At 69.4% G+C, this 55,763-nt stretch carries 53 protein-coding genes; 34 read left to right on the forward strand and 19 right to left on the reverse strand.

What is annotated here, in order from left to right:
- Window positions 1-151: 151 nt before the first annotated feature.
- The 11 genes from HXX10_RS03965 (at window position 152) to HXX10_RS04015 (ending at window position 9,042) form a co-directional block, all read left to right on the forward strand.
- The gene (locus HXX10_RS03965) at window positions 152-538 is read left to right on the forward strand and encodes a TIGR02301 family protein (protein WP_296520227.1); all 387 of its coding nucleotides are present in this window, start codon (window positions 152-154) and stop codon (window positions 536-538) included.
- A 127-nt stretch (window positions 539-665) separates the two neighbouring features.
- Window positions 666-926: a hypothetical protein gene (locus HXX10_RS03970; RefSeq protein ID WP_296520228.1), complete on the forward strand. Its 261-nt coding sequence runs from the start codon at window positions 666-668 to the stop codon at window positions 924-926.
- An 87-nt stretch (window positions 927-1,013) separates the two neighbouring features.
- The gene (locus HXX10_RS03975; RefSeq protein WP_296520229.1) at window positions 1,014-1,943 is read left to right on the forward strand and encodes a folate-binding protein; all 930 of its coding nucleotides are present in this window, start codon (window positions 1,014-1,016) and stop codon (window positions 1,941-1,943) included.
- Window positions 1,943-2,629 (forward strand): DNA-3-methyladenine glycosylase I, encoded by a 687-nt coding sequence (locus HXX10_RS03980; protein ID WP_296520230.1) that lies wholly within the window; start codon window positions 1,943-1,945, stop codon window positions 2,627-2,629. Before HXX10_RS03975 ends, HXX10_RS03980 begins: the two co-directional genes overlap by 1 nt.
- Window positions 2,630-2,631: 2 nt before the next feature.
- Window positions 2,632-3,273: an HD family hydrolase gene (locus HXX10_RS03985; protein WP_296520231.1), complete on the forward strand. Its 642-nt coding sequence runs from the start codon at window positions 2,632-2,634 to the stop codon at window positions 3,271-3,273.
- A gap of 190 nt (window positions 3,274-3,463) precedes the next feature.
- Window positions 3,464-3,970, forward strand: coding sequence for a protein-tyrosine phosphatase family protein (locus HXX10_RS03990; protein ID WP_296520232.1), 507 nt, complete (start codon window positions 3,464-3,466; stop codon window positions 3,968-3,970).
- 251 nt (window positions 3,971-4,221) lie between these two features.
- On the forward strand, window positions 4,222-5,202 hold the full coding sequence (locus HXX10_RS03995; protein WP_296520233.1) for an aliphatic sulfonate ABC transporter substrate-binding protein: 981 nt from the start codon (window positions 4,222-4,224) through the stop codon (window positions 5,200-5,202).
- 8 nt (window positions 5,203-5,210) lie between these two features.
- On the forward strand, window positions 5,211-6,056 hold the full coding sequence (locus HXX10_RS04000; RefSeq protein WP_296520234.1) for an ABC transporter permease: 846 nt from the start codon (window positions 5,211-5,213) through the stop codon (window positions 6,054-6,056).
- Window positions 6,057-6,251: 195 nt separating this feature from the next.
- On the forward strand, window positions 6,252-6,992 hold the full coding sequence (locus HXX10_RS04005) for an ABC transporter ATP-binding protein (protein WP_296520235.1): 741 nt from the start codon (window positions 6,252-6,254) through the stop codon (window positions 6,990-6,992).
- 45 nt (window positions 6,993-7,037) lie between these two features.
- Window positions 7,038-8,105 (forward strand): ABC transporter substrate-binding protein, encoded by a 1,068-nt coding sequence (locus tag HXX10_RS04010; RefSeq protein WP_296520236.1) that lies wholly within the window; start codon window positions 7,038-7,040, stop codon window positions 8,103-8,105.
- Window positions 8,106-8,124: 19 nt separating this feature from the next.
- Window positions 8,125-9,042 (forward strand): ABC transporter substrate-binding protein, encoded by a 918-nt coding sequence (locus tag HXX10_RS04015; protein ID WP_296520237.1) that lies wholly within the window; start codon window positions 8,125-8,127, stop codon window positions 9,040-9,042.
- Between the two features lie 26 nt (window positions 9,043-9,068).
- On the opposite strand, the gene HXX10_RS04020 is transcribed toward HXX10_RS04015, so the two are convergent.
- The 3 genes from HXX10_RS04020 to HXX10_RS04030 all read right to left on the reverse strand — a co-directional run bounded on the left by HXX10_RS04020 (window position 9,069) and on the right by HXX10_RS04030 (window position 12,099).
- Window positions 9,069-9,632: a hypothetical protein gene (locus HXX10_RS04020; protein WP_296520238.1), complete on the reverse strand. Its 564-nt coding sequence runs from the start codon at window positions 9,630-9,632 to the stop codon at window positions 9,069-9,071.
- Between the two features lie 104 nt (window positions 9,633-9,736).
- Window positions 9,737-10,723: an MDR family oxidoreductase gene (locus HXX10_RS04025; protein ID WP_296520239.1), complete on the reverse strand. Its 987-nt coding sequence runs from the start codon at window positions 10,721-10,723 to the stop codon at window positions 9,737-9,739.
- Between the two features lie 101 nt (window positions 10,724-10,824).
- Entirely contained in the window at window positions 10,825-12,099 is a 1,275-nt protein-coding gene (locus tag HXX10_RS04030; RefSeq protein ID WP_296520240.1) for an MFS transporter, read from the reverse strand.
- A gap of 94 nt (window positions 12,100-12,193) precedes the next feature.
- Between HXX10_RS04030 and HXX10_RS04035 the strand changes: the two genes are divergently transcribed.
- The 7 genes from HXX10_RS04035 to HXX10_RS04065 all read left to right on the forward strand — a co-directional run bounded on the left by HXX10_RS04035 (window position 12,194) and on the right by HXX10_RS04065 (window position 17,988).
- A complete protein-coding gene (locus HXX10_RS04035; RefSeq protein WP_296520241.1) occupies window positions 12,194-12,388 on the forward strand; it encodes a hypothetical protein in 195 nt (64 codons plus the stop codon).
- Window positions 12,385-13,329, forward strand: coding sequence for a LysR family transcriptional regulator (locus tag HXX10_RS04040; protein WP_296520242.1), 945 nt, complete (start codon window positions 12,385-12,387; stop codon window positions 13,327-13,329). The genes HXX10_RS04035 and HXX10_RS04040 overlap by 4 nt, the downstream gene beginning before the upstream one ends.
- A 35-nt stretch (window positions 13,330-13,364) precedes the next feature.
- On the forward strand, window positions 13,365-13,559 hold the full coding sequence (locus tag HXX10_RS04045) for a DUF433 domain-containing protein (protein ID WP_296520243.1): 195 nt from the start codon (window positions 13,365-13,367) through the stop codon (window positions 13,557-13,559).
- Between the two features lie 342 nt (window positions 13,560-13,901).
- On the forward strand, window positions 13,902-14,900 hold the full coding sequence (ppk2, locus tag HXX10_RS04050) for a polyphosphate kinase 2 (protein WP_296520244.1): 999 nt from the start codon (window positions 13,902-13,904) through the stop codon (window positions 14,898-14,900).
- A gap of 133 nt (window positions 14,901-15,033) precedes the next feature.
- The gene (locus HXX10_RS04055; protein WP_296520245.1) at window positions 15,034-16,038 is read left to right on the forward strand and encodes a tripartite tricarboxylate transporter substrate binding protein; all 1,005 of its coding nucleotides are present in this window, start codon (window positions 15,034-15,036) and stop codon (window positions 16,036-16,038) included.
- Between the two features lie 34 nt (window positions 16,039-16,072).
- Window positions 16,073-16,921, forward strand: coding sequence for an MBL fold metallo-hydrolase (locus HXX10_RS04060; RefSeq protein WP_296520246.1), 849 nt, complete (start codon window positions 16,073-16,075; stop codon window positions 16,919-16,921).
- A gap of 395 nt (window positions 16,922-17,316) precedes the next feature.
- Complete coding sequence (locus HXX10_RS04065) at window positions 17,317-17,988, forward strand: PhoH family protein (RefSeq protein ID WP_296520332.1); 672 nt, start codon at window positions 17,317-17,319, stop codon at window positions 17,986-17,988.
- Window positions 17,989-18,010: 22 nt separating this feature from the next.
- Here the strand turns inward: HXX10_RS04065 and HXX10_RS04070 are convergent, their stop codons facing one another.
- On the reverse strand, window positions 18,011-18,322 hold the full coding sequence (locus tag HXX10_RS04070) for a transcriptional regulator (protein WP_296520247.1): 312 nt from the start codon (window positions 18,320-18,322) through the stop codon (window positions 18,011-18,013).
- A gap of 32 nt (window positions 18,323-18,354) precedes the next feature.
- Window positions 18,355-19,329 (reverse strand): sodium-dependent bicarbonate transport family permease, encoded by a 975-nt coding sequence (locus HXX10_RS04075; RefSeq protein ID WP_296520248.1) that lies wholly within the window; start codon window positions 19,327-19,329, stop codon window positions 18,355-18,357.
- A 128-nt stretch (window positions 19,330-19,457) separates the two neighbouring features.
- On the opposite strand from HXX10_RS04075, the gene HXX10_RS04080 reads away from it, so the two are divergent.
- On the forward strand, window positions 19,458-20,315 hold the full coding sequence (locus HXX10_RS04080) for a LysR substrate-binding domain-containing protein (protein ID WP_296520249.1): 858 nt from the start codon (window positions 19,458-19,460) through the stop codon (window positions 20,313-20,315).
- A gap of 135 nt (window positions 20,316-20,450) precedes the next feature.
- Here the strand turns inward: HXX10_RS04080 and HXX10_RS04085 are convergent, their stop codons facing one another.
- The 5 genes from HXX10_RS04085 to HXX10_RS04105 form a co-directional block, all read right to left on the reverse strand.
- Window positions 20,451-21,062, reverse strand: coding sequence for a hypothetical protein (locus HXX10_RS04085; RefSeq protein ID WP_296520250.1), 612 nt, complete (start codon window positions 21,060-21,062; stop codon window positions 20,451-20,453).
- Window positions 21,041-21,553 (reverse strand): hypothetical protein, encoded by a 513-nt coding sequence (locus tag HXX10_RS04090; protein ID WP_296520251.1) that lies wholly within the window; start codon window positions 21,551-21,553, stop codon window positions 21,041-21,043. Before HXX10_RS04090 ends, HXX10_RS04085 begins: the two co-directional genes overlap by 22 nt.
- Before the next feature lie 2 nt (window positions 21,554-21,555).
- Entirely contained in the window at window positions 21,556-22,104 is a 549-nt protein-coding gene (locus HXX10_RS04095; protein WP_296520252.1) for a hypothetical protein, read from the reverse strand.
- Window positions 22,105-22,453: 349 nt separating this feature from the next.
- Complete coding sequence (locus HXX10_RS04100; RefSeq protein ID WP_296520253.1) at window positions 22,454-24,259, reverse strand: radical SAM protein; 1,806 nt, start codon at window positions 24,257-24,259, stop codon at window positions 22,454-22,456.
- A 346-nt stretch (window positions 24,260-24,605) separates the two neighbouring features.
- On the reverse strand, window positions 24,606-25,541 hold the full coding sequence (locus HXX10_RS04105; RefSeq protein ID WP_296520254.1) for a LysR family transcriptional regulator: 936 nt from the start codon (window positions 25,539-25,541) through the stop codon (window positions 24,606-24,608).
- Window positions 25,542-25,831: 290 nt separating this feature from the next.
- Here HXX10_RS04105 and HXX10_RS04110 point away from each other — a divergent pair, with 290 nt between their 5' ends.
- From HXX10_RS04110 to HXX10_RS04120, 3 genes are all read left to right on the forward strand, one after another.
- Window positions 25,832-26,767, forward strand: a complete 936-nt coding sequence (locus HXX10_RS04110) for a hydroxyacid dehydrogenase (protein ID WP_296520255.1) — start codon at window positions 25,832-25,834, stop codon at window positions 26,765-26,767.
- Between the two features lie 59 nt (window positions 26,768-26,826).
- Window positions 26,827-27,525 (forward strand): RraA family protein, encoded by a 699-nt coding sequence (locus HXX10_RS04115; RefSeq protein ID WP_296520256.1) that lies wholly within the window; start codon window positions 26,827-26,829, stop codon window positions 27,523-27,525.
- A gap of 85 nt (window positions 27,526-27,610) precedes the next feature.
- Window positions 27,611-28,936 carry an MFS transporter gene (locus HXX10_RS04120; protein ID WP_296520257.1) on the forward strand — a complete coding sequence of 442 codons (1,326 nt, stop codon included), beginning with the start codon at window positions 27,611-27,613 and terminating at the stop codon, window positions 28,934-28,936.
- 79 nt (window positions 28,937-29,015) lie between these two features.
- Here the strand turns inward: HXX10_RS04120 and HXX10_RS04125 are convergent, their stop codons facing one another.
- A complete protein-coding gene (locus HXX10_RS04125) occupies window positions 29,016-30,920 on the reverse strand; it encodes a cell wall hydrolase (protein WP_296520258.1) in 1,905 nt (634 codons plus the stop codon).
- Window positions 30,921-31,458: 538 nt separating this feature from the next.
- A complete protein-coding gene (locus HXX10_RS04130; RefSeq protein ID WP_296520259.1) occupies window positions 31,459-32,340 on the reverse strand; it encodes a YihY/virulence factor BrkB family protein in 882 nt (293 codons plus the stop codon).
- Window positions 32,341-32,523: 183 nt separating this feature from the next.
- On the opposite strand from HXX10_RS04130, the gene HXX10_RS04135 reads away from it, so the two are divergent.
- Window positions 32,524-34,197 (forward strand): acyl-CoA dehydrogenase family protein, encoded by a 1,674-nt coding sequence (locus HXX10_RS04135; RefSeq protein WP_296520260.1) that lies wholly within the window; start codon window positions 32,524-32,526, stop codon window positions 34,195-34,197.
- A gap of 115 nt (window positions 34,198-34,312) precedes the next feature.
- Here HXX10_RS04135 and HXX10_RS04140 read toward each other — a convergent pair whose 3' ends face one another.
- Together HXX10_RS04140 and HXX10_RS04145 are read right to left on the reverse strand one after the other, a co-directional pair.
- Window positions 34,313-36,571: a molybdopterin cofactor-binding domain-containing protein gene (locus tag HXX10_RS04140; protein WP_296520261.1), complete on the reverse strand. Its 2,259-nt coding sequence runs from the start codon at window positions 36,569-36,571 to the stop codon at window positions 34,313-34,315.
- Window positions 36,572-36,573: 2 nt separating this feature from the next.
- Window positions 36,574-37,056: a (2Fe-2S)-binding protein gene (locus tag HXX10_RS04145; protein WP_296520262.1), complete on the reverse strand. Its 483-nt coding sequence runs from the start codon at window positions 37,054-37,056 to the stop codon at window positions 36,574-36,576.
- A 295-nt stretch (window positions 37,057-37,351) separates the two neighbouring features.
- On the opposite strand from HXX10_RS04145, the gene HXX10_RS04150 reads away from it, so the two are divergent.
- The 4 genes from HXX10_RS04150 (at window position 37,352) to HXX10_RS04165 (ending at window position 41,141) form a co-directional block, all read left to right on the forward strand.
- Window positions 37,352-38,347, forward strand: coding sequence for an ABC transporter substrate-binding protein (locus HXX10_RS04150; RefSeq protein WP_296520263.1), 996 nt, complete (start codon window positions 37,352-37,354; stop codon window positions 38,345-38,347).
- 13 nt (window positions 38,348-38,360) lie between these two features.
- Window positions 38,361-39,203, forward strand: a complete 843-nt coding sequence (locus HXX10_RS04155; protein WP_296520264.1) for an ABC transporter permease — start codon at window positions 38,361-38,363, stop codon at window positions 39,201-39,203.
- A complete protein-coding gene (locus tag HXX10_RS04160; RefSeq protein ID WP_296520265.1) occupies window positions 39,196-40,008 on the forward strand; it encodes an ABC transporter ATP-binding protein in 813 nt (270 codons plus the stop codon). The genes HXX10_RS04155 and HXX10_RS04160 overlap by 8 nt, the downstream gene beginning before the upstream one ends.
- 125 nt (window positions 40,009-40,133) lie before the next feature.
- Window positions 40,134-41,141 (forward strand): L,D-transpeptidase, encoded by a 1,008-nt coding sequence (locus HXX10_RS04165; protein ID WP_296520266.1) that lies wholly within the window; start codon window positions 40,134-40,136, stop codon window positions 41,139-41,141.
- Between the two features lie 25 nt (window positions 41,142-41,166).
- Here the strand turns inward: HXX10_RS04165 and HXX10_RS04170 are convergent, their stop codons facing one another.
- Both HXX10_RS04170 and HXX10_RS04175 read right to left on the reverse strand, forming a co-directional pair.
- Window positions 41,167-43,803 carry an EAL domain-containing protein gene (locus HXX10_RS04170; RefSeq protein ID WP_296520267.1) on the reverse strand — a complete coding sequence of 879 codons (2,637 nt, stop codon included), beginning with the start codon at window positions 43,801-43,803 and terminating at the stop codon, window positions 41,167-41,169.
- Window positions 43,804-44,159: 356 nt separating this feature from the next.
- The gene (locus HXX10_RS04175; RefSeq protein WP_296520333.1) at window positions 44,160-47,246 is read right to left on the reverse strand and encodes an EAL domain-containing protein; all 3,087 of its coding nucleotides are present in this window, start codon (window positions 47,244-47,246) and stop codon (window positions 44,160-44,162) included.
- Between the two features lie 277 nt (window positions 47,247-47,523).
- On the opposite strand from HXX10_RS04175, the gene HXX10_RS04180 reads away from it, so the two are divergent.
- Window positions 47,524-47,970, forward strand: a complete 447-nt coding sequence (locus HXX10_RS04180; RefSeq protein ID WP_296520268.1) for a host attachment family protein — start codon at window positions 47,524-47,526, stop codon at window positions 47,968-47,970.
- A gap of 199 nt (window positions 47,971-48,169) precedes the next feature.
- Here HXX10_RS04180 and HXX10_RS04185 read toward each other — a convergent pair whose 3' ends face one another.
- Complete coding sequence (locus tag HXX10_RS04185) at window positions 48,170-49,111, reverse strand: NAD-dependent epimerase/dehydratase family protein (RefSeq protein WP_296520269.1); 942 nt, start codon at window positions 49,109-49,111, stop codon at window positions 48,170-48,172.
- Complete coding sequence (locus HXX10_RS04190; RefSeq protein WP_296520270.1) at window positions 49,108-50,265, reverse strand: PLP-dependent aspartate aminotransferase family protein; 1,158 nt, start codon at window positions 50,263-50,265, stop codon at window positions 49,108-49,110. Before HXX10_RS04190 ends, HXX10_RS04185 begins: the two co-directional genes overlap by 4 nt.
- A 188-nt stretch (window positions 50,266-50,453) precedes the next feature.
- Here HXX10_RS04190 and HXX10_RS04195 point away from each other — a divergent pair, with 188 nt between their 5' ends.
- The 5 genes from HXX10_RS04195 to HXX10_RS04215 all read left to right on the forward strand — a co-directional run bounded on the left by HXX10_RS04195 (window position 50,454) and on the right by HXX10_RS04215 (window position 54,184).
- A complete protein-coding gene (locus HXX10_RS04195) occupies window positions 50,454-50,648 on the forward strand; it encodes a twin transmembrane helix small protein (RefSeq protein ID WP_296520271.1) in 195 nt (64 codons plus the stop codon).
- An 86-nt stretch (window positions 50,649-50,734) separates the two neighbouring features.
- On the forward strand, window positions 50,735-51,316 hold the full coding sequence (locus HXX10_RS04200; RefSeq protein ID WP_296520272.1) for a cob(I)yrinic acid a,c-diamide adenosyltransferase: 582 nt from the start codon (window positions 50,735-50,737) through the stop codon (window positions 51,314-51,316).
- A 155-nt stretch (window positions 51,317-51,471) separates the two neighbouring features.
- Window positions 51,472-52,221 (forward strand): electron transfer flavoprotein subunit beta/FixA family protein, encoded by a 750-nt coding sequence (locus HXX10_RS04205; RefSeq protein WP_296520273.1) that lies wholly within the window; start codon window positions 51,472-51,474, stop codon window positions 52,219-52,221.
- A 1-nt stretch (window position 52,222) separates the two neighbouring features.
- Window positions 52,223-53,170, forward strand: a complete 948-nt coding sequence (locus tag HXX10_RS04210; protein ID WP_296520274.1) for an FAD-binding protein — start codon at window positions 52,223-52,225, stop codon at window positions 53,168-53,170.
- Window positions 53,171-53,305: 135 nt separating this feature from the next.
- Window positions 53,306-54,184 carry a 3-hydroxybutyryl-CoA dehydrogenase gene (locus HXX10_RS04215; RefSeq protein ID WP_296520275.1) on the forward strand — a complete coding sequence of 293 codons (879 nt, stop codon included), beginning with the start codon at window positions 53,306-53,308 and terminating at the stop codon, window positions 54,182-54,184.
- Window positions 54,185-54,367: 183 nt separating this feature from the next.
- Here the strand turns inward: HXX10_RS04215 and HXX10_RS04220 are convergent, their stop codons facing one another.
- Window positions 54,368-55,297, reverse strand: coding sequence for a DMT family transporter (locus HXX10_RS04220; protein ID WP_296520276.1), 930 nt, complete (start codon window positions 55,295-55,297; stop codon window positions 54,368-54,370).
- Window positions 55,298-55,495: 198 nt separating this feature from the next.
- On the opposite strand from HXX10_RS04220, the gene HXX10_RS04225 reads away from it, so the two are divergent.
- The gene (locus tag HXX10_RS04225) at window positions 55,496-55,750 is read left to right on the forward strand and encodes a hypothetical protein (RefSeq protein ID WP_296520277.1); all 255 of its coding nucleotides are present in this window, start codon (window positions 55,496-55,498) and stop codon (window positions 55,748-55,750) included.
- Window positions 55,751-55,763 lie beyond the last annotated feature (13 nt).

The following is a 55,763-nucleotide window of genomic DNA, read 5'->3' on the forward strand; positions in this document are numbered from 1 at the left end:
CGGCGACCCATCTCGTCGAAAAGTCCTTGTTCGAAGATGGATACGCGGGTCGAGGCCATCGTATGACGACCACAGTGTCCGAGCCCGTCCCGCCTTGCCCCGGACGCGATTGCGTCGCACATAGGGGCACCCAACCCTGTGAAACGCCTCGATGATCCGCGCCGTCTCCGTTCCCGTCCTCGCCCTCCTGGTCGCGTTCGCGCTGGTGGCGCCGCGTCCGGCCTCCGCCCAGCAGACGATCCCGTTCGACGGCGATCTGCGGCGGCTCTCGGAAATCCTCGGCGCGCTGCATTACCTGCGGGAGATTTGCGGGGCCGGCGAGGGCCAGAAATGGCGCGTCGAGATGCAGCAGCTCGTCGATGCCGAGGCGCCGAGCGGGGCGCGGCGCTCGCAGATGATCGCCAGCTTCAACCGCGGCTACCGGCTCTATCAGCAGAGCTATCGAAGCTGCACGCCGGCCGCCGACACGGCGATCCGCCGCTACCTCCAGGAGGGCTCCAAGATCGCCCGCGAGGTCACGGCCCGCTACGCCAACTGACGGTCCGTCGACTACCGTCGTACCGGTTAACCTTTCCTAAAGGATTGGCTGGTCCGCCCGAATCCTTCTGGTAAGAAACATCGAGACGAGACGACGGTTTGGGCGCGGGGATCGGGTGAGTCGCGGCATGTCGATGGCAACGGAAGAGGCCCACGATCCGATATCGGATCAGGATCAGAAGCGGGCGGCGCTCGGCGTCATCAAGGAGGCGTGGGCCGAAGGCTGGGCCGACGGCATCGACGGCGACTGCCTGGCGCAGGCCTCGCTGTTCTGCGCCCTGACCGAGCTGGTCTCCACCTATGGCGAGGACGCCACCGCGCGCTTCGCCGAAGGCCTGTCCCGCCGCATCTCCTCCGGCGAATTCTCCATCGTCCTGGCGCGCCAGTAGGACGTTTCGGCCGCCGGTGGCCCCACGGGCCTTGAGCCGGGCTCGCGCGCGCCCTACCTTTCGGGCTGACCCTGGTCCGAAAGAATCATGCAGGCAGCGCCTCTCCCCGACCGCGCCATCGTCCATGTCTCCGGCGACGATGGCCGCCACTTCCTCAACGGCCTGGTGACGGCAAATGTCGCGACCATGGGTCCGGCGACGCCGCGCTTCGCTGCGCTGCTCACCCCGCAGGGCAAGATCGTCGTCGATTTCCTGATCGTCGAGATCCCGGCCCAAGACGGCCCGGCCCAAACCGGCGGCGGCTTCCTGCTCGATGTCCCGGCCGCGCTCGCCGACGGGCTCGTCACCAAGCTGAAATTCTACAAGCTCCGCGCCAAGGTTTCGGTCGAGGACCGCTCCTCGGCGCTCGCCGTGCTGGCCCTGTGGGGCGAGGGGGCGGATCCGGCGGCGACGGAGCCGGCCGCGATCGACGGCCTGGTGTTTCGCGATCCGCGGCTCCCGGCGCTCGGCTTCCGCGCCATCGTGCCGGCCGGCAGCATCGCGGCGGTGGCCGAAAAGCTCGGTGCGACGCTGACCGATGCGTCCGCCTGGGAGGCGCACCGTATCGCCCTCGGGATCCCGCGCGGCGGCGTCGACTTCGCCTATGGCGACGCCTTCCCGCACGAGACCGACATGGACCAGCTCGCCGGCATCGACTTCAAGAAGGGCTGCTATGTCGGCCAGGAGGTGGTGTCGCGCATGCAGCATCGCGGCAGCGCGCGCACCCGCGTGGTGCCGGTGACGTTCGACGGCTTCGCGCCGCCGCCCGGCATGCCGGTCATGGCGGGCGAGATTGCGGTCGGCGCCATGGGCTCGGCCGTGCCCGGGCGCGGGCTTGCGGCGCTGCGGCTCGACCGCGTCGGCGAGGCGATGGTCGCCGGCACGCCGCTCGTCGCCGGCGGCATCACGCTCGTGCCCGAAAAACCCGGCTGGGCGGGCTTCGCCTGGCCGGGCGACACGGCCGCAAAGGCGCCGTGATGACGGCGGTGCTGCATCCCGACGGGCTGAAGCGCTGCGCCTGGCCGCAGCAGGACTCGCTCTACGTCGCCTATCACGACACCGAATGGGGCGTGCCGGAGCACGACGACCGCGCCCTCTTCGAGAAGCTGGTGCTGGACGGTTTTCAGGCCGGGCTGTCGTGGATCACCATCCTGCGCAAGCGCGAGAATTTTCGCGCCGCGTTCGATGGCTTCGATCCCGAGACGATCGCCCGCTACGACGCCGAAAAGGTCGCGGCTTTGATGCAGGACGCCGGCATCGTGCGCAACCGCGCCAAGATCGAGGGCGCCGTCGCCTCGGCGCGCGCCTGGCTCGACGTGATGGAGAAGGGGCCGGGCTTCTCGGCGTTGCTGTGGGGCTTTGTCGACGGCCGGCCACAGGTGAACCGTTTCCGCGCCGTCGGCGAGGTGCCGGCCGAGACGCCGGTGTCGCGGGCGATGTCGAAGGAACTGTCCGCGCGCGGCTTCAAGTTTTGTGGGCCGACCATCGTCTACGCCTTCATGCAGGCGGTCGGCATGGTCAACGACCATCTGGTGACGTGCCACCGCCATGCCGCGCTCGCCGGCGGTCCGCCCAGGCCCGTCAAGGCGCCGAAGACCGCTCGGCCGGCGAAGCCGGGGACGTCTGTCCGCCCGGCCGGCAAGCCGCCCAGCAAGAAGACCTGACGATGCCAGCCAAGCCCAAACCTGCTCCAAAACCCGTGCCGACGCCAGTCCCCGAGGGGCCGCGCGCCTGGCAGCGCATGCTGTCGGGCCGGCGGCTCGACCTCTTGGATCCCTCGCCTCTCGACGTCGAGATCGAGGACATCGCCCACGGGCTCGCGCGGGTCGCGCGCTGGAACGGCCAGACGAACGGCGAGCACATCTTTTCGGTCGCCCAGCACACGCTCCTGGTCGAGGAGGTCGCGCGCCGCCGCTGCGGCGCCGTCGACCGAAGGCTCGGCCTCGCCTTGATGCTGCACGACGCCCCCGAATACGTGATCGGCGACATGATCTCGCCGTTCAAGGCCGTGATGGGTGGCGCCTACAAGGCCGTGGAGGCGCGTCTGCTGGCCGCCATCCATCTGCGCTTCGGCCTGCCGCCGACGCTGCCCGACGAGGCGGTGCGTATCGTCAAGGAGGCCGACCGCGGCGCCGCCTACCTGGAGGCGACGCGGCTCGCCGGCTTCGCCGAACCGGAAGCGCGAAAATTCTTCGGCGCGCCGCCCGGGCTGCCGGCCCGCGTCGAAAAGGATTTCTTGCGCCCCTGGCCGGCCGGCGAGGCGGAACGGCGCTTCAAGGAGCGCTTCGCCAAGCTCGACGCGGGGTGAGCCGATTCAGATGACGTCATTCCGGGGCGCGGGCCGTAGGCCCGCGAGCCCGGAATCCATATCCACAGACCGGGGTTATGGATTCCGAACAGCCGACCTTTGGTCGGCTTCCGGAATGACGACGGCACGCCACTTGCACGAAGCCGCCACATCGCGGCGCTATAGCCGAGCGAAAGACGAGGACTGAAAGATGATTCACGTCTGCTCGCTGCAGCGCCTGGCCGAGACCGTGGAGGCGACCGGCGCCCGAAGGGTGGTCACGCTGATCGACATCGGCACGCCGGTGACGCGGCCGGGCAGCATCGCAGCCGAGCACCACCTGCATCTCGAAATCCACGACATCTGCTTTCCGAGCGAAGGCTGCATCCACCCGCAGCAGCACCATGTCGAGCGGCTGATCGGTTTTGTGCGCGAATGGGACCAGGCGGCGCCCCTGGTGGTGCATTGCTATGCCGGCATCAGCCGCTCCAGCGCCGCCGCCTATGTTGCCGCCTGCATGGTGCATCCCGATCGCGACGAGCGCGCCATCGCACAGGCGCTGCGCACCGCCTCGGCGACCGCCTGTCCGAACCGCCTGATCGTGTCGTTGGCCGATCGCCTGCTCGGCCGCGAGGGGCGGATGGTCAAAGCGGTGGACTCGATCGCGCCGCACATCCCGTGCCTGTCCGCGGCGCCGTTCCGCCTCGCCGTCGACTGAGCCGGGAGAGAAACACGATCGGCGCGGAGGTCCGCGGGAGATCGTCGTTCCCGCCGCAGCGCTGCGTCAGATGGTGCGCGGCGCGCGAGAGAATTTGCCACCCTCCGGGGCGCGGCGGCGACACGTCTGTTCTCGTGGCGACGCTGTGGCGGCGCGATCGCCCCAAACTGCAGTCAAGAAAATCATTCCATTGGCGGCGTCTTTGCGCCGCGTACTAGGAGTCCTGTCCCGCTTCAACGTGAGCACAGGACATGAAATCCCCGAAAATCCTTGCCGCCCTTCTCCTCGCCGCTCTCGCGCTCGCGCCCATGCGGGCCGTCGCCGCCGAGCCCGAGGAGGTGGCGGTCGGCTACACCTATATCGTGCCGGCGAGCCTGATCCTGAAGCAGAAGGGATGGCTCGAGCAGGAGCTCGGCGCGCGCGGCATCAAGGTGAAGTGGGTGCTGTCGCTCGGCAGCAACAAGACCATCGAGTTCCTGCGCGGCAAGAGCATCGACTTCGGCCCGTCCAGCAACGCCTCGGCGTTCCTGGCGCGCGCCAACGGCACGCCGACCAAGCTGATCTACTGGACCGAGCGCAAGAACGGCGCGCCCATCCTGGTGCGCGAGGATTCGCCCTATCGATCGATCGCCGATCTCAAGGGCAAGAAGATCGCGGCGACGCCGGGCACCGGCCCCTATATCGGCCTGATCGCTGCCCTGCAGACGCACGGCCTCTCCAAGGACGACGTGCAGATCGTGTCGCTGCAGCATCCGGAAGGGCGCCTCGCGCTCGCCTCCGGACGGGTCGAGGCGTGGGCCGGGCTCGAGCCCGACTGGTCGATCGCCGAGCTCAAGAACAAGGCGCGCGTGCTGTTCATCGACGAGACCCTGCCGGGCGGCGGCGTCTACAATGTCCGCGAGGAGTTCGCCAAGAAATATCCCGAGATCGTCTCGCTGGTCGTGGCCAACATCGATCGCGCCCGCCGCTACGCCGACGAGCACCAGGACGAGGCGATCGATGTCTTCGCGGAAGGGTCCAAGCTCGACCGCGACGTCGCCCGCAGCGCGCTGCTGCGCAGCGCCACCGACCGTCCCGCCGTGACGGCGGATGACGCCGACGGGCTGATCGTGTGGGGCCGGCTGTTCAAGAGCATCGGCGCCATCGCGCCCGACACCGACATCGACAAGGTCGCGCGCGACACCCTCGATCCGTCCTTCACGGCTGCGCCCGTGAAGAGCCACAGCCACTGAGGGCCGCCGTGACCGACATCGTCACCGACGCCGGCGCCTCGCTCGCGGCAGGCCGCGGGCGAGGCGGGTTTCGGCTCCGTCTGCCCCGCGGCGTGCTGCCCCACGGCTGGCGCGCCCTCGCGCTGCCGCTGGCCGTGCTCGCCGCCTGGCAGGCGGTGGGTGCGCTCGGCTGGACCGACGCGACCCTGCTGCCGACGCCGCTCGCCGTGCTGGGCGAGCTCGTGCGCCTCGCAACGTCGGGCGAGCTTCTGTCCAATCTCGCGGTGTCGTTCCGCCGGGTGATGCTGGGCTTTGCGGCCGGCACGCTGGTCGCCACCGCGCTGGGCGCGCTGACCGGCTACTCGCTGCAGTGGCGCGCCTATCTGGATCCGAGCGTGCACGCGCTGCGCACCATTCCGGGCCTCGCCTGGATCCCGATGTTCATCCTCTGGCTCGGCATCGACGAGGGCTCGAAGATCGCCCTGATCGCGCTCGCCAACTTCTTCCCGACCTATCTGAACTTCATGTCGGGCATCGCCCGGGTCGACCGCAAGCTGATCGAGGTCGGCCGCGTCAACGGGCTCGCCGGCGCCCGCCTGGTCGGCACCATCCTGCTGCCCTACAGCCTGCCGTTCCTGTTCGTCGGTCTGCGCCAGTCGATGGGCGTCGCCTGGCTGGTGGTGGTCGGCGCCGAGCTGATGGGGGCGTCGAGCGGCATCGGCTACATGCTGATGGACGGCGAGATGACGGGCCGGCCGCATCTGGTGATGGCCTGCATGATCGTCTTCGCGCTCAGCGGCAAGTCGACCGACATGATCCTGGCCGCGATCTCGCGCCGCGTGCTGCGCTGGCAGGACACGGTGGAGAAGGATTGATGCACACTCGGCTGATCAGTTCACCGTCATTCCGGGGCGCCGCGCAGCGGCGAGCCCGGAATCCATACACACAGACCGGGGTTATGGGTTCCGGGCTCGCGGCCTACCGGCCGCGCCCCGGAACGACCAAGACCGGGACGAGCCCGGCCGTGACGACGAGACGCCAGTGCTCCTGGCGGAAAATGGCGGTGTGACATGCTGGAGATCCGTGATCTCGCAAAAAGCTTCGGCTCCTTCGCGGCGCTGGGGCCGATGTCCTTCACGCTCGACCGCGAGCACGTGCTGACCGTGATCGGGCCGAGCGGTTGCGGCAAGAGCACGCTCTTGCGCCTCGTCGCCGGGCTGGAGACCGCGACCCGCGGCGACATCAGGCTCGACGGCACGCCGGTCGACGGGCCGCGTTCCGAGATCGGGGTCGCCTTCCAGGATCCCCGCCTGATGCCGTGGCTCGACGTGCGCCGCAATGTCGGGCTCGGCCTGTGGCGCTGGCCGGCGGCCGAGCGCGCCGCCGCGGTCGACGCTGCGCTGGCCAAGGTGTCGCTCACGGGCTTTGCCGACGCGCTGCCCAAGCAGCTCTCCGGCGGCATGGCGCAGCGCGTCGGGCTCGCCCGTGCGCTGGTCGGCCGGCCGCGGCTCCTGCTGCTCGACGAGCCGTTCGCGGCGCTCGATCCGCTCACCCGCATGCGCATGCAGGACCATCTGCTCGACATCGTCGGCGGCGAGGTGCCGAACGTGCTCCTCATCACCCACGACATCGAGGAGGCGATCGTTTTGTCCGACCGCATCATCGTCCTGGACGGGCCGCCGGCCCGCATCCGCCGCGACGTCGTCGTCGATCTCCCGAAACCGCGCAAGCGCACGTCCGCGGCGTTCCAGGAGATCAAGGAGTTTTTGCTCGGCGAACTGTTTCCCGCTGATGGGCGGCTCGCCGCCTGACCCCGATCGTTCAAGCCCGATCTCGTCAAAACCGAGGTGATCACGATGTCCTCCCCCGTCTCCGCTTCGCCGCGTCCCGACACGCTCTGGTACACCCGCTGCCCGGTGCCGACCGCGAGCGGCATCGCCGTGCAGAACGGCTGGCTCGACCAGACGTTTGCATCGCACGGCATCGCCGTGACGTCGCTGCGCCATTCGGCCGACCGGGCGACCCGCGAGTCGCATTTCACCCACACGCTGGAGAACTCGTTCCGCCAGGGCGGCAATGCGCCGGCGATCTTCGCGCGCTCCGAGGGGCGCGACACCGTGCTGATCGGCCTGCAATGGGTGCCGCAATACGAAGCCGTGCTGGCGCTGCCGGGCTCCGACATAAAAACGGTCGGCGATCTCGCCGGGCGGCGGCTGGCGCTGCCGCGGCGGCTCAACGACAAGATCGATTTCTGGCGCTCGATCGGCCTGCAGGGTTTTCACAACGCGCTCGCGACCGCCGGCCTCACCCTCGACGACGTGACATTGGTCGATCTGCCCGTCGTGGAGAGCTTTGTCGATCCGATTCCCGGCCAGGACGGGAGCTTCGGTCCGGCGCGGCTGGTCCGCCAGCACCAGGCCGAGCTCGCGGCGCTGCTGCGCGGCGAGGTCGATGCCGTGTTCGCCTACAGCGTCTGGGGCGTCGCGCTGCGCGAGCAGCTCGGCGCCGTCGAGGTCATCAACCTGGCGCACGCCGAGGATCCGGCGCTCGCCGTCAACAACGGCCAGCCCAAGACCCTGACGGTGAGCGGCGGACTGCTGCGCGAGCATCCCGACCTGGTCGACGACTATCTGGCGACCCTGGTGCGGGCGGCCGATTGGGCATCGCGCAACCAGGATGCGGCGCGCCGCGCCATCGCGCGGGAGACCGGCAGCGCCGAGCACTGGCTCGACGAAGGCACGGCGCCCGACATCGCGGCCAGGCTGGCGATCTCGCTCGATGCGCCGCTGGTGCAGGCGCTCACGGTCCGCAAGGACTTCCTGCTGCGGCACGGCTTCATCGCCCGCGACGTCGACATCGGCGGCTGGATCGATCCGCGACCGCTGGAGCGCGTCCGCGCCCGCCTCACCGCCCTCGCAGCGTGATCGTTCGGGAGACCAGGCGATGGCCATCAGGCTCGACTACGGGGTGCCGACCGACCGCTCCGGCCTCAATGTGCGGTTCGCGGTCGAGAAGGGCTGGTTCGCCCGCGAGGGCATCGACCTCGACGTCAAGGTCGTGTTCGGCGGCCCGGAAATCTCCGCCGCCTATGATTCCGGCGCGCTCAAGATCGGCGAACTCGGCACCCCGCCCGGCGTCACCGCGATCGCCAGGGGGCACCGCTTCAGGATCGTCGGCAGCGGCCTGCAGCGCGGCGTCAGCCTGAATTTCCTGGTCGCCCCGGACGTCGCCGATTGGAACGGGCTGCGGGGAAAGACGCTCGGCGCGCTGACGCTCGGCTCCTGCAGCTACTGGTATCTACGCGATCTCCTCGCCCAGCACGGGCTCGATCCCGACCGTGACGTGACCATCCGCGGCCTCGGTGACGACTATGCCAACCAGCTCGATCTGTTCCGGCGCGGCGAGATCGCAGCGCTCCTCTCGGCCGAGCCGAACGGTGCGCTCGGCGAGTATCTGGGCCTGGTGCGGTCCTGGGGCGACGTCCATGCGCTCGCCGACGTGCCGCCGCTGCAGTGGGTCATCCAGGTGGCGAACGAGGAATTTCTGGCGGCCGAGCCGGACCTGGTGCGCACCGTGGTCGAGGTGACGCGGCGGGCGTCACGCCATCTCGCGCTGCATCGCGACGAATGGATCGACTTCACGGCGGCGCATTTCGGCATTCCGCGCATCGCCGCCGAGGTGGCGGTGGCGCGCGAGCAGCCGTTCATCGGGATCGACGGCCTCCTGGACCGGCAGGGCCTGGAGAATGCCGTGGCGCTGCAGCACCGCCTCGGCGCCATCGCGGAGCGGTGGCCGGTCGAGCGGTTCGTCGCCGAGGATTATTCCGGTTGGACGGGCGTGGGGCGCGAAGCGGCGGAGTAATCCGCCGCGAGCCCCCGGATCGCGTCTCAGTCCGTGGTGCGGATCACGGCCGACTGCACGGGCGGCGGCGCCGACGCCGGCACGGCGATCGAGGTCGGGCGCAGGTTGAGGGGCTGCGGCCGCGACGTCCGGACCGAGCCGGTCGTCCCCTCGGAACCGCCGCCCGAGCCGGTCAGCCGGGTGCGCGGATTCTGCCGCACGAAGTCGCAATAGGCGAAGCCGAGACCCGAGACCGAGCCGCGGAAGCTGTGCGGGCTGGTCTGGTCGACCTCGAAGCAGGGCTGGAACATCAGCCCCTTCACCGAGGCGCAGATCGCGCTCGAGCTGACCCGGATGGTGCCGGCCGGCAGCGCGACGAAGCGCGGCGGCCGGCCCTTCGGCTGCAGGGTGCCGATCACCGAGCCGTCGGGGAGAATCCGGCCAAGGCCCTGGGTGCCTTCGAAGCATGTGTAGGCGAACAGCTTGCCGGCGACGAAGCGGCGCGCCTCGTCCGGCTTGAGCGAGCCGGCTCCGGCCTGGCCCGTTCCGGCCAACACCGTGCCGGCCAGCACCAGCACGGCCGGGATGAGAGCAAGATGGCGCACACGCATGTCGGACCCCGTACGTCAGTGAACTGCGACAAACCTCGTTACACGGGCTTAACCATACCCGGGCGCGATGATGCCGGCAGATCGTCGATAAAGTCTGAACGCGTTTACGCGATCTTGACCACGATTCGTCCCCGCACCTGCCCTTCGACGATGCGGCGGCCGGCGTCGAGAACACCGTCCAATCCGATTTCTTCGGTCATTTTGGCCAATTTGCGCCGATCGAGATCGCTGTCCAGCCGCCGCCACGCTTCTCGCCGGAGGTGTTGCGGACACATCACAGAATCGACCCCCAGGAGCGACACCCCGCGCAGGATGAACGGGGCGACGCTGGACGGCAGGTCCATGCCGCCGGCGAGCCCGCAGGCGGCGACGGCACCATGGTAGCGGGTCATCGACAGGACATTGGCGAGCGTGGTCGAGCCGACCGAATCGATGCCGGCTGCCCAGCGTTCCTTGGCGAGCGGCTTGGGCGGCCCGGACAGCTCCTGGCGGGCGATCACCTCGGCGGCGCCGAGCTCCTTCAGGTAGTCGGCCTCCTCGGGCCGGCCCGTCGAGGCGATGACGTGCCAGCCGAGCTTGGCCAGGATCGAGATGGCGACCGAGCCGACCCCGCCGGCCGCGCCCGTCACCACCACGGGGCCGCGATCGGGCGTGAGGCCGTGGCGCTCCAGCGCCAGCACGGCCAACATGGCCGTATAGCCGGCCGTGCCGATCGCCATGGCGTCGCGCGCCTCCATGCCGGGCGGCAGCGGCACCAGCCAGTCGCCCTTGACGCGCGCCTTCTCGGCGAAGGACCCCAGATGGGTCTCGCCGCAGCCCCAGCCGTTGAGCACCACCCGGTCGCCGGGCTTCCAGTCGGGATGGCTCGAGGTCTCCACCGTGCCGGCGCCGTCGATGCCGGCGATCATCGGAAAGCGCCGCACGACGGGCGCCTTGCCCGTGACGGCGAGGCCGTCCTTGTAGTTGATGGTCGACCACTCCACCCGGAGGGTGACGTCGCCCTCCATCAGCTCGCTCTCGTCGAAATCGGCGAGCCCTGCGGTCTGCCCGCCTTCGCCCTTGCGGATGACGATCGCCTTGAAGGTCGACACCTGAAGCCCCCGTTTTGCCCGGGGCGGACCCGCGGCCCACCCCTCCGGCGGAACTTAAGCGGCGGCAATCGGGCCACACAAGGGCGGCGGTTCCATTCCGGTCATGCGCGGGCGGCGGCGAGCCTGGCGACCGGCTTCTCGACGATCGGCAGGTTGATCAGGCCGGACAGCACGCCGAACAGGACCGACAGCCACCAGACGAGATCGTAGGAGCCGGTGCGCTCGAACGCGATGCCGCCGATCAACACCCCGAGGAAGCCGCCGACCTGGTGGCTGAAGAAGGCGAAGCCGAACAGGGTGGCGAACCAGCGGGTGCCGAACATCAGAAGCACCAGGCTGGATGTCGGCGGCACCGTGGAGAGCCACAGCAGGCCCAGCACGGCGCCGAACAGGATGGTGCCGGCCGGTGTCGCCGGCACGCTGATGAACACCGCGATGGCGATGGCGCGGCCGAAATAGTTGGCGGCGAGCAGATACCGCTTGGGAAACCGGCTGGTGAGCCAGCCGGAGCCGAGCGAGCCGACGATGTTGAACAGGCCGATCACGGCCAGCGTCCAGCCGCCCACGGCCGCCGACAGGCCGCGGTCGATCAGATAGGCCGGCATGTGCACCGTGATGAAGGCGAGCTGGAACCCGCAGGTGAAGAAGCCGAGCACCAGCAGCACATAGGAGCGATGACCCAGCGCCTCGACGAGCGCCTGGCGGAGCGATTGGGCGGGCACGCCCGCGGGCCCGGCGGCGGGCGACAGCGGGGAGGCATGGGTGTCGGTGCGCGAGGTCGCGAGTGCCAGCGACAGCGGCACGATGATCAGCATGGCGGCCGCGAAGGCGAGCAGCGTGTTCTGCCAACCGATGGTCTGGTTCAGCGCCACGGCGAGCGGCGAGAACAGGAACTGCCCGAACGAGCCGGCCGCCGTGCCGGCCCCGAAGGACAGCGCCCGCCACTCCGGCGGCAGCAGCTTGCCGAAGGCCGAGATGACGATGTTGAACGAGCAGCCCGACAGGCCGAAGCCGATGACCACGCCGGCCGTGAGGTCGAGGGCGCCCGGGGTAGTCGCCTGCGACATCAGCGCGAGGCCGGCCGCGTAAAGGAGGGCGCCGAGGCTCATCACCCGCACCGTGCCGAAGCGGTCGGCGACGGCGCCGGCAAAGGGCTGGCCGAGCCCCCACAGCAGGTTCTGGATGGCGAGCGCCAGCCCGAACACGTCGCGGCCCCAGCCGTTCTGTTGCGACATCGGGGTGAGGAAGAAGCCGAGCGCCGAGCGCGGCCCGAACGCCAGCAGCGCCACCGTGCAGCCGCAGACGATCACGACCAGGGGTGTACGCCAGCCGACGGAGCGGGCCGTGGACTCGATGGCGGACGTCGGTGCGGACATTGGGGCGCCTCCGGAGACGATGGTCGCGCCGGCGGGGGGCAGCCGGCGCGTTTGCATCCTCATAGCAGCTTCGTTATCATGATGAAAATGAAACATGCTGATGAAGAACATGACGGATCGGAATAATGATGGTGCGACGGAGCTGCGCCTGAGCGTCGTCATGCGCGGGCTCGACCCGCGCATCCATCGTCAGTGCAAGAAGAGCTCTTTTCGTCAGACGATGGATCGCCGGGTCGAGCCCGGCGATGACGCTCCGCGCGAGCCGGCCGCCGTCCGGGGGCGCGCATGAACCTCGACGATGTGCGCGCCTTCGTGGCCGTGGTCGACACCGGCTCGGTCGGCAAGGCGGCGCGCTGCCTCAACCTCACCCAGCCGGCGATCTCGCGCCGGGTGCAACGGCTCGAGGAGACGCTGGGCATCACCCTGCTCGACCGCGAGTCCAAGCCGGCGCGGGCGACCCGGGCCGGCGAGAGCGCCTACCGGCGCTGCATCGCCCTGCTGCGCGCCGCCGAGGCGCTCGCCCGCGACAGCCGCAGCACCATCGCGGCCGGGCCGCTGCGGGTCGGCCTCACCCTGGCGCTGTCCGAGGCGGTGCTGGCGTCGGCGATCGAGGCGGTGCGGGATCTCTGCCCGGCCGTGTCGCTGCGCCTCGTCGCCGACCGCAGCGCCGTGCTGCGCCGCCAGGTCGCCGACGGCCAGCTCGACGCCGCCGTGGTGGCCGAGAGGCCGGAGCGCCCGCTCGATACCGCGCATGCGACCCCGCTCGGCACCGAGCGCGTGCTGGTCGTGGTGCCGACCGACAGTCCTTTGCCGGACCGCATCGCGGTCGCCGACCTCGCCGGCCAGCGCTGGGTGATCAATCCGGACGGCTGCGGCTTTCGCGCCCAGCTCGACCGCGCGCTCGCCGACCGCGGCGCTCCCGTCGAGGTGGTGGCTGAAACCTGGGGCGCCGGCCTGCAGCTCGCCCTGATCGCCCGCGGCATCGGCATCGGCCTGATCCCCGAGCGGCTGCTGGTCGGGTCGTCCTGGCGCGAGAGCGTGCGGGTCGTCACGGTCGACGACTTCGCGCCCGCCCTGACGGCCTGGATGGTGACGGGCGGGCCGCTCGGGCCGTTCGACACGGCGATCGCCGCGATCGCCGACACGGTGCGGGCGTTCCTGGCGGAGGATGCGGTGGGGGAGGGGCATCCGGGCGAGCAGTCGAGGCAGGCGACCGTAGCGGGCGTTTGATTGCGGGTGGGTCGGCCCTGGAGTAGCCCTCGGCAATGAGATCGCGGATCGTGTCGCGCAGCCCCGACGTGATGAGCGGCGCCGTCGTGTTCGCCGGCACGCGCGTGCCCGTGCAGACGCTGCTCGATTATCTCGAAGCCGGCGAGACCATCGACGAGTTCCTGGCCGGGTTTCCCAGCGTGACCCGGGAGCAGGTGATCGCGTTCCTGGAAGAGGCGAAGGATTGCTGAGCCTCTATGGTCATTCCGGAAGCCGACCAAAGATCGGCTGTCCGGTATCCATAATCGCTGTCTGAGCGTATGGATTCCGGGCTCGCCGCGGAGCCTGTCATCGGGCCGGCCAAAGGCCGGACCCGGTGGCGGCGCCCCGGAATGACGGTGGTCATGCTGAACATGCCGAGACTTCTTCGCAGCGGTCCGGGTCGTTCCGACCACGGCGCCCCTGGCGCCGGTTGTCGGGCGGTAGAATGCTCCGTCTCGGGTTGAACACCGGAATCCCCTCGTCGTAGGCTCTGTCGTCGGCTCCAGTGAATCGCCGCGCGTCGGCGCGCCGAGCCGTCGGGAGGGGACGCGATGAGCAAGCGTGGGACCCGCAGCAAGGCTGACGCCCGGGACAAGGCAAAAGCGCGCCGCAAGACCGCTCATGCCAAGACCAAGACCCGCAATGCGCCTGGGCCCGGGGCGAACGGCGGCACCGGCCCGGTGCCGCCCCATCACGGCGAGGTGCTGCGCACCGCGGTCGAGAAGGCGGAGATCGAGACCATCTGGTCGAAGATCGCCCGCAACGGCCCGCGAAAGCCGCCGAAGAACTACAAATATGTCGAGGAGCTCGCGCGTCTGCAGTACGAGCTGATCAAGCTGCAGGAGTGGGTGCGGGTCCAGCGCCTCAAGGTGGCCGTGGTGTTCGAGGGGCGCGACGCCGCCGGCAAGGGCGGCGTGATCAAGCGCATCAGCGAGCCGCTCAACCCGCGCATCTGCCGCGTCGTGGCGCTCGGCACGCCGACCGAGCGCGAGCGCGGCCAGTGGTATTTTCAGCGCTACGTCGCCGAGCTGCCGGGCGCCGGCGAGATCGTGCTGTTCGACCGGAGCTGGTACAACCGCGCCGGCGTCGAGCGGGTGATGGGCTTCTGCACCGAGCCGGAGTATCGCGAGTTCCTGCACGCCTGCCCGGTGTTCGAGGACATGCTGATCCGCTCCGGCGTACACCTGATCAAGTACTGGTTCTCGGTCAGCGACGAGGAGCAGGAGGTGCGCTTCGTCGAGCGGGCCCGTAATCCGTTCAAGCGCTGGAAGCTCTCCCCGATGGACATCGAGTCGCGCGCCCGCTGGGTCGACTACTCGAAGGCCAAGGACGAGATGTTCGCCCACACGGACACCCGGAAGAGCCCTTGGAACGTGGTCGACGCCGACAACAAGAAGCGGGCGCGGCTCAACTGCATCGCCCATCTGCTGAAGCAGATTCCCTATCAGCCCGTCAGCCCGACCGAGGTCGAGCTGCCGCCGCGCCAGCCCGACACCGGCTATCGCCGGCCGAAGAAGTCGAGCCAGCGCTTCGTGCCGGCGATCTACTGAGGCCGCGCCGCGTCGGGCATCCCGCCCGTCCGCCTCATGGCGGTCCCGCGCCGGCGGTACTTGAACGTCGCCTCGACATGACGGACCGTCGGTGGAGCCGGTCGGGCCGGCGTCGCGCGAAGGGATTTTGGACATGGAGCAGGGTCGCGTTCGCCGGGGAGCGGTGTTGGACCGGCGCGCCCTGATGCTCGGGGCCGCGGCGCTCGCGGCCGCGGGGCCTGCCGCCGCCGAGCCGCTGCCGCGGACCCAGAAGGTGCTCGTCGGCTTTCCGGCCGGCGGCGGCCTCGACACCATGGTGCGGATCATCGCCGACAAGCTGCGTGAGATCCACGGCACCACCATCGTGATCGAGAACCGGCCGGGCACGGCCGGCCGGCTCGCCGCCGAGGCGGTGGCGCGGGCCGAGCCGGACGGCGCCACCCTGCTGGCGGCGCCGATCGTCGTCACGGCGTTCTATCCCTTCATCTACAAGACGCTGCCGTTCGATCCGCTGACCGACCTGGTGCCGGTGACGCGCTTCTGCACGTTCCAGTTCGCGCTGGCGGTCGACCCCAGGCTGCAGGTCGACAGCGTCGCAGGCTTCATCGCTTACGCCAAGCAAAACCTCGGCAAGGTCAGCTTCGGCTCGCTCGGGGCCGGCACGCCGTCGCATTTTCTCGGCCTGATGTTCAGCAACGCGACCGGCACGGACCTGACTCACGTCCCGTATCGCGGCTCCGCGCCGGCCCTGCAGGATCTCGTCGGCGGCTCGATCCAGGCCGTGTTCGACACCACGGCGAGCCTGATGGAGCAGCACCGGGCCGGCACCGTGCGGGTGCTGGCCGTCACCGGCAGCAGGCGCTCGCCGCGCCTGCCCGAGGTGCCGACCTTCGGCGAGCTCGCGCTCGGGCTCGGCGACATCGAGGCGGCCGATCTCTGGTACGGCTTCTTCGCGCCGGGCCGCACGCCCCCCGACACGGTCGAGCGCCACGCCGCGGCGATCGGCGTCGCACTGGCCGACGCCACCGTGCGCGAGCGGCTCGCCGGCCTCGACGTCGCCGTCGTCGCCGACACGCCGGCGGTGTTCGCCGAGATCGTCAAGGCCGACCACGCGCGCTGGGGCCGGGTGATCCGGTCGAGCGGCTTCACGCTGGAGTGACGCCCATGATCACGTCCATGATCGGACGACGCCCATGAAGGTGGTCCTGCTCGGCACCGGCGGCCCGCGGCCCGATCCGCGCCGCATGGCGACGACGACGCTGATCCGGCTCGGCGACGAGAACATCCTGTTCGACGCCGGCCGCGGCGTCACGGTGCAGATGGTCAAGGCCGGCGTGCCGCTCGCGGCGGTCGGACCGGTGTTCCTGACCCACCATCACTTCGATCACATCGGCGATCTCTACGACGTGGTGCTCAACACTTGGCTGGCCGGCCGCCGCACGCCGCTGCAGGTCTTCGGCCCGCCCGATACCGAGCGCATCGTCGACGCGCTGCTGACCCAGGTCTACGACAAGGACATCGGTTGGCGCAGCGCCGGCGAGCCGAGCTTCGGCGGCTTCCCGCCCGTGACGGTGTGCGACGTGGGCGCCGGCCTGGTGGTCGACACCGGGCGCTGGACCGTCACGGCCGAGACCGTCTCGCACGGCGACGGACTGGGGATTCCGCCGGCCTTCATGGCGCGCTGGACCTGCCTCGGCTATCGCTTCGAGGCGGACGGCAAGGTGGTCGCGATCTCGGGCGACACGGTGGCGTGCGACGGGCTCGCGCGGCTGGCCGCCGGCGCCGACCTCTTGGTGCAGTGCTGCTTCCTCGCCGGCGCCGAGATTCGCGGCGAGCATTTCGAGCGGTTGGCGAAGCACACGCTGGCCTGCGGCGACACGGTCGGCCGCATCGCCGCGCAGGCGGGCGTCAAGACGCTGGCGCTGACCCATCACCGGCCGCGCAGCGGCGACGCCATGCTGCAGCGCCTCGCCGACGAGGTGGCGCGCGACTTCTCCGGCCGGCTGGTGATCGGCGAGGATCTCACCGAGATCGATCTCTGAAGCGTCGCGAGCGGCGAGGAGATTCGCCGGCGGCCGCGTGCGCGTTGACACTCTCTTAACCTTCGGTGGACAGCCGCGGCTGCCTGCACGGTGGTCATCGTCTGCCGAAATTTGCTCCGTGAAACCGTCATACGAATCACGTAGCCTTTCATCCATGGCGGCTCGTGGATGGTGAATCGATGAGCAAGAAGACGACTCCGACACCGGCGGATCGTCGCCGCGCCGCCTCCTTCGAAGTCTCCTCCGAAATCACGTCCTCACCAGAACCTGTCGCGAGACGCGGTGCCCCGGCGCCGGCGTCGTCCCGTCGATTCGGCGAAAGGAGTCGTTCCTTGGGCAAGCAGTCCAGCAAGAAGAAGCGTCGCAGCGATCGTTCGGTCGAGACGGCCGAGATCATCGCCTTTTCCGGCGCCAAGTTCACGGCCGCCCGCGCCCTGCCGCCGATCAAGCCGCTGACACCGACGCAGGGCGCCTATCTGGCGGCGCTGCGCGCGAGCCCGCAGGTGGTGGTCGTCGGCCCGGCCGGAACCGGCAAGACCTGGATCGCGGCGACCCATGCGGCCGACCTCCTGCGCACCCGGCAGGTCGAGCGCGTCATCCTCACCCGGCCGAACGTGCCGTGCGGCCGCTCGCTGGGCTTCTTCCCGGGCTCGCTGCAGGACAAGTTCGCGCCGTGGGCCGCGCCCGTGATCGAGGCCATCAAGGAGCGGATCGGCAAGGCGGCCTTCGACATCGCGCTGAAGAACGGCGACATCGAGATGGTGCCGTTCGAGGTGATGCGCGGCCGCTCCTGGAAGGACGCCTTCGTGCTGCTCGACGAGGCGCAGAACACCACCGCGGCCGAGATGAAGACCTTCCTGACCCGGATCGGCGAGAACTGCATCACGGTGGTCGACGGCGACGTCAGCCAGTGCGACCTGCCGTCGGACTCCGGGCTGCGGGCCGTCATCGACCTGATCAGGACCAAGGACCTGCCCGTGCCCGTGATCGAGTTCACGCGCGACGACATCGTGCGCTCCGGCCTGTGCGCCATGTGGGTCGACGCCTTCGACGGCGTCGCGACCTGATCGCGACGGCGCGGCCGGGGCGTCAGAACCGCTCCGGCCGCACCACGGCGACATCCGCCACCGTGACGAAGCCGATCTGCCCCGACACCAGGCCGAACACGGCGTCGAGAACCGCATCGAGCCGGGCCGCGTCGACGATCGAGATCAGCATCACCATCTGGGTGGCCGTGCCGATCTGGCCCTCCGCCGACCAGTCGCCGCCATGCCCGTGGCCGGCCAGGATCGGCACCACCGACCAGCCGCCGACGCCGGCCTCGTCGAGCCGCGCCGTCAGCCGGCGCAGCAGCGGCGCCTCGGCGATGATCTCGATGCGCTTCTTCGGATAGGTCTGCATGGCTCCTCCTCCGGCCGGCGTGGGCGCGGTCTTCACGATGCGATGCGCCCGGCGAGCGCGATATAGAGCGGTATGCCGACGAGCAGGTTGAACGGGAAGGTGACGCCGAGCGACAGCGTCAGGGCGATGGCCGGATTGGCTTGCGGCAGAGCGAGCCGCATCGCCGCCGGCACGGCGATGTACGACGCCGAGGCGGCGAGCGTGATCAGCACGGCGGTGCTGCCGACCGAGAGGCCGATCGCGAAGGCCAGCGCACCGGCGAGCGTGCCGCCGATCAGCGGCATCACGATCGCAAAGGCCGCCACCGGCGCCGAGAGGTGGCGGCGGCCTTGCGCGAGCCCGCGGCCGGCGACGAGCCCCATGTCGAGCAGGAACAGGCACAGCACGCCGGCGAAGGCGTCGACCAGGAAGGGCTTGAGCATCGTCGCGCCGCGATCCCCGGTCGCGACGCCGATCGCGAAGGCGCCGAGCAGGATCACGATCGAGCCGTTGAGCGCCACCTCGCGCAGGAGCGTCGAGCGGCTCTCGCCGGGCGCGTCGCCGTCGCTCCGCCCGCGGGCGATCAGCAGTGCCGCGACGATCGCCGGCGTCTCCATGGCGGCCGCGACCGCCACCATGTAGCCGTCCCAGGCGATACCGAGCTGGCCCAGCATGCCGGTGACGGCGACGAAGGTGACGGCCGAGATCGAGCCGTAATGGGCCGCCACCGCGGCGGCATTCACCGGGTCGAGCCGGGTCGTCGCGCGCAGGATCAGATAGGCGAGGAACGGCATCGCGAAGGAAAGCCCGATCCCGGCCGCGATGGTCGTGATCATGGTTGCGTCGATCCCCTGATGGGCGACCTCGACGCCGCCGCGGAAGCCGATCGCCATCAGCAGATAGAGCGCGAGCAGCTTCGCCACCTGCTCCGGCACCGAGAGATCGGAGCGCGCCAGCGCCGCCGCGACGCCGAGGACGAAGAACAGCACCATGGGGGAGAGAAGGTTCTGCAGTGCCAGCTCGAGCATCGTCGCCTCGTCCATGCGAGCCCGCGGCGCGATGCGGCAGGCGAACGGGGACGACCCTAGACGCACTTGCAGCATGACGATAATTGATAGTACAAAGTTCTATAATTGACAAATATGATGGTAGGCCGGTGCCCCGCCCGCTGCTCAATCTCGATCTCGACCTGGTCCGCACCTTCGTCGCCATCGCGACGCTCGGCAGCTTCACGCGCGCCGCCGAGGGCTTGCGCCGTCAGCAGTCGACCGTGTCGCTCCAGCTCCAGCGGCTCGAGGACGGGCTCGGCCGCCGGCTGATCGACCGCACGCCGCGCAGCGTGAAGCTCACGGCGGACGGCGAGACGTTCCTGGCACATGCGCGCCGCCTGCTCGACGTCAACGACGAGCTGGTCGCCCGCGTCACCGAGCCGGCCCTGCACGGCGTCGTGCGGCTCGGCACGCCGGAGGACTTCGCCTCGCGTCATCTGCCCGACGTGCTGTCGCGCTTCGCCAAGACCTATCCGGCGGTCGCCCTCGAGGTGACCTGCGACCTCACCCTGCATCTGATCGAGCGGTTCCGTCGCGGTGCCTTCGATCTTGCGCTGATCAAGCGCGAGCGGCTCGCCGAGGCCAGCGGCATCAGGGTCTGGCGCGAGCCGCTGGTGTGGGTGACGGCGGAGACGGAGCTCGACCGGTCGGACGGGCCGCTGCCGCTGGTCGTCTCGCCGAGCCCCTGCGTCTATCGCAAGCGCGCCACCGAGGCGCTCGACCGCGCCAAGCGGCCGTGGCGGGTCGCCTACACGTGCGGCTCGCTCGCCGGCTCGCTTGCCGCGGTGCGCGCCGGGCTCGGCGTCACGGTGCTGCCGAAGGACATGGTGCCGGGCGACCTGCACGTCGTCGACGGCGGACCGCTGCCCAGCCTCAAGGACACCGAGATCGCGCTCCTCCAGCGCGAGCGGCTCTCGCTGCCGGCCCAGCGCCTGAAGGAGCACATCGTCGGCTCGCTGGGGTGAGGATGCAGCCGCACAGCGGGAACGAGCGGAGGGGCCGGCTCGTGTGCCATGTGGGTCGACGCCTTCGACGGCGTCGCGACCTGATCACGGCGACGGGGCGGGGCGCCAGCCTCACCCCTCGGGTCGCGGCAGAGCTCAACGTCCCGCGGTTCGCACCGGGCAGCGGTCCACGGCGCCGGCATGGCGTTCGAGCATCGGCGCGAGCGCCTTCGGCACCGACCAGCCGAAATCGGCCTTGATCAGGCGACCGTCGCGGATGTGGTTGTCCAGCGCGTAGGTGATCGCGCGGTTGCGGTAGCTCGACCACAGCTCGCGGACCTTGGCGACCTCCGGCTCGCCGTGGCGCCGCGCGGCGGAGAGCATGTCGTCCATCTTGCCGAAATACTTGCCGAGATAATCGACGATCCAGGCCCGGTTGGCCGGATCGCAGATCGCGTCACGCTGGGTGACGACGTAGCAGTTCGACGCCGCTGTGAGCTGCACGGCGCGCGAGAAATCGCCGAAATCGATGTGATGAGGACCCGCAGGCAGCTTCGGGAGCTGCGGATCGCCGAGATCCTCGAGCGCCTCGTAGCAGGCCGGCCGCACCTGCGCGTTGCGCCACTCGCCCATCCGCGCGTTGCGCGGCAGGGCGTCGCCCGGATGAATCAGGATGTTCAGCACGTAGGAGCCCACCATGATTCCGGCGATGACGAAGAGAACGCTCTTGATCAGGCCCATGGTCCTCACTCCCGTGAAGCGTTGCATGGATGTCCGGTGACCCGCTCGGCGCGGAGCAGGGCGGCGGTCCGCTCGCGGACATGCGGGTCGAGGTCGGCGAGCGCGAAGTAGCCGCGGGCGTAGGTCTCGCGGGTCAGCCGCTCGATGCGGGCGTCGTCTGCCGTACGCCAAGCGCGTGCGATGTGCCGGGCGCCGGCTTCGCCCCACGACATCGGGAAGCCCCGCTCCTGCATGCCGCGCTGCTCGAAGTAATAGCCGAGGCCCGCGAGGAGGCGCTGGCGTCCTTCGCCGGCGCACATGGCGGACCACGCCTGATCGAGCCCGCGCAGGGCGCTCTGCCGTGCATTCTCCCGCACGCTCTCCCGCGTCGGCTCGTTCGCCGCCCAGGGATCCTGTCCCTGCCGCGTGGCGCGGTTGTCCATCGGCCCGGCCGGGACCGCGACCGGCTCCATCCGGATGCCGGCGAGCAGCACCCAGCCGATCACCAGCAGGACGCCGAGGCCGAACGCCCGCACCATGGTCAGCGCCGCGCTTCGCGCGGCTTGCCGCAGGGCGACTGGCCGTCACCATTGCCCTTCGAGACCATCAGCAAAGCAAGCCGCAGGGATGGTGGGAAGTCGTCGAGACGCAGTCCCACCTCGAAGGCGGCGGCGACCTGCTCCCTCACTCGCTCGTCGAGCGCCGTCGAGAACAGCCGCGTCGCCATTTCCATCCGCGCCTCGCCGCCGCACATGAAGCGCCCGCAGCCGGACTTGTCGGCGATCTCCCGCGCATAGGCGGTGATGTCCCGGATCGCCGCGGCTTTCATGCCGGCGTCGCAGGGCGACAGGCTGAAGCCGGTCGCAGCCTGCAAGGCGGCCTGGCGCAGCGCATTGCGCTGCGCGTCGTCGTCGCTCGGCTGCGGCTTTGGTGGCGGACCGCCGCGCGCCAGTTCTTCGCGCGTCTCGGTGAAGGTCGGCGCCGACACGACGGGGGCGGGCGCCCGGGCGACGAGAACAGGCACTGGGGAGCCCCGCGTGATCCAGCCGACCACCGCGAATCCCGCCATGAACATGATGGCGACGAGCATGGTGAAACGGATGATCGATCCCACGGTGTGCCCCCCCCTCCGGTCGAGCAGGACAACTAGCATGGAGGTATTAACGCCCGGCTTTCTTCAGGTTGCCGGGCGCGCCGTCTGCGCGCGGCGGGCGGCGCGACGGTCGATGCTGGGTAAACGAGATCGATCAAATTTTATGCGGGCAGGCGCCAAATGCGCCGCACTCGAACGGCGACGGCGGAGGTGCCGGGCCCGTTCATCCTTCGAGACCCGGCCAGGCAAAGCCGGCTATTGCCGGCTTGCGCACTGATCATGTTGGTCCCGGGCATGCCCTAGATCATTGGTCGAGCACCTCGGGATGACGGTCCCCTGCCGGCCCTCACTCCGCCGCGACGGTGTGCGGCTGGGGCGGCTGCGGCGGCCGGTGCGTCAGCGCGTCGACCTTGCGGATGTGGGCCACGCCGCGACGGGCGTCCTCGCTGTGCGTGAAGATCTCCAGCGTCTCGGTCTCCTCGTCGGTGACCGGCGTCAGCGCGAGATCCGTATAGGGCCGCACCGCCTGCTCGCGCTTGGCCTTGCGGCGCATCAGGTCGAGGTCGATCCAGTGCCTGGTCAGCCGCGCGTGCTTGGACACGATCTCCCAAAGATATTTCGGATAGAACGACCATGCCGCCTCGATCGGGAAGCCTGGGCGGCGGTCGCGCCGGACTTTCAGGCGGAAGCCGCCGACCTGCAGCGGGTGGACCTTCTCGATCCGCAGCGCCGCCGAGAACACGAACAGCACGGCGAGCAGGCGCGACAGGCCCATCCCGGTGGCGGCGCCGCGGCGGAAGATGGTGAGCGCGTGCTCGGGCGTGTAGTAGGTCTCCCACGCCTCGCGATAGATCGCCTCCCATTCGGCTCGCGACATTTGCGGATGCGCCGTGGTGACATGCTCGAGGTCGTATTTGTTCATGTCGGGGTCCATGGCGACCCCCTTCAGCCACAGCGCCTTGTGATCCTCCGAACCGGGCAGCGGCGTCAGGAAGAAGAACTCCAGGATGTCGAGCGGCAGCTCGCGCTTGATGATCTCGATGTCGGCGCGGATCGAGTCCGGTGTGTCGGCCGGGAAGCCGAGAATGTAGCCCGCATAGGTGATCACGCCCGCCTGCTTCCACGCGAGCAGCATCTTCCTGTATTCGGTGATCTTGTTCTGCCGTTTGTTGGCCGCCATCAGGTTCGCCGGATTGATGTTCTCCAGCCCGATGAACACCCGCGTGACGCCGGCGCGGCGCGCCTTCTCGATGAAGTTTTCGATCTTGTGGCAGAGCGTGTCGACCTGGATGATCAGGCGTACGTCGATCCTCTCCTCCTCCCGGATTTTTATGATCCGGTCGAAGATCGCCTCCCAGTCGCGGTTGCGGGCGAAGTTGTCGTCGGTGATGAAGAAGCGCTTGATGCCGTGCTCCCAGTGGCGGCGGATCAGCGCCTCGACGTCGTCGGGCGAGCGGCGCCGCGACTTGCGGCCCTGCACGTTGATGATGGTGCAGAACGAGCACTGGAACGGGCAGCCGCGCCCGGCGTCGAAGCTGGCGTGATGGTCGAACACCCGGCCGACGGTCTCGCGCGGCAGAAACGGCACCGGCGCCGATTCCAGCCCCGGCAGGTCGTCCATGTAGTTGTAGATGGGTGCGAGCGTCCGCGCCGCGGCATCGGCGAGCACGCGGTCGATGCGCCCCTCCGCCTCGCCGGCGAACAGGCTGCAGCCGAGATCGAGCGCCTCCTGCAGGTCGGCCGGCATCTCAGGCAGCATGGCGAGCAGGCCGGAGACGTGGAAGCCGCCGATCACCACCGGCACGCCTTCAGCGCGCAGCGGCCGGGCGATGTCCATGGCGCGCGGAAACTGGTTCGACTGCACGCCGACCAGGCCGACCATGCCGAAGCCGCCGTGCCGCGCCATCCGGGTGACGATCTCGTCGACCTTGACGCGCGTGTTCGTCTCGTCGACGGCCGTGATGTCGATGTCGACGTCCGCGCCGAGCACGCGTCGTTCCGCGGCGTCGGCCGCGAGCGCATAAACGCAGGCGAGCGAGTTCGCCGGAATCGACGAGCGCATCCATTGGATCACGTAGCCGTCGTCGTCGTAGTGCGACGGCTTGATCAGGACGAGCTGGAACCGACGCGCGGACGTCCCCTCTGCGACCATTCCGGGCCCCCTCCTGGAGCGATCACCTCATCGGTGATTGTACTTAAAAACAGGAGAGGGAAAATACGCAAGCTGCAACGCGGAGTATTAATACCTTGCCCCGACCGGGCTCGCCGGACCGGGTGATCGTCGGGTCGGCCCCGAGCGATGGAGTCGCCCCAGGCCGCCGGCGAGCTCATCGGCCAGCCGCTCGTGCCGGAGCGCCTCGGGGACGACGTCGACCAAGGCCAGGGTCTCGGACGGCAGCAGAGCGTGGCTGGTGTGGTTCCCGGGCGGGCCGCTGCCGGGGCACGATCTGGTGCGGTTCGACCGCGAGGCCGGCCGCCCCGTTTGCCGGACGTGCGGTCTAGCGCCGCTTGACGGTTCTGCCGAGGCGGCTCCCCTGGACGTCCGTGTAGATGTCCGGGAAGCCATCGCGGATCGTGCCTGCTAGCTCTTCGTTGAACGCCTCGAGCGCCGATACCGCGCTGCTTCTCGGGTTCTTGTGGGTGATCTTGTAGAAGGTGCGCTCCGGCGGTGCCGGGTCGATCTGGAAGATTTCGAAGCGGCCGGTGGCGAGCATGGAGTGGGCGATTCCGCGAGGGACGACGGCCCATTGCTCCGGGTGCTCCATCACGGTGAACAGGATGAGCGGATTGTCGACGGCCGCCCACGGCTTCTTGCCCGAATGGAACCAGTATTCGTGCCACGTCAGGTAGCTGGTGCCCCAGGGAACGAAGATGCAGTGCTCCGGGTCGAGTGAACGGACGTCGACCTTCTTGGCTCCGCCCTGCTTGACGCGCACGCCGATGAGCGGCACGGAAAAGCACGGCGACACGGCGACGCTCTGGGCCGTCTGCTCCACCAGGGCGAAGCCCACGTCGATGGTGCGCTTCTCGATCGCGTCGTACATCTCCGGGGAATGCAGCGAAATCGTGCGATAGCCCAGGCGCGGTTTGCGGTTCCACAGGCGGCGGCACAATTCGGGGATGAAGGTCATGTTGGCGCTGGACACGGTGCCGATGACGATGTGCTGGCGCGGCTGAGCCCAGTTGACCTCGTGGGCTTCGCGCAGCAGCTCCTGCCAGCGTTCCGCGATGGGCAGGAACGCCTCGCCCTGAGCCGTCAGCTCGACCTTTTTGAGCCCCTTGCCCCGTTCCAGGAGCGGATAGCCCAGTTTCTCCTCCAGCATCTGCAGCCGCTTGCTGATGGTCGACTGGGCGAAATGCGTCACCTCGGCGGCGCGCGAGAGATTTCGGTGGCGGGCCACCTGGAGAAAGATCTCGATGTCCTGGAACTGCACGGTAGCACTCCGCCTAAATTATTCTATTTTCCGATTATAATCATTCAGAATAATCACTTTATCGATATTCAAGTTCGTGTCATGGACACGGCGAAATCCTGGAAGACGACCAAATCTTCCGGTCTGCCCGAATACTGAACAAGCCGGCGCGCGGCCGGTTGAAAGCCTGCGTGGCGACACGGAGGCGGTCGAATTATGCGTTTATCGAATAATAAGTCCAGCACCAAGGCGAACGGCTGATCGGCCAAGGCGCCATCGGCGCTCGCACGGTCGTCATACCGGAGGGGGACATGCAGGTCGTCGTGACGGAACCCATCCATTCGGCCCCTCTCGCCCGGCTGCGCGAGGCGGCCGACGTGCTGACCTGGGACGATCCTCGATCCACCGACTGGTCGCAGGCCGACGCCGTCATCGTGCGGGCCGCCGTCGTGACGCGCTCCCAGATTCTGGCGGCGCCGAGGCTCAAGGTGATCGGCAAGCACGGGATCGGGGTCAACGCCATCGACGTGGAGGCCGCGCGCGAGCGCGGCGTGCAGGTGGTGTACACGCCCACGGCCAATGTGAACTCGGTCGCCGAGCTCGTCGTCGGCTTCATGCTCGCCCTGGCGCGCAAGCTTCCGGCCAATACGCGCATGCTCCGCGCCGGCGCCAGCCGCATCTCTCCGCCCGAGCTCACGGGAGTGGAACTGGGCGGCAAGACCCTGGGTCTGGTGGGCCTCGGCCGGATTTCGCAACGCACCGCGGACATCTGCCGCAACGGCTTCGGCATGGACGTCGCGGGCTACGATCCCTTCGTCGCCCCGGCGCGCTTCGGCGAGCTGGGCATCGTCCATCATGCGGCGCTGGGGTCGCTCCTGGCGGCATCGGACGTCATCAGCGTCAGCGTTCCGTACACGCCGCGGACGCACCACCTCGTCGGTGCGGCCGAGCTCGCGCTCTGCCGACCCGGCGCCATCCTGGTCAACACCGCGCGCGGCGGCGTCGTCGACGAAGCCGCGCTGGTCGACGCACTCCGTCACGGCCGCCTGGCGGCGGCCGCCTGCGACGTCTTCGAGACGGAGCCTCCGCGGCCCGACGATCCCCTCCTCGCGCTGCCCAATTTCATCGGTTCGCTGCACGTGGGCGCGGCCACCGACGAGGCGCTGCTGCGGGTGGGACACACCGTCGTCAGCGACGTGCTGGCGGTGCTGCGCGGCGAGAAACCCGAATTCCCCTACGCGTCGTGAGCCCCCGGCCGGCGCGAAGAGCCACTGCAGTCAACCCGAAGCCATCCGCGGAGCAAGCCGTGTCCCTACCAGGCAACAGAATCTACACCCGGATCAACAGGCCCGATCCGGATCTCGTCGCGGCCTTCCGAGGGCAGGCCACGCCCAACATCGCCGACAACATGTCGCGCATGTTCTGCGCCTGCAGCGCCATCAGCCCCGTCCTGCCGGACATGAAGCTGTGCGGTCCCGCCTTCACCGTGAAGGTGAATCCCGGCGACAACCTCTTCATCCACAAGGCGCTGGATCTGGCCCAGCCGGGCGACATCGTGGTGGTCGACGGCCAGGGAGACCCGACCAACGCGCTCATCGGCGAGATCATGGTGCGCTACGCCGCCTCGCGCGGCATCGGAGGCCTGGTGCTCGACGGCACGATGCGAGACTACGACGGCATCGCGGCCTTCGGCGCGCTGCCCGTCTTTTCGCGCGGCTACACGCCGATGGGGCCGTACAAGAACGGCTGCGGCGAGATCAACACGGTCATCGCCTGCGGCGGAGCCGTGGTGCGCCCCGGCGACATCGTGGTGGGCGACGCCGACGGCGTGGTGTTCATCCCGGTGCAGGACGCCAGACACGTGCTGGCGGCCACGCAAGCCATCTCGGCCAAGGAGAAGCAGATTTTCGCCGACATCAAGGCCGGCTGTTACGACCGGACCTGGGTGGACGCGAAGCTGCGCCAGACGGGCACGGACATCGTCGACGACGTCTACCAGTTCTGAACAGGCTTCGACGGGCCGCGATCCTCTGAAGCCCCCACCGGGATCGCGCCGCACGGAACGGTCGCTCAGCCCAAGGTACATCGACATGGAACAAGCCGTCACATTCACGACCGCCTTCGAGTCCGACGCCCAGGCCCGCCACGTCCGCGAGGCCAAGAAGGCGACCGTGGCCGCCTCGTTCGGGACTTTCCTCGAGTACTACGACTTCAGTTGCTACGGCTATGTGGCGGCGATGCTCGCCTCCAGCTTCTTCCCCAGCGACAACCCCACCGCCTCGCTGCTCTCCACGCTCGCGGTGTTCGGCAGCGCCTTCATCGTCCGTCCGCTCGGCGGCATCGTCTTCGGCCGCATCGGTGACCGCTACGGGCGCAAGCCCGCGCTGCTGGCGACGGTGCTGCTGATGGGCTTCTCCAGCACAGCGATCGGGCTTCTGCCCACCTACGCCTCCATCGGCGTGGTCGCGCCGGCGCTGCTGATCACCTTGCGCCTGCTCCAGGGACTGTCCGCCGGCGGCGAGATCGGCGGCGCTGCCTCCTATGTCCGGGAATGGGCGCCTCCCCATCGGCGTGCGCTCTACATCTCCTTCATCCCGGGCATCGCCGTGCTGGGCAAGGCGACGGCGGCCGGAATGGCGGGCCTCGCGGCCGCCATGTTCGCCAAGAGCGCACCCGACTGGGCCTGGCGCGTGCCGTTCCTGGCGGCGTTCCCGCTGATGCTGGGCTGCTTGTGGATCCGCCTGAAGATCGAGGACAGCCCGGAGTTCAAGAACCTGCAGACCGCCGGCGGAATCTCCAAGGCGCCGCTGACGGAGCTGTTCAAGGCCTATCCGGTGTCGCTGATCAAGTTGATGCTGTTCGCCCTGGTGCAGACCGTCGGCACGTATATCGGCACGGTCTATGTGGCCGTGTACATGAAGGCGGTTCTCAAGATTCCGCAGGCGGAGGTCGGCTTCATCGTGCTGATCGCCATCACCAGCGCGGCGCTGCTGATTCCCGTGTTCGGGATGGTCACGGACCGCTTCGGGGCCAGGAAGGTGCTCGCCGCGTCCTACGTCTTCTACATCGCGCTCAGCTACCCGATGTACGCGATCATGGGGCCGGAGTCCTTCAATCTCACGGTGTTCGCCCTCGTGGTGACCATGCTGCCCTACACGCTGTGCCAGGCGGGCTCCTACCTGATGTATCCCGAGCTCCTGCCGACGCGGGTGCGGAGCACGGGCGTCTCCTTCGGGCACAGCTTCGGATCGGTGATCGGCGGCGGGTTCATGCCCTATCTGGCCACGATGCTCATCGATTCCTTCGGTGACATCATGATCCCCACCTACATGCTGATGGCCAACGGCGTGCTGGGCTTGATCGTGGTCCTGTCCGTGCGCGACGCCCTGCCCGGCGAGGCCCGCAAGTACCGCTGAGCCTCCGCAATGAAGACGACGGGCCAGCCTTGCGGGCCGGCCCGTCGACATGAAAATACGGAATTCCGCGGAGCTCGGCTCAGAGCTTGTCGGCGATCTTCTCGGCCGGCGGTGGCAGCGCGGCGTCGCCCCAGGCCGGGCGGTCGGCGCCGTCGCCCCATTTGCGCGGGCGGTAGAACGTGTGCACGCCGATCTTGTCGAGCTTGTTCATCGTGCGCACCCACCACGGACGCACCCAGTAGGCGTGGTAGTGGGTCGCCTTGCCGACGTCGGGCAGCCAGTGCTGGCCGTCGAGCGTCTCGGTGGCGACCCGCTGGGCGCGCTCCCAGGCGTCCGGCTCGGTGATCTTGTCCTTGATGCCGTCGCACGCGAAGGTGAACTGGCACGACAGGTGGCGGTGGGCGTTCTGGTAGACGACGCCGCAGACGTCGCCCGGATAGTAGCCGGAGAAGACGCGGTTCATCACCACCTGGGCGACGGCGATCTGGCCGCGGAGCGGCTCGCCACGCGACTCGAAATAGACGGCGTCGGCGAGGCAGCGCTCGGCCTTGGCGCGCTCGGTGCCGAACAGGCCGAGCCGTTCGGCCGGGCTGCGCAGCGCGCGGCCGTCGCCGGGCATCACCTCGCCCTTGCGCACGATGGTCTCGCCGCCGTCCGGATCGATGGCGGCCCGCAGCGTCGCGGGGCTGGGCGTGATCTCGTCGAGCGCGGCGAGGTCGGTGTCCGGGTCCGGCGCGATCGACACCGCGCCCGGGCTCCAGGGCTGCAGCGCGCCGCCGTCGCCGGCGAGCGGCGCGGCACCGAAATAGACATTGGCCGTCACCAGGGCCGGCGAGCCGGTCTCGCCCAGTGTCGGCACCGCGGTGTCGGGACGCGAGGTCTCGCCGTCGTGCGGCAGCGCGCCGACGGGCGGCGCATCGACGGCCGGGATCTCGACGACGGGCGCCGCGGGCGGCCCCGCCAGGTCGGCCTTCGGCGTGACGGCGCTGGGCAGCACGATCTCGGTCGAGGCGCTGGCCAGCATGAAGCTCGGCTGAGGCTCGGCCTTCGGCGCAGCCTCGATCTCGTGGATGGGCGCGGGCGCCTCGATCGTCGCTGTGGCCATGACGGCGGGCGCCGCAGCGGCGGAGGCGGTTGTGGCGGACGGCGTCGCCGTGGCGGCGACCGCCGGGGCCCGGCGGGTCCGGGCCGGACGGGCCGGCGCCGGTTCGCTGCCGAGCCAGGCCATCGACGCGGCGCTGAATGCCTCGGCGGGCAGCGGCGGCACCACGACCTCGGCCGTGACAGATGGCGTCGCCACAGGCGCGGCCGGCGTCGCCGCGGCTGCGGTGTCGGCGACGGCTGGATCGACAGCCGCGACCTGCGCTTGGGTCTGCGGCAGCGCCAAGGGCCAGCCGGTGCGGACCGTCGGAGCTGCGGAGGCCGCCGGAGCTTCGGGCTTGGGTGCTGCGTCGGGCAAGGCGGCGGCGACGGCGGGCGCCTCGGGCGCGGCGAGCGGCGTGGCGGCCGTGCGGGCTGCCTGCTCGCGGGCGACCCATTCGGCGACGGCGCGCGGAACCAGGCGGTCGCCCTTGCGGGTGCGGTTGACGGTGTCGCGGTCGAGCGCCGGCGGGCGGGCGCTCAGATCGAACAGGGCCCGCGAGGCTGTCGAGCCCGTGAGGCTGTCGCGATCGGCATCGATGTCGAGGCTGGCGACGCGGTAGCCGACCGGCTCGGGGATCGCGCTGCCGACCGGACGCGGGAAGCTGAAGGTGGCGGCGTGGAAGGTGCCCAAGGGCGACCGGGCCGGTTCGCCGGACTGCGCGCCGAGCGCGGTGCGGCTGGCGATCAGCGAGGCGAGATCCTGATAGCCGATCGAGCCCGGCACCGCCGTGAAGGTGAGCAGCGCAAACCCGAACGGCGCCACCACGGCGCCCCGAGCCTTCAGCGATGATCGCAACAGCGAGCCCAAACGGCCGTCCCCGCAGCGGCGAAGCGCACCCATGATTTACCGATCGTCACGCGAACCGGCAAAAGTGAGGTGTGCACGTTCGCAACACGTCAACCATGCTGCGTCAGCGCGGTTAACGTCGTGTAAACGAATCTGCACGTCGCACGCGTGATGACGCGCACGATCCTGCAGGCCGAGCGACGCGCGAACGCGACGCCGGTCATCTAGCCTTCGGTGTCTTGCTGAGCGATCCGATCGGAGAAGGACGATCGGAGTAATTCGCCACCGGGCGAGCGATGATGGCGACGGTCCCGAACGGCGGGCTGTCGCCATCATCGCGCCTCGGCACCCCCACACCCCCGTGCGTCGGCGGCAAGTCGATTTACCGATTTGTAACCAAAACTAAGGCGGCACTTTGGCGGGGGCTCCGGGCCCGCCCGGCGGGCTGCGCGGGCGCCGCGGCCGGTGCAGGAAGTGCCCGTGGAATCGAGCTGAATTGCGTATCCACAGGCGCGCGCTTCGGCCCTTCTACGTACTCGTCCCGATCGTTTCTCGGGCGCCGTGCCTGCGGTTGCGGTGATCCGGGCCGCTCTCACGAATCGTCTGGTGTCGGCGCCGCGCGCCCGGCGTGCGTCGCGTTGCGGCGGCGGATGATCGCCTGGTTGAGCGCCGCCCCGTACACGAAGATGCTCGCGGTCCAGTACAGGAACACGAGCGCGATCATGGCGGAGGCGAGCCCCGCATACATCGACACATAGGCGCTGGCGAACTCCGCCAGATAACGTCCGAACAGCACGCCGGTGATCAGCCACATGGCGAGCGTGACGGCGACGCCCGGCGCAATCTCGTCGAGGCTGCGCCGACCCGACGGCAGCCATTTGTGGATCAGCGTGAGCGCGACCACCAGCACGACGCTGGCGATGGCGAAGCGCGCCACCGTCAGCGACACCTCGAACTGACGGAGATTGGGAAACCACCGGACCAGCGCGCCGAAGATCAGCGGGCCGAGCACGATCAGGAAGGCGAGCGCGATCATGCCGAAGGCGCCGACCAGCACGTAGCCGATCGATTCGAGCCGCAGCAGCCACCACGGCCGCGTCTCCGCCACCTCGTAGCTGCGGTTGAGGCCGATGCGCAGGCTCTCGATGCTGCTCGACGAGAAGTAGACGGCGAGCCCCGCCCCGATGGTGAGCAGGCCGCCATGCGCCGTGGTGAGCACGCTCGAAATCTCGCTCGCGATCGGTCCCGAGACCTCCTCGGGCCAGGCCTCGAGCAGCAGCAGGGCGACCTGGTCGGCGAGGTCCTGGGTGCCGAAAAAGCCGGTCAGGGCGGTGACGAAGATCAGGAAGGGGAACAGCGACATCAGGGTCGACAGGGCGATATGGCTGGCGATCGCCCAGCCGTCGTCGCGGCTGAAAGCGAGGAAGGCGTCGACTGCGATCCGGGCCGGAAACGTTATGAATCGCAAGGACATGGCCTTAACCGGACGGGGGTCGCCGGGGGCTGCTTCGGGTTTCTTCGCAAGGCGAATTCCCTCTCCACGCAGGTGCGAAAAGATGCAATCATTAGGCGTCATGTCGATTTTTCATCAAGGGGCCATCGCGACCCTCGCGGCCTGCGCTCGGGGGCGTTCGCGATGCTGATTTCGGAGAAAACCATGTCGTTAGCCGCAAAGCGATCCGAGTCCGGCCCTGATCTCGTGGCCCTCGCCAGCCGGGCCGCCGAGGCGCTCGACGCCGTTCTGGCCGACGCCATCCTGAGCGTTAAGGCCCGGGTCGGCGCGGCCGGCACCGGGGCGCGGCTGTTCGACCGCGAGCAGCGCGCCACCCACGGCCTCGCCTGGCTCGCCACCTATGCGGAGGCGGTGCGCCAGCTCGCAGCCTACACGGCCCGGATGACGGAGGCCGGCAAGCTCGGCGAGATCGAGGAGCTGGTGGTCCGCATCGGGCTCGGCGAGTACGTCGCCCAGGTCGCCGGCGGCATCCCGATGAGCCAGGGCGAGTTCGTCCGCCCGACCGATCTCGGCCTCGCCACGGCCGATGTCCTGCGCCGCCTCGGCCCGAGCCTCGATGCGCTCGCCGGGGTCGGCAACACGCCGGAGAACCGCGCCCGCCTGGTCGAGCTGATGCGCCAGCACCACTCGTCCACGGTCGGCGACTGCGGGATCGACGACACCTACGAGCAGATCCGCGAGGAGATGCGGAAATTCGCCGACTCCGAGGTGATCCCGCACGCGCACGGCTGGCACCGCGCCAATGCCTACATCCCGATGGAGACCGTCACCCACATGGCCGAGCTCGGCGTGTTCGGCCTGACGATCCCGGAGGAGTACGGCGGCATGGGGCTCGGCAAGGAGTCGATGTGCGTCGTCTCCGAGGAGCTGTCGCGCGGATACATCGGCGTCGGCTCGCTCGGCACCCGCTCGGAGATCGCGGCCGAGCTGATCCTCGGCGGCGGCACCGACGAGCAGAAGCAGAAATGGCTGCCCAAGATCGCCTCGGGCGAGATCCTGCCGACTGCGGTGTTCACCGAGCCCAACACCGGCTCCGACCTCGCCTCGCTGCGCACCCGCGCGGTGCGCGAGGGCGACGTCTACAAGGTCAACGGCAACAAGACCTGGATCACCCATCCGGTGCGCGCCGACCTGATGACGCTGCTGGTCCGCACCAACCCGAAGGACCCCGGCTATCAGGGTCTGTCGATGCTGCTCGCCGAAAAACCGCGCGGCACCGACGCCGAGCCGTTCCCGGCGCCCGGCATGTCGGGCACCGAGATCGAGGTCCTGGGCTATCGCGGCATGAAGGAATACGAGATCGCCTTCGACGGCTTCGAGGTGCCGGTCGAGAACCTGCTCGGCGGCGTCGAGGGGCAGGGCTTCAAGCAGCTCATGCAGACGTTCGAGGCGGCCCGCATTCAAACCGCCGCCCGGGCGATCGGCGTGGCGCAGGCCGCCATGGAGGAGGCGCTCGCCTACGCCGAGACGCGGGTGCAGTTCGGCCAGCCGATCGTCGCCTTCCCGCGCGTCTCCGACAAGATCGCCATGATGGCGGCCGAGATCATGATCGCCCGCCAGATCTCCTACTTCGCCGCCAAGGAGAAGGACGAGGGCAAGCGCTGCGACCTCGAGGCCGGCATGGCGAAGCTTTTGGCCGCCCGCGTCGCCTGGGCGGCGGCCGACAACGCCGTGCAGATCCACGGCGGCAACGGCTTCGCGCTGGAGTACCGCATCTCGCGGATCCTCTGCGACGCCCGCATCCTGTCGATCTTCGAAGGCGCCGCCGAGATCCAGGCCCAGGTGATCGCCCGCCGCCTGATGGACCGGGGGAACTGAGCAGACGCGCGCACCGGGGTTCCTGGTAGGGTGCAATGAGCGCAAGCGAATTGCACCGTGAAGCGCGGACCGTTCATTCGGTTGGTTCGGCGCAATTCGCTGCGCTCATTGCGCCCTACGTCCGCGGTGTGGCCGCCTGGCCGCCGAGCGCGGCCTTCACCCGCTCGGGCGTGAACGGCACGGTGCGCAGCCGCGCGCCGGTGGCGTCGAACACCGCATTGGCGAGCGCGGCGCCGACCGGCGCGCAGGCCGCCTCGCCGGCGCCGAGCGGCGGATCGGTCGGCCGGTCGATCAGCACGATGTCGAGCTTCGGCACGTCCGAGAAGGTCAAGAGCGGATAGCTCGACCAGTCCGTGCTGGTGACGCGCTTCTGGTCGAACCGCACCTCCTCCATCAGCACGCGGCTCAGCGTCTGCAGGATGCTGCCCTCGACCTGGGCGCGCACGCCGTCCGGATTGATGATCTGCCCGCAGTCGTGCGCGCAGGCGACGCGCTCGACCTTGATGGCGCCGCTCGACCGCTCGACCGCCACGTCCATGCCGATCGCCACATGCGCCTCCTCGTGCTTGTAGTGGATATAGGCGATGCCGCGCCCGCGGCCGACCGGTGCGTCACGGCCGGGACCGGGCGAGGGACGTGCCTGCCAGCTCATCATCTGGGCGACCTGCTCGACCACGGCGATGCCGCGCGGGTTGGTCAGCCCCTGCAGCCGCAGCGCCAGCGGGTCGAGCCCCGCCGCGGCGGCGAGCTCGTCCAGGAAGCTCTCGACCGCGAAGCAATTGGCCGGCTTGCCGGGCGAGCGCAGCGGCGCCGGGCGCAGCGGCGATGTCTTCAGCCAGTGGGCCACCACCTGCACGCGGTCGGTCCGGTAGGGCGGATCGCCGTTCTGCGCGATCTGCCCGGAGTTGAGGCCGGGCATCTGGTCGAGGCCGGCGGCCTCCGGCGCCAGCAGCGGGATGCTGGGCAGCCCGCGGGTGTTTTCGGGAATCCACATGTCGGTGCGCCAGTCGCGGATCTTTCCTGCCGCGTCGATCGCGCCGGCGATGTCGATGAGCTGGGCGGGGCCCTTGGGGTCCCAGCCGAGTTCGTCCTCACGCGACCACTGCACCCGCACCGGCGCCCCGACCGCGCGCGACAGCACGGCGGCGTCGGCGGCCGCGTCCTCGTGGCCGTTCATGCCGTAGCAGCCGGCGCCGTCCAGGTAGATCAGCCGCACCTTGTCCTTCGGAAGCTTCAAGAAGCGAGCGAAGGTGTCCTGGTTGCCGTGGGTTCCCTGCGAGGCGGTCCACACCGTGGCGCTGTCGGGTTTGACGTCGGCGACCGCGCAGGACGGGCCGATCGAGGCATGGCTCTGCATCGGCCAGAAATAGGTCGCCTGCAGCGTCTTGGCGCCGTCGGGGCGTGGCGCCTCGGCGCCCTTGGTCACCAGCACCTGCTCGGTGGCGCCGGGCGACGCCTTGAGGACTGCCGGGAGCTGGTCCTGCGCCGGCAGGCCGGAGCCTTCCGTCCACTGGGCCTTCAGGGCGCGCGCCGCCTTGACGGCGGTCCATTCGTCCGCCGCGACGACGGCGAGGAAATCCTTGATGTGCACTACGCGCACGCCGGCGAGGCCCGCCACCGAGGCTTCGTCGACCGCGACCAGATGCGCCCCGAGCGCGGGCGGCCGGATCATGCGGGCATGCAGCATGCCGGGCACCGCGAAGTCGTGCACATAGGTGAGCGTGCCGGTGCATTTTGCCGGTACGTCGGGCCGCGGCAAGGGCTTGCCGACCAGCGTGTAGGTCGCCGGGTCCCTCACGGGCGCCTTCGGGTCGAGCTTCAGATCGAAGCGCTTGCCGCCGATCAGCTCGGCGAAGCCGAGGCCGGTGCCGCCGGCCTTCGGCCGCACCGCGCCGCCCTCGGCGACGAGCGTCTCGGCCGGCACCCCGAGCCGCTGCGCGGCGATCTCCACCAGCGCCTTGCGGGCCGTGGCTGCCGCCTGGCGGATCTGCATGCCGCCGCGGGCGATGCCGTAGGAGCCGGCGGTGCGGCCCTGGTCGGGCGTCAGCGCGGTGTCGCCCTCGATATAGGTGATCTTGTCGAGGCCGATGCCGAGCTCCTCGGCGGCGATCTGCGGGATGGCGACGCGCAGGCCCTGGCCGAGATCGACCTTGCCGCACCACACCGTGACGGTGCCGTCGCCGTTGACGGCCAGATACGCATCGACCTCCTTGGGATCGAGCACGCGGGCGGGCGCGGCGGCCTGGGCCGCGCCTTGCGCCAGCACGGCGATGGGTTCGAGCCGGCCGCCGCCGAGGACGAAGCCGACCGTGAGGGCGCCGCCTTTCAGCAGCGCGCGGCGGGAGACGTTTGGCGCGATTTGCGACGTGGTCATGATCAGCCCCCCTGTCCGGCTTGTCCCGTCTGGCCCGAGGCGGCCAGCACGGCGCGCACCACCCGCACATGGGTGCCGCAGCGGCAGAGATTGCCGTCGAGCGCGGCGCGGATGTCCGCCTCGCTCGGCTTCGGCGTCTCGCGCAGCAGCGCCGCGGCGCTGACGATCATGCCGCTGGTGCAGTAGCCGCATTGCGGCACCTGCGCCGCAATGAAGGCGGCCTGCAGGGGATGCGGCGCCGCCGGCGTCCCCAGCCCTTCCAGCGTGGTGATCGACTTGCCCGCCGTCTCGGCCACGGTCGCCCGGCAGGACGGCATCGCCTTGCCGTCGACCAGCACGTTGCAGGCGCCGCACTGGCCGAGGCCGCAGCCGAACTTTGTCGCAGTCAGGCCGAGGCCGCGCAGCGCATAGAGCAGGGGCTGGTCGGGATCCGCGGATTCGATGGTCCGCGAGGTTCCGTTCAATCGGATCTCGTAGCGGGGCATGGCGGCCTCCTGGGCGGCACGCGAGACCGCGGCGCCTTCGTGTGCGGTGTGCGGGCGGATCGTAGCGGCTCATTTTGTCATCGCCACCGTGGCGGGGCGCACGATGGGTCGCGGGCGATCACATTGCAGCGACGACGGCGTGGCTGACGACGCGTGGCTGTGGTTGCGTTGTCGGCTCGGCTCGTACCGTCGGCAGCTCATAAGCCAGACGGAATATTCCATGATTTAATTCGAATGGCAGAGGGGGCCGCATTGCGACAAGATGGCGGTGCCGGGCCGTCACCAGGAGTCGTCGATGCTGCGCCATCCGAAACTCGACCGCAGAATGTTTGCGGCCCTCGCCGGCGCCGCGGCGCTTCTGCTCGCGACACCGGCCGTGCAGGCCCAGACCGCAGCGGCGCCCACGACGCTGCGCATCTCCACCTTCAAGGGCCAGCCGCACTACGCCAGCTCCTACATGCTGGCCAAGGTGGCGCCGCCCAACGTCAAGATCGACCTTCTGGAGGTTGCGACCTCGGCGGAGGCCATGGATGCGCTCCTCACCGGCAACATCGACGCCGCCTATCTGGGCCTCGTCACCTCGGTGCTGGCGGTGGCGCAGGACCGGCCCGTCGCCGTGATCGCCGCGGTCAGCTCCAAGGGCGGCCGCATCGTCGCCCGCAAGGGCTCCGGCATCGCCGCCGTGAAGGACCTCAAGGGCAAAACCGTCGCGGTGTCGAAGGCGACCCAGACCGACATCATGATGCGCGAGCTGTTGCAGAAGGCCGGGCTCGAGGCCGGCAAGGACGTCGAGTTCGTGCTGCTGCCGACCAATGCGCATGTCGAGGCGCTGGCGTCCGGTCGCATCGACGTCGCCGCCACCACCGAGCCGGCCGGCTCGATCATGCTGTCCATGGGGGTCGGCACCGACATCGCGCCGGACCTCTACGAGACCTCGACCGGCAAGGTCGGCATCGTCCTGGCGGTGTCCCGCGCCACCATCGAGAAGGATCCGGCGAAAGTGCAGCTCATCGCCGACCTGCACGCCAAGGCGACCGCCTGGGTGCAGAGCCATCCCGACGAGACGGCCGCGGAGCTGGCGAAGATTCTTCGTCAGAAGGAGGACGTGGTGCGGCTCGCCATGACCAACAGCGCGCTGTCGATCGACATCGACGACGCGTTCAAGCAGCAGACCGCGACGCTGATCGACCAGCTCATCAAGATCAAGTATCTCGACCGGAGTGTCGCCGTCGACAAGGTGTTCGACCTGCGCTTCCTCGACAAGGCGCGCGCCGCCGCCGAAGCGAAGTGATGGAGGCCGCGTGATGACGGTGGCGGTCCAGGACGGCGCGCCGGCCCGCGGCGCTCCGGTTCCGGCCCGCAAGGCCGGCGCCGTGCGCCGGCTGCTCACCACGCTGCTCGTCTATCTGGTGATGCCGGTCGGCCTGCTGACGGCCTGGCAGGTCGCCTCCGAGCTCGGTTGGGTCTCGGCCTATCTGCTGCCGCCGCCGAGCCGCGCCGCCGTAGGATTCTGGGAGATCGCCACCGACGGTACGCTGTGGACGCACGTCAAGGCCAGCCTGTTCCGCAGCATCGCGGGTTTTCTCATCGCCACCTCGATCGCCGTGCCGCTCGGCGTCGTCGTCGGCTGGTCGCCGCTGTTCCGAAAGCTCTCGCACATCACGTTGCTGCTGTTGATCCCGATCCCGATCACGGCGTGGATCTCGATCGCCATCGTGTGGTTCGGCATCGGCGACGCCTCGGCCGTGTTCCTGGTGGCGCTCGGCGCCGCCGTGCCGATCCTGATCAACACCGTCCACGGCGTCGAATGGGTCGAGCCCGTGTATATCGAGGCGGCCCGCATGCTCGGCACCGGGCCGCGCCAGATTCTCTGGCGCATCGTGCTGCCGGCGGCGCTGCCCAACATCTTCACCGGGCTGCGGCTGGGCCTGCGTAACTCTTGGGCCGGCCTGGTGGTCGCCGAGATGATCGGCGCCAAATCCGGCGTCGGCTATCTGATCTGGGACGCCCGGCTGATGATGCGCTCCGATCTGGTCATCGTCGGCATGCTGATGGTCGGCGTGCTCGGCCTCGTGTCGGACCAGACGATGAGCCGCGCCGGCCGAAGGCTGCTGCGCTGGCACGAAGGGCTGTCGCGCAATGACTGACCGCGAGCAGCCGGCCAAGATCCGCGCCGAAGGCATCGCCAAGACGTTCGCGTCGGACGGCCGCGAGGTGGTGGCGCTGCAGCCCGTCGATCTCGCCGTGAAGGACGGCGAGTTCGTCTGCATTCTCGGGCCCAGCGGCTGCGGCAAGAGCACGCTGCTGCGCATCGTCGCCGGCCTGATCGCGGCGAGCGCCGGCACCGTGACGATGGACGGGCGGACCATCACCGGCCCCGGCCCGGAGCGTGGCCTGGTGTTCCAGGAATACGCGCTGTTTCCCTGGCTCACCGTGATGCAGAACATCATGTACGGGCCGACCGTGCGTGGCCTCGGCCGGCGCGAGGCGGAGAAGCGGGCGCGCGCCCAGATCGCCCGCGTCGGGCTCGACGGCTTCGAGCAGCATTTCCCGCGCCAGCTCTCCGGCGGCATGAAGCAGCGTGTCGGCATCGCCAGGGTGTGGGCGAACCAGCCCGACGTGATGCTGATGGACGAGCCGTTCGGCGCCCTCGACGCCATCACGCGCAACATCCTGCAGCGCGACCTCTTGAAGCTCTGGCTCGAGGAGCGTCATACCGTGATCTTCGTCACCCACAGCGTCGACGAGGCGATCTTTCTGGCCGACCGCGTGGTGGTGATGTCGGCGCGGCCCGGCCGCATCACCGCGATCGTGCCGGTCGAGGCGCCGCGTCCGCGCGACTTGTTGGCGCCGGAGGCGATCGCGCTGAAGGCCGAGCTGACCAAGCTGGTCGAGGACCAGGTGATGGGCGCCCGCGGCGAGCCGAGCCGGCTGCGCGAATACGTGAGCTGAGCCTGAGGCGAGCCGCTCCCGGCCGGTTGGCGCGGCGCGGTCGGCCGTGGCATTGTCCCCGGTGAATCGATACCGTCCCGGCCGGCGCCGATCGACGCCGCATCGGCCATCGTCCCGGAGGACCCATGCTGAACCGCCGTCGTGTCCTTTACGCTGCGACCGGGCTGACGCTGATCGGCGGCCTCGCCGCGGTCGTGCGTGCCCAGGAGGTCGTCAAGGACGCCCGCGACCTGAAGCCCGGCGAGTTCACCTGGGATCCGGCGCGCTCGCCCGACGGGCCGGTCGCCGTCATCGTCTCGATCCCGGACCAGCGCGTGCACGTCTATCGCAACGGCATCCGCATCGCGGTGTCGACCTGCTCGACCGGCAAGCCGGGCCACGAGACGCCGACCGGCGTGTTCACCATCCTGGAGAAGGACAAGAACCACCATTCGTCGACCTACGACAACGCGCCGATGCCCAACATGAACCGGCTGACCTGGCAGGGCGTCGCGCTGCATGCCGGCAACCTGCCGGGCTATCCGGCCTCGCACGGCTGCGTGCGGCTGCCGGTCGAGTTTTCCAGGCGTCTGTTCGACGTCACCCATGTCGGGACGCCGGTGATTCTCGCCGGCGCACACGGCGATCCGGCCCAGCTCGTCCATCCGGGGCTGGTGCTGTCGGACGTCGCCAAGGAGGAGTTCGAGAAGAAGGTCGCCGAGCTCGGCGCCAAGCAGCATCCCAAGGACTGGCCGGAGGCCGCGCCCGGTGCGCCGCGCGAAATGTTCGCCAGCGTGGTGGTGACGCGGGCCGACCGGCGGGTGAGGCTGTTCGCCGACGGCGAGGTCGTCGCCGAAGGCGAGGCGATCATCGAGGCACCCGACCGTCCGCTCGGCTCGCATGTCTATGTGCTGGACGGCGGCCGCGACGGCGTCGCCGGCCTGGTCTGGCACGCCTTCGCCCACACGTCCGATATGGCCGCCGAGCTCGCCGATGTCGGCGCGCTGCATCGCGTCCGCACCCCGCCGGCGCTCGATGCGGCGATCCATGCCCACATGCATCCCGGCATGATCATGGTGCTGAGCGACCAGACGGGGCATCCCGACACGGTCTCGGCCAAGGATTTCGTCGTGATGGCGCAGGACGAGGGATGACGGCACCGGGTCGCGCAGGCCTGCGCTACCCTCTCGCCCCCGCCGATACCTGAAGCGATCCGGCGCGCCTCATGGTGCGGCCGATCTCCGCGGCGGGCACCGGCCGGCCGAAATAGTACCCTTGCGCCTGCGACACGCCGGCGAGGCACAACAGCTCGAGCTGGCCGTGCGTCTCGATGCCTTCCGCCAGGACCGTCATGCCGAGACTCCGACCGAGCGTGGCCGCCGCGCAGATGATCGCCATGCAGTCCGATCGGCTCAGGACATCCTGGGTGAAGGACCGGTCGATCTTCAGCTTGTCGAACGGGAACATGGTCAGATAGCCGAGCGACGAGTAGCCGGTGCCGAAGTCGTCAAGGGCGACGGAGATTCCGGCCTCCTTCAGGCGGCGCAGCATCGACAGATTGTTCTCCTCGTTGTCCAGGAGAACGCTCTCGGTGATCTCGATCTCCAGGCGCTCCGGCGCCATGCCGGTGTCGGCCAGCGCCTGCATGATCGCGTCGGGCAGGGTCGCACTGCGGAACTGGACCGCCGAGATGTTGACGGCGAGCTTCACGCAGGCCGGCCACGTCGCCGCCTCGATGCAGGCCGTCTTCAGGATCCAGTCTCCCAGCGGCACGATCAGCCCGGTCTGCTCGGCGAGCGGAATGAACTGGTCGGGCGGGACGAGGCCGCGCTCGGGATGCATCCAGCGCACCAGCGCCTCGACCCCGCAGACGGCGCCGCTGACGAGGTCGACGAGCGGCTGGTAGTGGAGAACGAACTCGTCGTCCTCGATCGCCTGGCGGAGGTCGGTCCTCAGCCGGTGGCGCGTCTCCACCCGCTCCATCATCGCCTTGTCGAAGAAGCAGTAACCGCTTCGACCCTGCTCCTTGGCCTGGTAGAGCGCGAGATCGGCCTTTTTCAAGAGATCGATCGACTCGTCCGCCGGATCGGTCGCGATCACCAGCCCGACGCTCGCGCCGATCGCCACCTTGTGATCATCGATGGCGTAAGGCTCCGCGACGGCCGCGATGATGCGATCGGCCAGCGCGACCGCGTCCGCGTGAATCGCGGTGAGGTCCCGGGTGCGCAGATTGCATTCGAACGGGGGCGGCCGAAGGATCGCGAACTCGTCCCCGCCGAGCCGGGCGATGGTGTCCTCGGCCCGGATGCACGCCCGCAAACGTTCGGCGGTCGTCTTCAGGAGAAGGTCGCCGGCGGCGTGCCCGAGCGAATCGTTCACCTCCTTGAAGCGGTCGAGGTCGACCATGACGACGGTCACGGGCCGGTCGAGCGTGCGCGCCCGGGTCTGCTCCTCGTGCAGGCGCTCGAGAAAGTTCGCGCGGTTCGCCGTGCCGGTCAGCGGATCGCACCGGGCGAGGAACTCGATCCGGCCTTCATAGCGCCGTCGATCGGTGACGTCCTCGTGCGTCTCCAGCCAGCCGCCGTAGGAGAGAGGCTGCCGGCTCACCTTGACGAAGCGGTCGTCGTCCAGCTCGCTGACCAGGCAGGCGGGGTCCGATACAGGTCCGTCGTCGCGCGACAGAAGCCGGGCGTCCGGCATCTCCGAAACGACGCGGTCGCGGCGTGCTTCGTCGATCATCGTGCGATGGGCTCCGCGGACGAACGCCGCCGGGAAACCGTAGATCTGGAGGAATCGCTCGTTGCACAATCTCAGGAAGCCGGCGCCGTCGAACATGCAGAGGCCGTGCGACATGTTGTCGAGGGCGGCGTTGAGGGCCAGGTTCGCCTCGGCCAGATCCGCGCGCGACCGGGACAGCACGGTGAACTGGCGCGCCAGGATCATCAGGAGAACGACGAGGCAGACGACGAAGCCCAGGGCGCCCAGGGCCGTGATGGTGGATCGCGACTGCCAGTTCGCGAGGATGCTAGCCTCGGGAACCGTGATGGACACCACCAGAGGATAGTTCCCGGCCGGTTGGACCGAGATCCAGCGAACTGAATCGTCGAACAGGCCCGACGCCCGGAAGCTGCCGCCTCGCTGCGCCACCGTGGCGTGCCAGGGGTCCATCGGCGGGATCGTCCTGCTCGCCGATTCGGGCGGGGCCGGGAGGCGGAAGATCAGGCTTCCGTCCTGGTGTGCCAGCGAGAATGTCTGGTTTCGCAGAAATCCGGCGGCCCGATAGGTGCGTTCCAGGTAGCGCGTCGCGAGGCTGAGGAAGACCACGCCGCGGAAGCTGCGGTCGTGTCCGTTGATGCGCCGCGCGAAGACGATCACGGGTTCGCCGGTGAACCGGCTGTCGAGCGGCAGCGAGACGCTCAGGCGGTCGTCGTCGTTGGCCACGAGGTCTTGGAAATACTGCCGGTCCGCCATGTTGAGGGGCGTGGGAGACACATGGGTCGAGACCACCACGGTGCCCTCGCTGTCGGTGACCGACAGATGATTGGCATTGGGGATGCGCATCAGGGTGGCGAGCAGCGAACCACGCAGCGTGTAGCGGCGCTCCGGCGTGAAGTGCTGGCGGAACTCCTGGTCCGAATAGACGTCGAGGCTCTCGGCCAGCGTCTGGTAGTCCCTCAGGATGTTGTCGATCGCCTGGACGACCTGCTCGATCTGCCCGGCCAGGAAGATGGCGCTGTTGCGGTCGCTTCGGATCGCGTCGGCGATGTCGTCGTTCCGGTTCTGCCAGATCGACAGGGTGACGGCGCCCGTCGCCATCGCGCAGACGGCCAGAGCGACGATGAAAATGGATCGAAATGGAAATAAGCCGGTCAAATCTGAACCTCGGCGTGAGCCAAGAGGGCGGACCGTATCGGGAAAAGATTACGATCGGCATAATCCGCACGGCAGGCGGATTGCGCTCTCCACGCAGCCGTCTTCTTCGAATAAGACGCGGGTGCTCCCTCGATCGGCGCCATCTCGACCAGTCGGTTCGGGTGATGTCTTCGTGAAGGCTCGCGTTGCCCGTGATCTGATCACGAGGGTCGCCACCGATGCCGTCATCCTTTGCGCAGACCGCCGGAGCGGCCGGTCGGCACCACCGGCACGGGAGGGCATCGGGGTGGGGATTCGCCTCAGCCGGCCGCGGCGCTGCGGTTGTCCGCCAGCAGAGCGGCGGCTGCGGCGGCCGGCATGGCGCGGCCGAACAGATAGCCCTGGCCGAGCGTGCAGCCGATCGCGCGCAGGATCTCGTGCTGGGCGGTGGTCTCGATGCCTTCCGCGATGGTGCTCATGCCGAGGCCGGCGGCGAGCTCGGAAACGCCGCGCGTGATGGTCAGGCAGTCGACGTCGAAAGGCAGCTCGCTGATGAAGGAGCGGTCGATCTTGATCTTGTCGAAGGGGAAGCGGCGCAGATAGCCGATCGACGAGTAGCCGGTGCCGAAATCGTCCATGGCGATGCGCACGCCGAGGCCGCGCAGGGCATGCAGGGTGGCGAGGTTGGCGTCGTTGTCCTCGAGCAGCACCGTCTCGGTGATCTCGAGCTCGATCCGGGCCGGGTCGAGGCCGCTGTCGGCGATCACGCTGCGGACCGTCTGGACGATGTCGCCGGTGCGGAACTGGATCGGCGAGAGATTGATGGCGATCTTGACCGGGTCCGGCCAGCGCGCCGCGTCGGCGCAGGCTTGCTGCAGCACCCATTCGCCGAGAGGGACGATCAGGCCGATATTCTCGGCGAGCGGGATGAACTCCGCCGGCGAGACGGCGCCCCGCTCCGGATGGTGCCAGCGCAGCAGCGCCTCGAAGCCCTGAATCTCGCCGCTGCGCAGATCGACCCAGGGCTGGTAGTGGACCTCGAACTGGCGCTGCTCGAAGGCGGCCCGCATATGCACCTCGAGGGCGCGCCGCGCCCTCAGCTCGGCATCCATCTCGGGTTCGAAGAAGCAGTGGCTGCGGCGGCCGCGCGCCTTCGCCCGGTAGAGCGCCATGTCGGCGTGGTTCAGCAGGTCGTCCGGCGCGCCGCCGTCCTCCATCGTGGTGGCGATGCCGACGCTCGGCGTCACCGTGATCGCGTGCCCGTCGAGCAGATACGGTGCGCTGATCACCGCGATCAGCCGCTCCGCCAGGATCTGAGCGTCGGCCGGGCCGGCGATCCCGTCCTGGATCACGGCGAACTCGTCGCCGCCGGTCCGGGCCGCCGTGTCCCGCTCGCGGACGCAGTGCCGCAGCCGCTGCGCCACCAGCTTGAGCAGCTCGTCGCCGAACGGATGGCCGAGCGTGTCGTTGACGTCCTTGAAGCCGTCGAGATCGATGCAGATCAGCGCGATGCCCTCGCCGGGATCGCGCGGCCGCTCGAGCGCCTGCTCCAGCCGCGCCCGGAACAGCGTCCGGTTGGCGAGCTCGGTGAGCCCGTCGTAGTGGGCGAGACGGCGGATATGGGCCTCGTCGTGCCAGCGCTGGGTGATGTCGATCAGGGCGGTCAGCTTGGCCGGCCGGCCCTCGTAGGAGAGGAGCCGCGTGAAGGCCTGGGTGAGGATCTCGCTGCCGTCGGCGCGCCGGTGGCGCCAGACCCGCTCGCCGCGGGACGGCTTCAGCGACCGCGCGGCGGAGCGGACCTCGTCGTGGTCGGCGACGTCGCGGAGATCCAGCACCGACATCGAGAGAAACTGCTCGCGGCTGTAGCCGTAGTGTTGCACGGCGGCATCGTTGACGGCGAGGAACCTCAGGGTTTCCACGTCCATCACCCACATGGGCACCGGATTGCTGTCGAACATCAGGCGGAACGACTGCTCGCTGCGCTTGAGCTCGGTGATGTCGATGCGAATGCCGATCGACCCGCCATCGCTGGTCCGGCGCTCCTCGACCTGGAGCCAGCGGTCGTCGGGCAGGTGCTGCTCGTGGCTGCCCACATGGGCCTGGAAGCTGGCCATCCGCTCGGCGAGCCATTCCTCCTCGCGGCCGACCGCGGAGGGGACGAGGCTGGCCTGAAGGCGCGCCCGCAGCCTGTCCTCCAGCCGCAGGCCGGGCTCGAGCGGCAGCGGATTGCCGCCATAGATGTCTTCGTAGCGCCGGTTCCACAGGACGAACCGGTCCTCGGCATCGAAGAAGGCGAGGCCGACCGGCACCGCCTCGATGGCCTCGCGCAGGCGCGCATGGGCGGCCCGGGCCTCCTCGGAGGCGCGTTCGGCCTCGGCTCGGGCGGCGACGAGAGCCTGCTCGCGCTTGCGGCTGTCGCCGACCAGGGCTTGCAGGGACCGCGACAGCGAGTCGACCTCGGCATAGCCGCGGACCGCCGGCAGGTCGATGTCGGGGGTCCGGCGTGCCGCCTCGGCCCCGACCGTCAGGGTCGTGAGGGGGGCGGCGATGCGGCGCGCCATCGCGAGGCCCAACAGCATGGCCGCCACCAGCGCCAAGGCGGAGATCAGAACGCTGCGGCCGATCTGGCTGTCGACGCGGGCCAGCACCTTGGTGCGGTCGACGGCGACGACGATGCGGGCGCCTGACTCCGGTATCTGCATGAAGCCGAAGATCTGTGGTCGCCCGTCGAGCGCCGTACCGTCGATCCAGCCTTCACGGTCCTGGATCATGGTCTGCAGGAGCTCGCGGTCGAGGTCGAGGGCGGGACCGGACTCGGGGCGGTCCGGATAGCGCGCCATCACGGTGCCGGCGGAGTCGGTCAGCCAGAACGTCATGTCGGACTGGTCAGGGAGCTGGCGGGCGAAATCGGTCAGCCAGGTCGGCAGCAGGGTGGCGCCGAGCAGCCGGGTGACGATTCCGTTGGCGTCGAGAATCGGCACGATGACGAGGCTGACCGGAGCGCCCGTCACCCGGCTGCTGATGTAGTCGCTGACGACCAGGCGCTTCTCGGCCATGGCCCTGCGGAAATAGAGCCGGTCGGACACGTCGAGTCCGACTCCGGCGGGCGCGGTGTTGCAGACGATCCTGCCGTTGATGTCGATCACCGACAGGCCTTCGGTCCACTGCCGGTTCCGCTCGACCTCGAGGAGAAAGCGGATGCAGCTCTGGGTCGAGCCGTGCGTCACCTCGGGCACGAAGGCGGCGACCTGAAGCAGGGTCCGAGACTCGAGCAGCAGATCTCTGTAGCGAGCCGCGGCGCGGCGGGCGAGGCTCTCGACCTGGCGCCCGGCGGTGTCGATCTCGTGGACGCGGTCGCGATGGAACCCGACCGCCATGGCCGCGATCAACGGCAGCACGGCCACCATGATCACGCCCAGCAATCGGATTCGAACGCCCGAGAAGCGACGGGTCGTTCTGGTCGCGCAGCTTGTCATCCTACACCCCGCCTCCGGTGCCATGATGGCGTGGGCGCCCTGCAACCCACCTTAATGGTTGCGGCTAATCATTGGTAAATCTGGTTATGTTTGACAATCAGTTGTCTCGATCGTCGGGCGAGCACCCGATCCTCGGGCCGGGTTGACGGCCGGCGGGGTCGGCCTATCCTGATCAGGGCTTGCCTTCAGGTTTGGAAAGGCGACCCTAATGACAAAATTGAGCATTCCGCACGACGCCTTCGTCTTCGTCGGAGACGGCCGCAAGGCGCTGTTTTTGCGCAACGAGGGTGACGAGAAGTTCCCCAACCTGCGCACCGAGCAGGTCTTCGTCGACGACAATCCGCCCGCCCACGAGCAGGGGACCGATGCGCCCGGCCGCGCTTTCGCCAGCGACGGCAGCCGGCGCAGCGGGGTCGAGCAGACCGACTGGCACGAGATCGGGGAGCAACGCTTCGCCAAGGACGCCGCCGCCGCCCTGCAGCGGCTGGTGCGCGACCGCAAGGTCAAGGCGCTGGTCATCGCCGCGCCGCCGCGAACCCTGGCCGAGCTGCGGCGCGTCATGCATGCGGAGGTGAAGGCCCGCGTGGTCGCCGAGATCGACAAGGACCTCACCAAGATGCCGATCTACGAGATCGAGAAGCATCTGTCGGCGTGAATCTGCGCTTGTTCCGCTCGTCCCCGCGACTGTGCAACGGCATGCACACATCGCTTGCCATGCATAGGAACCGTCATGCGCGGGCTCGACCCGCGCATCCATCCAGAGCGTAAAAATTCCTTTGTTCGCAGGATGATGGATCGCCGGGTCGAAGCCCGGCGATGACGTTGGCCGAGGATCGCGGCCGTAAAGGCAGGTCTCAGCGCCGCTTGGTGGCGCCGAGCTCGTAGAGGGCGGCCGTCACGGCGGTCTCGAACGGCGTATGCGGCACCGTGCCGATCGCGGCGGCGAGCCGGCGCCCGTCGATCCGGTGCGGGACCTTCCACAGGTAGGAAATCTCGCACAGCTCGCGGAAGATCGGCACCACGGGCGAGAGGGCGCGCAGCATCCACCACTGCATCTTGTCGATCGTCAGCGATCGGCCCACCGCCTTGGAGATGGCGGCGGCGAGCTGCCGGCCCGTGACGGCATGGCCCGGAAAGCCGAAGCTGGCGAACGGCGGCAGCGCGTCCCGTTTCTCCGCGACCCGGACGACGGCGGCGGCGAGGTCGGGCAAATAGGCCCAGGGGTGGACGATGTCGAGCGGACCCGGATAGGCGATCCGCCCGTGGGAGAGGTGGTTGACGACGACGCGGTCGAGCCAGCTCCCGCCGCTGGCGCCGTAGAAGTCGCCCGCCCGCAGGATGGCGACCCGGAGGCCTTGCTCGGTCTCGGCCCGCAGGCGCTCCTCGATGGCGACCCGCAGCGCCCCCTTGCGCGAGGTCGGCTGCATCGGCGTGTCCTCGTCGAGCAGCTCCGGCATGCCGGTGCCGTAGCCGTAGACATTGCCGGGCATCAGCAGCGTCGCCCCGGCGGCCCGGGCGGCCGCGATGGCGGTCTCGGCGAAGCCGAAGGCGCTCGCCTGCCACTGGGCATAGGGGACGTTGAGGGCGTGCAGCACCACGTCGGCGCCGGCCGCCGCCTCGACCACCGACAAGGTGTCGCGGGCGTCGAGCTCGATCAGCTCGGTGCCGGGCGCGGCCCGCGGGGCGGCGCTGCCGCGCACCAGGCTGCCGACCTGCCAGCCGGCGTCCCGAAACGCCTCGGCGGCGACCCGGCCGAGCCGGCCGGCGGCCCCGAGCACCAGGATGCGGCGGCTCACGGCGCGCTCCTCACCAGGGCCTGGTCGATGTCGGCATAGAGGTCTTCCGGGTCCTCGAGGCCGACCGAGAGGCGCAGCAGGTTTGCCGGGCAGGGCGAGCCCGGGCCCTCGATCGAGGCACGGTGCTCGATCAGGCTCTCGACCCCGCCGAGCGAGGTCGCCCGCTTCCATAATGCGACGGCCGCCGCGACCGCGATGGCGGCCGCGGCGCCGCCATGCACCTGGACGGACAGCATCGCCCCATAGCCGGTCATCTGGCGGGTGGCGACGCCGTGGCCCGGATGCTGCGGCAGCCCCGGATAGAGCACCCGCTCGATGCTGCGGTGATGGCCGAGCCAGGTGGCGAGCAGGGCGGCGGCCTCCGACTGGGCGCGGACCCGCACGTCGAGGGTGCGCATGCCGCGCAGCAGCAGCCACGCCTCGAACGGCCCGAGGATCATGCCGTGGCGGCTGCGCAGCTCGCCGATGCGTGTCCACCAGGCGTCGTCCGGGGTGGCGGTGGCGAGGGCCCCGGCGATCACGTCGGAATGGCCATTGAGGTATTTCGAGGCGGAATGCATCACCAGATCCGCTCCGAGCGCCAGCGGCCGGGTGAACACCGGGGTGGCGACGGTCGAATCGACCGCCACGCGCGCGCCGGCGGCCTTGGCGATCGCCACCACGCCGGCGATGTCCGTGATGGTCCACAGCGGGTTGCCGGGCGTCTCGATCCACACCAGCCTGGTGTGGCCGGGCACCACCGCGGCCCGCACCGCGTCCAGGTTCGTGGTGTCGACGATCTCCACCGTATGCCCGAACCGCGGCGCCTCGCGAAGCAGCCAATCGCGAAACGCCCAGTACATCACCTGCGACGCGACGATGTGGCCGGGCTCCGGCAGCGCCATCACGGCGGCGGTCGCGGCGGCCATGCCGGCGCCGAACAGCATCGCCCGGGCGCCGCCCTCGAGGGCCGCCAGCACGGCCTCGGCCTGGCGGACCGTGGCATTGTCGGGCCGGCCGTAGACGTAGCCGGACGAGTAGGCGTTGTCCGGGTCGCGCAGAAAGGTGGTCGCCACATGGATGGGCGGGACGATCCCCTTGGTCTGCGGCTCTATGTCGCCCAGCGCCTGGGCCGCCAGCGTGCGGGGTTTTTTGGGGGCGGGGGGCTTGCTCATGACGGTCCGTATTGCGGGAGTTCTCGCTGCCGGCGGGCCGAGCCCTTGGGCGGCTCCCCGTATAGGCGCGAAAGGGCCGCGATGCACAAGAGGCGTCGGCGTGGCGCTGGCTGTAGTATGACGGACCTTTGGGATGACGGCTCTGTCGCGGCCGCGCGGGCCGGGCAGGCGAGAGAGGAAAGACCGCCATGGCCCACGCGCTCAGCATGTATGCGGTTCCGGTGGCGATCGGGGCCGTCGCCGTGGTGCTGCTGCTCGGTCTCGCCAACATGCTGCGCGGCGGCTCGCCGTCGACCTCGCAAACGCTGATGCGCTGGCGTGTGGTGCTGCAGCTCGTCGCCATCGCGGTGATCATGGCGACCGTCTGGGCGATGGGGCGGTGAGCCGCGCCGGCGCGGTTTGCCTCGGCCAAAAAACCCTCTAGGGTCCGGTCTTCACCGCAGTCCCGAGATTCTCCCGGAGACCCCGCATGGTCGTGCTCAACCGCATCTACACCCGCACCGGCGACGACGGCACGACGGCGCTCGGGACCGGCGAGCGGCGCAAGAAGCACGACCTGCGGATCGCCGCCTACGGCACCGTCGACGAGACCAATGCGGCGCTCGGGGTCGTCCGGCTGCACACCGGGGACGCGCCCGACCTCGACGCCATGCTGAAGCGCATCCAGAACGACCTGTTCGACCTCGGCGCCGACCTGTGCATGCCGGGCGACGCGGGCAAGGGGCCGGGTGGCGCCCGGCTCGCCGTCACGCAAGAGCAGGTCGACCGGCTGGAGCGGGAGATCGACACCCTCAATGCCGATCTGGCGCCGCTGCGCTCCTTCGTGCTGCCGGGCGGCACGCCGGCCGCGGCCGCCCTGCATGTCGTCCGGACGGTGTGCCGGCGGGCCGAGCGGCTGATGTCGGAACTCGCCGAGCGGCCCGGCGAGGAGGTTTCGGGTCCGGCGCTGAAATACATCAACCGGTTGTCCGATTTCCTGTTCGTGGCGGCGCGCTGGAGCAACGACCGGGGCGCCGGCGACGTGCTCTGGCAGCCCGGACAGAACCGCTGAAAAGTGGCGCCGGCGCATGGCGCTCCCGCCGGATTCTGCTACGCTTTGAAGGTTTTTCGGCCGGGGCGGCCGGTGTTCTTTGGCAGTGCAGCACGCGCGTTGACAGCCCCCTGGCCGGGCCATAGGTTGCGCCGCCGCCGCGGGAGTTATGCAGCATGAAGGTCCTTGTCACGGTCAAGCGGGTCGTCGACTACAACGTCAAGGTGCGAGTGAGGTCGGACGGCTCCGGGGTCGAGCTCGCCAACGTCAAGATGTCGATGAACCCCTTCGACGAGATCGCCGTCGAGGAGGCGATCCGTCTGAAGGAGGCCGGCAAGGCGACCGAGATCGTCGCCGTGTCGATCGGACCGGCGCAGGCGGCCGAGACCATCCGCACGGCGCTCGCCATGGGGGCCGACCGCGGCATCCTGGTGAAGGTCGACGGCATCGTCGAGCCCCTGGCGGTGGCCAAGATCCTCGCCAAGGTGGTCGCCGAGGAGGCGCCCGGCCTGGTCATCATGGGCAAGCAGGCGATCGACGACGACTGCAACCAGACCGGCCAGATGCTGGCCGCGCTCCTGGGCTGGCCGCAGGGCACCTTCGCCTCCAAGCTGACGCTGGAGGGCGACGGAGTCACGGTCGTCCGCGAGGTCGACGGCGGCCTGCAGACCGTCGCGCTCAAGGGCCCGGCGATCGTCACCACCGATCTGCGGCTCAACGAGCCGCGCTACGCCTCGCTGCCGAACATCATGAAGGCGAAGAAGAAGCCGATCGCCGACAAGACCCCGGCCGATTACGGCGTCGACGTCGCCCCGCATCTCGAGGTGCTCAAGACCACCGAGCCGCCGGGCCGCAAGGGCGGCGTCAAGGTCGGCTCGGTCGCCGAGCTGGTCGGGAAGCTCAAGGACGAAGCCGGAGTGCTGTGAGATGGCCAATCTTCTGGTTGCGGAACACGACGGCGCCCGCCTCAAGGATGCCACCGCCAAGGCGCTGACCGCGGTCCGCGCGCTCGGCGGCGAGGTCCATGTGCTGGTGGCCGGGCAGGGCTGCCGCGGTGCGGCCGAGGCGGCAGCCTCGCTCGACGGCGTCGCCAAGGTGCTGATCGCCGACGAGGCGCGCTACGCCCATCTGGTGGCGGAGCCGACCGCCGCCCTTCTGGTCGCGCTCGCGCCCGGCTACGACGCGATCGTCATGCCGGCGACCGCGATCGGCAAGGACGTGATGCCGCGCGTCGCCGCGCTCTTGGACGTCATGCAGGTCTCCGAGGTCATCAAGGTGATCTCGGCCGACACGTTCGAGCGGCTGATCTATGCCGGCAGCGCCATCCAGACGGTGCGCTCGCGCGACGCCAAGAAGGTCATCACGGTCCGCATCTCCTCGTTCCAGGCGACCGCGGCCGGCGGTGCGGCGGCGCCCATCGAAGCGGTGGCGGCGGCGGACGATCCGGGCCTCTCGCGCTTCGTGGGCGAGGAGCTGTCGAAGTCCGAGCGGCCGGAGCTGACCTCGGCCCGCATCGTCGTCTCGGGCGGTCGCGCCGTGCAGAGCCGCGAGAACTTCGCCAAGTACATCGAGCCGGTGGCCGACAAGCTGGGCGCCGCGGTCGGCGCCTCGCGGGCCGCCGTCGACGCCGGCTACGCCCCGAACGACTGGCAGGTCGGCCAGACCGGCAAGATCGTCGCCCCCGACCTCTATGTCGCGGTCGGCATCTCGGGCGCCATCCAGCACCTCGCCGGCATGAAGGACTCCAAGGTCATCGTCGCCATCAACAAGGACGAGGAGGCGCCGATCTTCCAGGTCGCCGACTACGGGCTGGTGGGCGATCTCTTCAAGGTCCTGCCGGAGCTGGTCGACGAGCTCGCCAAGATCGGCAAGTGACCGGCCGTCCGTGGGTCATCACGGACGTGGCGGGGGAGCGAGACTGGCAGTATAAGAGCATCCCGGTCCCCGGCCGGGTCCGTCGCCCATGGCGGGCCGGATCGCCTGGGCCGTCAGGTCCCTCGGGAAGATGAGATGACGAGCATCAACAAGGTCGGCGTGATCGGGGCCGGGCAGATGGGCACCGGCATCGCCCATGTCTGCGCCCTGGCTGGACTGGACGTCGTGCTCAACGACGTGTCCGAGGACCGCATCAAGGCGGGGCTGGCGACCGTCAACGGCAACATGGCGCGGCAGGTGCGGCGCAACCGGATCACCGAGGAACAGCGCCAGAAGGCGCTCGCCCGGATCGTGCCGGCCAAGACCTTTGACGGCTTCGGCGACTGCGACCTCGTCATCGAGGCGGCGACCGAGAAGGAAGACGTCAAGCGCAAGATCTACGTCCAGCTCTGCCCGACGCTGCGGCCGGACGCCATGATCGGCTCCAACACCTCGTCGATCTCGATCACCCGGCTCGCCGCCGCGACCGACCGGCCCGAGCGCTTCATCGGCATTCATTTCATGAATCCGGTGCCCGTGATGGAGCTGGTCGAGCTGATCCGCGGCATCGCCACCGACGACCACACCTACGAGGCGACCAAGGCGTTCTGCCAGCACCTCGGCAAGACGGTGGCGGTATCGGAGGACTTTCCGGCCTTCATCGTCAACCGCGTGCTGATGCCGATGATCAACGAGGCGATCTACACGCTCTACGAGGGGGTCGGCAACGTCGAGGCGATCGACATCGCCATGCGGCTCGGCGCCAATCATCCGATGGGGCCGCTGCAGCTCGCCGACTTCATCGGCCTCGACACCTGCCTGTCGGTCATGCAGGTGCTGCACGAAGGGCTGGCCGACTCCAAGTACCGGCCGTGCCCGCTGCTGGTGAAATACGTCGAGGCCGGCTGGCTCGGTCGCAAGACCCAGCGCGGCTTCTACGACTATCGCGGCGAGAAGCCCGTCCCGACGCGGTGACGCACGGTCGATAATCCAAATCCGAAGCCCGTCATTCCGGGGCGCTGCGAAGCAGCGAACCCGGAATCCATAACCCCTGTCTGTCGTGAGCCACCCGCGCAGGGGTCATGGATTCCGGTCTCGCGGGCCTGCGGCCCACGCCCCGGAATGACCGAGTCTGTTCGTTCGCACTGCCGCGTAGACTCAGTCGCCCCGCCGCTCCCACCACTTTGCCAATGCCTTCCCTAGCCGCCCGTCGATCGCCACCAAGCCGGCGGCGATGCCGAGCATGCCGGCGATCTGGTGGGCGTCCAGCCGCTCGTCCATCAGCACGGTGCCGAGCAGCATGGCGCTGACCGGGATCAGGAACGTCACCAGGAGCGCATTGGTGGCGCCGGCGCGGGCCAGCACGCGGAAATAAAGAATATAGGCGAGCGCGGTCGAGAAGGCGCCGAGCGCCATGAGGGCCGCGACGGCGCGCCAGGACGGCGCGGCGAGCGTCCACGGCTGGTCGATCAGCAGCACGGGCGGCAGCATCAGCACGATGGCGGCGACCGCCTGGCCGCCGCCGATGACGCTCGGCGTCAGATGGCGATAGCGGCGCGCGTAGATGGCGCCGACCGCATAGAGAAACGCCGCGAGCAGGCAGGCGAGCTCGCCGAGGTGATGTCCGCCGAAGCCGGCGAGCGCGCCCGGCCCGATCATCACCGCGACGCCGGCGAGGCCGAGCACGAGGCCGAGCATCCGGGCCGGGGTGATGCGGTCGTCCGGCGTGGTGAGATGCGCCAGCACGATGGCGAACAGCGGCGTCGTCGCGTTGAGCACGGCGGCGAGCCCGCTGCCGATCCGAATCTGGCTCCACGAGATCAGCGCGAAGGCGGCGGCGTTGCTGAGGAACCCCATCACCAGGAACGGGAACCAGTAGGCCGGCATCTGCCGCAGCTCGCCCTGGCGCCAGCAGATCGCCAGCATGATCGGCGCGGCGATGACCACCCGCACGAGCGAGATGGTCATCGGCGGCACCTCGGCCACGGCGATCTTGGCGAAGAAATACGCCGCCCCCCACAGCATGGAGAGGCCGACGAGCATCATCCAGTCGCCGGGCGACATGGTCAGGAGAGGGCGGTGGCGCATGCCTCCTTTTAGGGGGGATGCGGGCGCGGCGCGACCCGAAATTCGCCGGCGGGACCGCTCAAAGGCGACGCAACCGAAAAGGTTCTGTTAACCGGCCGCAGCGGTGCGGCGGTCGCGCGGCCCCGCCGTCAAGGACTCGTCAACCGGGTCGGGCGCGCAATGGCACGGACAGGTTGTGTCGTCTCGGAGGACACCGCCATGGAGATCACCACCGGGCTGACAGCGGCGTGGCTCGACGCGGTGCGCCGCGCCCAGTCCGATATGACGCAGCGTTTCGCCCGGCAGGCGCCCGACGCCGCCCCGTCCTATCGGGAGCGCACCCTCACGGACGTCATCGAGCGCGCCGTGAAGTCCGGCGGCGCCGCCCCGCCGCCGGAGAGCAAGGCCGCGGCCCAGCCGGCCTCCACGGCGACCGAGAGGACCGTCGGCCGGGTGCTCGACATCAAGGTGTGACGGCCGCTGCCGA

This window comes from Rhodoplanes sp. (genome assembly GCF_013377085.1).
Classification (GTDB): Bacteria; Pseudomonadota; Alphaproteobacteria; order Rhizobiales; family Xanthobacteraceae; genus Rhodoplanes.

Coding starts and splice junctions, on each gene's coding strand:
- HXX10_RS03965 (WP_296520227.1), top strand. CDS start 152: ATGATCCGCGCCGTCTCCGTTCCCGTCCTCGCCCTCCTGGTCGCGTTC.
- HXX10_RS03970 (WP_296520228.1), top strand. CDS start 666: ATGTCGATGGCAACGGAAGAGGCCCACGATCCGATATCGGATCAGGAT.
- HXX10_RS03975 (WP_296520229.1), top strand. CDS start 1,014: ATGCAGGCAGCGCCTCTCCCCGACCGCGCCATCGTCCATGTCTCCGGC.
- HXX10_RS03980 (WP_296520230.1), top strand. CDS start 1,943: ATGACGGCGGTGCTGCATCCCGACGGGCTGAAGCGCTGCGCCTGGCCG.
- HXX10_RS03985 (WP_296520231.1), top strand. CDS start 2,632: ATGCCAGCCAAGCCCAAACCTGCTCCAAAACCCGTGCCGACGCCAGTC.
- HXX10_RS03990 (WP_296520232.1), top strand. CDS start 3,464: ATGATTCACGTCTGCTCGCTGCAGCGCCTGGCCGAGACCGTGGAGGCG.
- HXX10_RS03995 (WP_296520233.1), top strand. CDS start 4,222: ATGAAATCCCCGAAAATCCTTGCCGCCCTTCTCCTCGCCGCTCTCGCG.
- HXX10_RS04005 (WP_296520235.1), top strand. CDS start 6,252: ATGCTGGAGATCCGTGATCTCGCAAAAAGCTTCGGCTCCTTCGCGGCG.
- HXX10_RS04010 (WP_296520236.1), top strand. CDS start 7,038: ATGTCCTCCCCCGTCTCCGCTTCGCCGCGTCCCGACACGCTCTGGTAC.
- HXX10_RS04015 (WP_296520237.1), top strand. CDS start 8,125: ATGGCCATCAGGCTCGACTACGGGGTGCCGACCGACCGCTCCGGCCTC.
- HXX10_RS04020 (WP_296520238.1), bottom strand. CDS start 9,632: ATGCGTGTGCGCCATCTTGCTCTCATCCCGGCCGTGCTGGTGCTGGCC.
- HXX10_RS04030 (WP_296520240.1), bottom strand. CDS start 12,099: ATGTCCGCACCGACGTCCGCCATCGAGTCCACGGCCCGCTCCGTCGGC.
- HXX10_RS04035 (WP_296520241.1), top strand. CDS start 12,194: ATGCTGATGAAGAACATGACGGATCGGAATAATGATGGTGCGACGGAG.
- HXX10_RS04040 (WP_296520242.1), top strand. CDS start 12,385: ATGAACCTCGACGATGTGCGCGCCTTCGTGGCCGTGGTCGACACCGGC.
- HXX10_RS04045 (WP_296520243.1), top strand. CDS start 13,365: ATGAGATCGCGGATCGTGTCGCGCAGCCCCGACGTGATGAGCGGCGCC.
- ppk2 (WP_296520244.1), top strand. CDS start 13,902: ATGAGCAAGCGTGGGACCCGCAGCAAGGCTGACGCCCGGGACAAGGCA.
- HXX10_RS04055 (WP_296520245.1), top strand. CDS start 15,034: ATGGAGCAGGGTCGCGTTCGCCGGGGAGCGGTGTTGGACCGGCGCGCC.
- HXX10_RS04060 (WP_296520246.1), top strand. CDS start 16,073: ATGAAGGTGGTCCTGCTCGGCACCGGCGGCCCGCGGCCCGATCCGCGC.
- HXX10_RS04070 (WP_296520247.1), bottom strand. CDS start 18,322: ATGCAGACCTATCCGAAGAAGCGCATCGAGATCATCGCCGAGGCGCCG.
- HXX10_RS04075 (WP_296520248.1), bottom strand. CDS start 19,329: ATGCTCGAGCTGGCACTGCAGAACCTTCTCTCCCCCATGGTGCTGTTC.
- HXX10_RS04085 (WP_296520250.1), bottom strand. CDS start 21,062: ATGCAACGCTTCACGGGAGTGAGGACCATGGGCCTGATCAAGAGCGTT.
- HXX10_RS04090 (WP_296520251.1), bottom strand. CDS start 21,553: ATGGTGCGGGCGTTCGGCCTCGGCGTCCTGCTGGTGATCGGCTGGGTG.
- HXX10_RS04095 (WP_296520252.1), bottom strand. CDS start 22,104: ATGCTCGTCGCCATCATGTTCATGGCGGGATTCGCGGTGGTCGGCTGG.
- HXX10_RS04100 (WP_296520253.1), bottom strand. CDS start 24,259: ATGGTCGCAGAGGGGACGTCCGCGCGTCGGTTCCAGCTCGTCCTGATC.
- HXX10_RS04110 (WP_296520255.1), top strand. CDS start 25,832: ATGCAGGTCGTCGTGACGGAACCCATCCATTCGGCCCCTCTCGCCCGG.
- HXX10_RS04120 (WP_296520257.1), top strand. CDS start 27,611: ATGGAACAAGCCGTCACATTCACGACCGCCTTCGAGTCCGACGCCCAG.
- HXX10_RS04125 (WP_296520258.1), bottom strand. CDS start 30,920: ATGGGTGCGCTTCGCCGCTGCGGGGACGGCCGTTTGGGCTCGCTGTTG.
- HXX10_RS04130 (WP_296520259.1), bottom strand. CDS start 32,340: ATGTCCTTGCGATTCATAACGTTTCCGGCCCGGATCGCAGTCGACGCC.
- HXX10_RS04135 (WP_296520260.1), top strand. CDS start 32,524: ATGTCGTTAGCCGCAAAGCGATCCGAGTCCGGCCCTGATCTCGTGGCC.
- HXX10_RS04140 (WP_296520261.1), bottom strand. CDS start 36,571: ATGACCACGTCGCAAATCGCGCCAAACGTCTCCCGCCGCGCGCTGCTG.
- HXX10_RS04145 (WP_296520262.1), bottom strand. CDS start 37,056: ATGCCCCGCTACGAGATCCGATTGAACGGAACCTCGCGGACCATCGAA.
- HXX10_RS04150 (WP_296520263.1), top strand. CDS start 37,352: ATGCTGCGCCATCCGAAACTCGACCGCAGAATGTTTGCGGCCCTCGCC.
- HXX10_RS04155 (WP_296520264.1), top strand. CDS start 38,361: ATGACGGTGGCGGTCCAGGACGGCGCGCCGGCCCGCGGCGCTCCGGTT.
- HXX10_RS04160 (WP_296520265.1), top strand. CDS start 39,196: ATGACTGACCGCGAGCAGCCGGCCAAGATCCGCGCCGAAGGCATCGCC.
- HXX10_RS04165 (WP_296520266.1), top strand. CDS start 40,134: ATGCTGAACCGCCGTCGTGTCCTTTACGCTGCGACCGGGCTGACGCTG.
- HXX10_RS04170 (WP_296520267.1), bottom strand. CDS start 43,803: ATGGCGACGGGCGCCGTCACCCTGTCGATCTGGCAGAACCGGAACGAC.
- HXX10_RS04175 (WP_296520333.1), bottom strand. CDS start 47,246: ATGGTGGCCGTGCTGCCGTTGATCGCGGCCATGGCGGTCGGGTTCCAT.
- HXX10_RS04180 (WP_296520268.1), top strand. CDS start 47,524: ATGACAAAATTGAGCATTCCGCACGACGCCTTCGTCTTCGTCGGAGAC.
- HXX10_RS04190 (WP_296520270.1), bottom strand. CDS start 50,265: ATGAGCAAGCCCCCCGCCCCCAAAAAACCCCGCACGCTGGCGGCCCAG.
- HXX10_RS04195 (WP_296520271.1), top strand. CDS start 50,454: ATGGCCCACGCGCTCAGCATGTATGCGGTTCCGGTGGCGATCGGGGCC.
- HXX10_RS04200 (WP_296520272.1), top strand. CDS start 50,735: ATGGTCGTGCTCAACCGCATCTACACCCGCACCGGCGACGACGGCACG.
- HXX10_RS04205 (WP_296520273.1), top strand. CDS start 51,472: ATGAAGGTCCTTGTCACGGTCAAGCGGGTCGTCGACTACAACGTCAAG.
- HXX10_RS04210 (WP_296520274.1), top strand. CDS start 52,223: ATGGCCAATCTTCTGGTTGCGGAACACGACGGCGCCCGCCTCAAGGAT.
- HXX10_RS04215 (WP_296520275.1), top strand. CDS start 53,306: ATGACGAGCATCAACAAGGTCGGCGTGATCGGGGCCGGGCAGATGGGC.
- HXX10_RS04220 (WP_296520276.1), bottom strand. CDS start 55,297: ATGCGCCACCGCCCTCTCCTGACCATGTCGCCCGGCGACTGGATGATG.
- HXX10_RS04225 (WP_296520277.1), top strand. CDS start 55,496: ATGGAGATCACCACCGGGCTGACAGCGGCGTGGCTCGACGCGGTGCGC.